Annotated in this window: 54 protein-coding genes (2 of these 54 cut by a window edge); 33 read left to right on the top strand and 21 right to left on the bottom strand. The window is 72.1% G+C overall.

The annotated features are described in order from the left end of the window. Positions 1–8 carry the 3' portion of a type 1 glutamine amidotransferase gene (locus tag IEY20_RS03010; RefSeq protein WP_175327737.1) on the top strand. It extends 766 nt beyond the left edge of the window, so only the last 8 of its 774 coding nucleotides appear in the window; the start codon falls outside the window, past its left edge; its stop codon occupies positions 6–8. A gap of 69 nt (positions 9–77) precedes the next feature. Here IEY20_RS03010 and IEY20_RS03005 read toward each other — a convergent pair whose 3' ends face one another. Beyond that, complete coding sequence (locus IEY20_RS03005; protein WP_058725269.1) at positions 78–302, bottom strand: DUF7455 domain-containing protein; 225 nt, start codon at positions 300–302, stop codon at positions 78–80. 191 nt (positions 303–493) lie between these two features. Here IEY20_RS03005 and IEY20_RS03000 point away from each other — a divergent pair, with 191 nt between their 5' ends. Then, a complete protein-coding gene (locus IEY20_RS03000) occupies positions 494–2,608 on the top strand; it encodes a DNA gyrase/topoisomerase IV subunit B (protein WP_175327738.1) in 2,115 nt (704 codons plus the stop codon). Between the two features lie 473 nt (positions 2,609–3,081). Here the strand turns inward: IEY20_RS03000 and IEY20_RS02995 are convergent, their stop codons facing one another. Further along, positions 3,082–5,562, bottom strand: coding sequence for a DNA gyrase/topoisomerase IV subunit A (locus tag IEY20_RS02995; RefSeq protein WP_175327739.1), 2,481 nt, complete (start codon positions 5,560–5,562; stop codon positions 3,082–3,084). Positions 5,563–5,588: 26 nt separating this feature from the next. On the opposite strand from IEY20_RS02995, the gene IEY20_RS02990 reads away from it, so the two are divergent. Then, positions 5,589–6,755 (top strand): alkaline phosphatase family protein, encoded by a 1,167-nt coding sequence (locus tag IEY20_RS02990; protein ID WP_175327740.1) that lies wholly within the window; start codon positions 5,589–5,591, stop codon positions 6,753–6,755. Positions 6,756–6,917: 162 nt separating this feature from the next. Here IEY20_RS02990 and sepH read toward each other — a convergent pair whose 3' ends face one another. Next, positions 6,918–7,940, bottom strand: a complete 1,023-nt coding sequence (sepH, locus tag IEY20_RS02985) for a septation protein SepH (protein WP_175327741.1) — start codon at positions 7,938–7,940, stop codon at positions 6,918–6,920. Positions 7,941–8,205: 265 nt separating this feature from the next. On the opposite strand from sepH, the gene IEY20_RS02980 reads away from it, so the two are divergent. Beyond that, a complete protein-coding gene (locus IEY20_RS02980) occupies positions 8,206–8,505 on the top strand; it encodes a DUF4193 domain-containing protein (RefSeq protein WP_031272446.1) in 300 nt (99 codons plus the stop codon). Positions 8,506–8,658: 153 nt separating this feature from the next. On the opposite strand, the gene IEY20_RS02975 is transcribed toward IEY20_RS02980, so the two are convergent. Next, complete coding sequence (locus tag IEY20_RS02975) at positions 8,659–9,090, bottom strand: DUF3093 domain-containing protein (protein ID WP_175327742.1); 432 nt, start codon at positions 9,088–9,090, stop codon at positions 8,659–8,661. A 77-nt stretch (positions 9,091–9,167) separates the two neighbouring features. Here IEY20_RS02975 and dut point away from each other — a divergent pair, with 77 nt between their 5' ends. The 6 genes from dut (at position 9,168) to IEY20_RS02945 (ending at position 16,460) form a co-directional block, all read left to right on the top strand. After that, on the top strand, positions 9,168–9,659 hold the full coding sequence (gene dut / locus IEY20_RS02970; protein WP_175327743.1) for a dUTP diphosphatase: 492 nt from the start codon (positions 9,168–9,170) through the stop codon (positions 9,657–9,659). A gap of 122 nt (positions 9,660–9,781) precedes the next feature. After that, on the top strand, positions 9,782–10,375 hold the full coding sequence (locus IEY20_RS02965) for a DUF3710 domain-containing protein (RefSeq protein WP_229727845.1): 594 nt from the start codon (positions 9,782–9,784) through the stop codon (positions 10,373–10,375). Positions 10,376–10,392: 17 nt separating this feature from the next. Further along, on the top strand, positions 10,393–11,199 hold the full coding sequence (locus IEY20_RS02960; protein WP_022902435.1) for a DUF3159 domain-containing protein: 807 nt from the start codon (positions 10,393–10,395) through the stop codon (positions 11,197–11,199). A 129-nt stretch (positions 11,200–11,328) separates the two neighbouring features. Next, positions 11,329–14,172 carry an aconitate hydratase gene (locus IEY20_RS02955; RefSeq protein WP_175327745.1) on the top strand — a complete coding sequence of 948 codons (2,844 nt, stop codon included), beginning with the start codon at positions 11,329–11,331 and terminating at the stop codon, positions 14,170–14,172. 192 nt (positions 14,173–14,364) lie between these two features. Next, the gene (gene dxs, locus IEY20_RS02950) at positions 14,365–16,305 is read left to right on the top strand and encodes a 1-deoxy-D-xylulose-5-phosphate synthase (protein WP_175327746.1); all 1,941 of its coding nucleotides are present in this window, start codon (positions 14,365–14,367) and stop codon (positions 16,303–16,305) included. Continuing rightward, a complete protein-coding gene (locus IEY20_RS02945) occupies positions 16,302–16,460 on the top strand; it encodes a hypothetical protein (RefSeq protein WP_175327747.1) in 159 nt (52 codons plus the stop codon). Before dxs ends, IEY20_RS02945 begins: the two co-directional genes overlap by 4 nt. 3 nt (positions 16,461–16,463) lie before the next feature. On the opposite strand, the gene IEY20_RS02940 is transcribed toward IEY20_RS02945, so the two are convergent. The 5 genes from IEY20_RS02940 to IEY20_RS02920 all read right to left on the bottom strand — a co-directional run bounded on the left by IEY20_RS02940 (position 16,464) and on the right by IEY20_RS02920 (position 21,968). After that, positions 16,464–16,616, bottom strand: a complete 153-nt coding sequence (locus IEY20_RS02940; RefSeq protein ID WP_175327748.1) for a hypothetical protein — start codon at positions 16,614–16,616, stop codon at positions 16,464–16,466. Positions 16,617–16,667: 51 nt separating this feature from the next. Then, positions 16,668–18,806 (bottom strand): 3-hydroxyacyl-CoA dehydrogenase NAD-binding domain-containing protein, encoded by a 2,139-nt coding sequence (locus IEY20_RS02935; protein WP_022902431.1) that lies wholly within the window; start codon positions 18,804–18,806, stop codon positions 16,668–16,670. Between the two features lie 2 nt (positions 18,807–18,808). Further along, positions 18,809–20,020, bottom strand: coding sequence for a thiolase family protein (locus IEY20_RS02930; protein ID WP_022902430.1), 1,212 nt, complete (start codon positions 20,018–20,020; stop codon positions 18,809–18,811). Between the two features lie 126 nt (positions 20,021–20,146). Then, on the bottom strand, positions 20,147–21,391 hold the full coding sequence (locus IEY20_RS02925; protein ID WP_175327749.1) for an HRDC domain-containing protein: 1,245 nt from the start codon (positions 21,389–21,391) through the stop codon (positions 20,147–20,149). Beyond that, positions 21,384–21,968 (bottom strand): DUF3000 domain-containing protein, encoded by a 585-nt coding sequence (locus IEY20_RS02920; RefSeq protein WP_175327750.1) that lies wholly within the window; start codon positions 21,966–21,968, stop codon positions 21,384–21,386. The genes IEY20_RS02925 and IEY20_RS02920 overlap by 8 nt, the downstream gene beginning before the upstream one ends. A gap of 144 nt (positions 21,969–22,112) precedes the next feature. Between IEY20_RS02920 and IEY20_RS02915 the strand changes: the two genes are divergently transcribed. After that, positions 22,113–23,216: an alpha/beta hydrolase family protein gene (locus tag IEY20_RS02915; protein WP_175327751.1), complete on the top strand. Its 1,104-nt coding sequence runs from the start codon at positions 22,113–22,115 to the stop codon at positions 23,214–23,216. A 57-nt stretch (positions 23,217–23,273) separates the two neighbouring features. Here IEY20_RS02915 and IEY20_RS02910 read toward each other — a convergent pair whose 3' ends face one another. Continuing rightward, positions 23,274–23,759: a SufE family protein gene (locus IEY20_RS02910; RefSeq protein WP_022903144.1), complete on the bottom strand. Its 486-nt coding sequence runs from the start codon at positions 23,757–23,759 to the stop codon at positions 23,274–23,276. Continuing rightward, complete coding sequence (locus tag IEY20_RS02905) at positions 23,756–24,667, bottom strand: sulfurtransferase (RefSeq protein WP_175327752.1); 912 nt, start codon at positions 24,665–24,667, stop codon at positions 23,756–23,758. The genes IEY20_RS02910 and IEY20_RS02905 overlap by 4 nt, the downstream gene beginning before the upstream one ends. A gap of 113 nt (positions 24,668–24,780) precedes the next feature. On the opposite strand from IEY20_RS02905, the gene zapE reads away from it, so the two are divergent. Beyond that, positions 24,781–25,827 (top strand): cell division protein ZapE, encoded by a 1,047-nt coding sequence (gene zapE / locus IEY20_RS02900; RefSeq protein WP_175327753.1) that lies wholly within the window; start codon positions 24,781–24,783, stop codon positions 25,825–25,827. Positions 25,828–26,105: 278 nt separating this feature from the next. Beyond that, the gene (locus tag IEY20_RS02895; protein WP_022903147.1) at positions 26,106–27,380 is read left to right on the top strand and encodes an ammonium transporter; all 1,275 of its coding nucleotides are present in this window, start codon (positions 26,106–26,108) and stop codon (positions 27,378–27,380) included. A gap of 714 nt (positions 27,381–28,094) precedes the next feature. Here IEY20_RS02895 and IEY20_RS02890 read toward each other — a convergent pair. After that, positions 28,095–29,066, bottom strand: a complete 972-nt coding sequence (locus IEY20_RS02890; protein WP_022903148.1) for an aldo/keto reductase — start codon at positions 29,064–29,066, stop codon at positions 28,095–28,097. 180 nt (positions 29,067–29,246) lie between these two features. Between IEY20_RS02890 and IEY20_RS02885 the strand changes: the two genes are divergently transcribed. After that, a complete protein-coding gene (locus IEY20_RS02885; RefSeq protein ID WP_175327754.1) occupies positions 29,247–30,215 on the top strand; it encodes a beta-ketoacyl-ACP synthase III in 969 nt (322 codons plus the stop codon). A 164-nt stretch (positions 30,216–30,379) separates the two neighbouring features. On the opposite strand, the gene IEY20_RS02880 is transcribed toward IEY20_RS02885, so the two are convergent. The 6 genes from IEY20_RS02880 to IEY20_RS02855 all read right to left on the bottom strand — a co-directional run bounded on the left by IEY20_RS02880 (position 30,380) and on the right by IEY20_RS02855 (position 35,979). Next, complete coding sequence (locus IEY20_RS02880; protein ID WP_175327755.1) at positions 30,380–31,309, bottom strand: hypothetical protein; 930 nt, start codon at positions 31,307–31,309, stop codon at positions 30,380–30,382. 66 nt (positions 31,310–31,375) lie between these two features. Continuing rightward, entirely contained in the window at positions 31,376–31,915 is a 540-nt protein-coding gene (locus IEY20_RS02875) for a hypothetical protein (protein WP_175327756.1), read from the bottom strand. Between the two features lie 908 nt (positions 31,916–32,823). Beyond that, positions 32,824–33,189: a flagellar assembly protein FliW gene (gene fliW, locus IEY20_RS02870; protein WP_175327757.1), complete on the bottom strand. Its 366-nt coding sequence runs from the start codon at positions 33,187–33,189 to the stop codon at positions 32,824–32,826. Then, complete coding sequence (flgL, locus tag IEY20_RS02865) at positions 33,186–34,067, bottom strand: flagellar hook-associated protein FlgL (RefSeq protein ID WP_175327758.1); 882 nt, start codon at positions 34,065–34,067, stop codon at positions 33,186–33,188. Before flgL ends, fliW begins: the two co-directional genes overlap by 4 nt. Positions 34,068–34,069: 2 nt before the next feature. Continuing rightward, on the bottom strand, positions 34,070–35,491 hold the full coding sequence (gene flgK / locus IEY20_RS02860) for a flagellar hook-associated protein FlgK (protein WP_188888886.1): 1,422 nt from the start codon (positions 35,489–35,491) through the stop codon (positions 34,070–34,072). Between the two features lie 2 nt (positions 35,492–35,493). Beyond that, positions 35,494–35,979 carry a flagellar protein FlgN gene (locus tag IEY20_RS02855; protein WP_188888884.1) on the bottom strand — a complete coding sequence of 162 codons (486 nt, stop codon included), beginning with the start codon at positions 35,977–35,979 and terminating at the stop codon, positions 35,494–35,496. A 435-nt stretch (positions 35,980–36,414) separates the two neighbouring features. Here IEY20_RS02855 and IEY20_RS02850 point away from each other — a divergent pair, with 435 nt between their 5' ends. The 17 genes from IEY20_RS02850 to IEY20_RS02770 all read left to right on the top strand — a co-directional run bounded on the left by IEY20_RS02850 (position 36,415) and on the right by IEY20_RS02770 (position 51,365). Then, a complete protein-coding gene (locus IEY20_RS02850) occupies positions 36,415–37,233 on the top strand; it encodes a sigma-70 family RNA polymerase sigma factor (RefSeq protein WP_175327760.1) in 819 nt (272 codons plus the stop codon). A 122-nt stretch (positions 37,234–37,355) separates the two neighbouring features. Further along, positions 37,356–38,201: a flagellin N-terminal helical domain-containing protein gene (locus tag IEY20_RS02845; protein ID WP_194461791.1), complete on the top strand. Its 846-nt coding sequence runs from the start codon at positions 37,356–37,358 to the stop codon at positions 38,199–38,201. Positions 38,202–38,282: 81 nt separating this feature from the next. Then, complete coding sequence (gene fliD / locus IEY20_RS02840; protein ID WP_229727822.1) at positions 38,283–39,689, top strand: flagellar filament capping protein FliD; 1,407 nt, start codon at positions 38,283–38,285, stop codon at positions 39,687–39,689. Positions 39,690–39,700: 11 nt separating this feature from the next. Beyond that, positions 39,701–40,183 (top strand): flagellar export chaperone FliS, encoded by a 483-nt coding sequence (fliS, locus tag IEY20_RS02835; protein ID WP_022904198.1) that lies wholly within the window; start codon positions 39,701–39,703, stop codon positions 40,181–40,183. A 4-nt stretch (positions 40,184–40,187) separates the two neighbouring features. Continuing rightward, entirely contained in the window at positions 40,188–40,508 is a 321-nt protein-coding gene (locus tag IEY20_RS02830) for a hypothetical protein (protein WP_175327761.1), read from the top strand. A 449-nt stretch (positions 40,509–40,957) separates the two neighbouring features. Then, positions 40,958–41,302 (top strand): flagellar basal body rod protein FlgB, encoded by a 345-nt coding sequence (locus tag IEY20_RS02825; RefSeq protein WP_022904196.1) that lies wholly within the window; start codon positions 40,958–40,960, stop codon positions 41,300–41,302. Further along, positions 41,299–41,694, top strand: coding sequence for a flagellar basal body rod protein FlgC (locus tag IEY20_RS02820; protein WP_022904195.1), 396 nt, complete (start codon positions 41,299–41,301; stop codon positions 41,692–41,694). Before IEY20_RS02825 ends, IEY20_RS02820 begins: the two co-directional genes overlap by 4 nt. Continuing rightward, the gene (gene fliE / locus IEY20_RS02815; RefSeq protein WP_022904194.1) at positions 41,694–42,041 is read left to right on the top strand and encodes a flagellar hook-basal body complex protein FliE; all 348 of its coding nucleotides are present in this window, start codon (positions 41,694–41,696) and stop codon (positions 42,039–42,041) included. Before IEY20_RS02820 ends, fliE begins: the two co-directional genes overlap by 1 nt. Next, entirely contained in the window at positions 42,041–43,702 is a 1,662-nt protein-coding gene (gene fliF / locus IEY20_RS02810; RefSeq protein WP_175327762.1) for a flagellar basal-body MS-ring/collar protein FliF, read from the top strand. The genes fliE and fliF overlap by 1 nt, the downstream gene beginning before the upstream one ends. Beyond that, positions 43,699–44,766, top strand: a complete 1,068-nt coding sequence (gene fliG, locus IEY20_RS02805) for a flagellar motor switch protein FliG (protein WP_022904192.1) — start codon at positions 43,699–43,701, stop codon at positions 44,764–44,766. The genes fliF and fliG overlap by 4 nt, the downstream gene beginning before the upstream one ends. Then, entirely contained in the window at positions 44,759–45,394 is a 636-nt protein-coding gene (locus tag IEY20_RS02800) for a FliH/SctL family protein (protein WP_175327763.1), read from the top strand. Before fliG ends, IEY20_RS02800 begins: the two co-directional genes overlap by 8 nt. Then, entirely contained in the window at positions 45,391–46,728 is a 1,338-nt protein-coding gene (locus tag IEY20_RS02795) for a FliI/YscN family ATPase (RefSeq protein ID WP_175327764.1), read from the top strand. The genes IEY20_RS02800 and IEY20_RS02795 overlap by 4 nt, the downstream gene beginning before the upstream one ends. After that, complete coding sequence (locus IEY20_RS02790; RefSeq protein WP_188888881.1) at positions 46,728–47,159, top strand: flagellar FliJ family protein; 432 nt, start codon at positions 46,728–46,730, stop codon at positions 47,157–47,159. Before IEY20_RS02795 ends, IEY20_RS02790 begins: the two co-directional genes overlap by 1 nt. Beyond that, positions 47,156–47,902: a C40 family peptidase gene (locus tag IEY20_RS02785; RefSeq protein WP_175327766.1), complete on the top strand. Its 747-nt coding sequence runs from the start codon at positions 47,156–47,158 to the stop codon at positions 47,900–47,902. Before IEY20_RS02790 ends, IEY20_RS02785 begins: the two co-directional genes overlap by 4 nt. After that, positions 47,899–49,680, top strand: a complete 1,782-nt coding sequence (locus IEY20_RS02780; RefSeq protein ID WP_188888879.1) for a flagellar hook-length control protein FliK — start codon at positions 47,899–47,901, stop codon at positions 49,678–49,680. Before IEY20_RS02785 ends, IEY20_RS02780 begins: the two co-directional genes overlap by 4 nt. A 24-nt stretch (positions 49,681–49,704) precedes the next feature. Then, positions 49,705–50,139, top strand: a complete 435-nt coding sequence (locus IEY20_RS02775) for a flagellar hook assembly protein FlgD (protein ID WP_175327852.1) — start codon at positions 49,705–49,707, stop codon at positions 50,137–50,139. Between the two features lie 50 nt (positions 50,140–50,189). Next, on the top strand, positions 50,190–51,365 hold the full coding sequence (locus IEY20_RS02770; RefSeq protein ID WP_175327851.1) for a flagellar hook protein FlgE: 1,176 nt from the start codon (positions 50,190–50,192) through the stop codon (positions 51,363–51,365). Positions 51,366–51,501: 136 nt separating this feature from the next. On the opposite strand, the gene IEY20_RS02765 is transcribed toward IEY20_RS02770, so the two are convergent. Beyond that, a complete protein-coding gene (locus IEY20_RS02765) occupies positions 51,502–52,938 on the bottom strand; it encodes a helix-turn-helix transcriptional regulator (protein WP_022904438.1) in 1,437 nt (478 codons plus the stop codon). Between the two features lie 123 nt (positions 52,939–53,061). On the opposite strand from IEY20_RS02765, the gene IEY20_RS02760 reads away from it, so the two are divergent. Together IEY20_RS02760 and IEY20_RS02755 are read left to right on the top strand one after the other, a co-directional pair. Next, positions 53,062–55,155 (top strand): phosphoenolpyruvate carboxykinase (GTP), encoded by a 2,094-nt coding sequence (locus tag IEY20_RS02760; RefSeq protein WP_229727820.1) that lies wholly within the window; start codon positions 53,062–53,064, stop codon positions 55,153–55,155. Continuing rightward, positions 55,152–56,654: a glyceraldehyde-3-phosphate dehydrogenase gene (locus IEY20_RS02755; protein WP_175327850.1), complete on the top strand. Its 1,503-nt coding sequence runs from the start codon at positions 55,152–55,154 to the stop codon at positions 56,652–56,654. Before IEY20_RS02760 ends, IEY20_RS02755 begins: the two co-directional genes overlap by 4 nt. Positions 56,655–56,762: 108 nt before the next feature. On the opposite strand, the gene IEY20_RS02750 is transcribed toward IEY20_RS02755, so the two are convergent. Together IEY20_RS02750 and IEY20_RS02745 are read right to left on the bottom strand one after the other, a co-directional pair. Beyond that, positions 56,763–57,182, bottom strand: coding sequence for a hypothetical protein (locus tag IEY20_RS02750; protein WP_175327849.1), 420 nt, complete (start codon positions 57,180–57,182; stop codon positions 56,763–56,765). 25 nt (positions 57,183–57,207) lie between these two features. Next, positions 57,208–57,671, bottom strand: the 3' portion of a protein-coding gene (locus tag IEY20_RS02745) for a hypothetical protein (protein WP_175327848.1). It continues 169 nt past the right edge of the window; the window shows 464 of its 633 coding nt (coding positions 170–633); the start codon falls outside the window, past its right edge; the stop codon is at positions 57,208–57,210.

Genomic DNA, 57,671 nt, shown 5'->3' with positions numbered 1-57,671 from the left:
TCGCCTGAAACGCCCGAACAACGGACGGGAGGCGCGGTGCCAGCTGGCACCGCGCCTCCCGTCCGTTGCGCCGGGCGCTACTTCGACTCGTAGAGTCGGCTGCTCTCGTCGTGCCATTCGATGGCCGTCGCCGCGAGCTTGTCCTTGAACTCGGCGCCGTGGTGGGCGCAGAAGAGGAGCTCGCCGCTGGCCATGGTGGCGCGGATGTAGGCCTGCGCTCCGCAGCTGTCGCAGCGGTCAGCAGCGGTGAGCTGGTTGCTGCCGAATTCGTCGATGGAGAGGTCCTGCACGGTCTGGGTCATTGCTGTGCTCCTCACGGATCGCAGGTCGGGTGCCGGTGTTGCCACCCAACGGGTGCCGGTTGGTGACCATTTCAACACGTGCCGCCTGGATGTACGGCATCATCGGGGCACGTTTCGCTCAGCGCGGACCCGCTGGCCCCAGACCGAGTGTCAGGGCCGGGGGTGTCGGTCCGCATCAGTACGATCGGAGGGTGTCTGACTACTCCGCGCGCCACCTCTCCGTCCTCGAAGGGCTCGAGGCGGTTCGCAAGCGTCCGGGCATGTACATCGGGTCGACCGACTCCCGGGGGCTCATGCACTGCCTGTGGGAGATCATCGACAACTCCGTGGACGAAGCCCTCGCCGGGCACGGTGACGAGATCGGGGTGGTGCTGCACCCGGACGGTTCCGTCGAGGTCCGTGACACCGCGCGCGGCATCCCGGTCGACGTCGAACCGAAGACGGGGCTGACCGGGGTCGAGGTCGTCTTCACCAAGCTGCACGCCGGCGGCAAGTTCGGGTCCGGGTCGTACGCGGCCTCGGGCGGCCTGCACGGGGTCGGCGCGTCGGTCGTCAACGCCCTGTCCGAGCGCCTCGACGTCGAGGTCGACCGCGGCGGCAAGACCTACGCGATGTCGTTCCACCGCGGCGAGCCGGGCACGTTCGCCGGGGACGGGCCGGACGCACCGTTCACCCCCTTCACCTCGGGCAGTGAACTCCGGGTTGTCGGCAAGGTCAAGAAGGGTGTGACCGGTTCACGCATCCGCTACTGGGCCGACCGGCAGATCTTCACGCCGGACGCCCGCTTCAGCACGCAGGACCTCGTGAACCGGGCGCGCCAGACCGCGTTCCTGGTCCCCGGACTCGGCATCACGATCACCGACGCGCGTCCGTCGTCGATCGAGGCCGCGGCGTCGCGGGCGACCGCCACGGGCGCACCGCTCGAGGACGGTCCGGTCGTCGAGCGCTTCCGTTACGAGGGCGGCATCGGCGAGTTCGTCGAGCACCTCGCCGTCGACGCGGGCGTCACCGACGTGTGGCGGATCCAGGGCACGGGCACCTTCACCGAGACCGTCCCGATGCTCGACGACCAGGGGCACATGGTGTCGACGGCGGTCGAGCGTCAGTGCGAGGTCGACCTCGCACTCCGGTGGGGCAGCGGCTACGAGACGGTGTTCCGCAGCTTCGTGAACATCATCGCCACGCCGAAGGGCGGCACCCACCAGGCCGGCTTCGAGTCCGGCGTCGTGAAGGCCGTGCGCGCCCAGGTCGAAGCGAACGCGCGCAAGCTCAAGGTCGGGCAGGACAAGCTCGAGAAGGACGACGTCCTCGCGGGCCTCACCGCGGTCCTGACCGTCCGGCTGCCCGAGCCGCAGTTCGAGGGCCAGACGAAGGAGGTCCTCGGCACGCCGGCGGTCCGGAAGATCGTCGACCAGGTGGTGTCGAAGCGGCTCACCGAGATCCTGACCTCCACACAGCGCACCGAGAAGGCGCAGGCCGCGACGCTACTCGAGAAGGTCGTCGCCGAGATGAAGACGCGCATCTCCGCGCGGGCGCACAAGGAGACGCAGCGGCGGAAGAACGCGCTCGAGAACTCCTCCCTGCCGACGAAGCTCGCCGACTGCCGGAAACAGGACGCCGAGGGCACCGAGCTCTTCATCGTCGAGGGCGACTCGGCGCTCGGCACCGCGAAGCTGGCGCGCAACAGCGAGTACCAGGCGCTCCTGCCGATCCGGGGCAAGATCCTCAACGTCCAGAAGGCCTCGGTCTCGGACATGCTCTCGAACGCGGAGTGCGCGTCGATCATCCAGGTCATCGGGGCCGGTTCGGGTCGCTCGTTCGAGATCGACCAGGCCCGCTACGGCAAGATCATCATCATGTCCGACGCCGACGTAGACGGGGCGCACATCCGGACGCTGTTGCTGACGCTGTTCTTCCGGTACATGCGGCCGATGATCGAGCAGGGCCGGGTGTTCGCCGCGGTCCCTCCGCTCCACCGGGTCGTCGTGGTGAACCGGGGGAAGGCCAACGACACGCTCTACACGTACTCCGAGGCTGAGCTGCAGGCGGTGCTGAAGAAGCTCGAGAAGCAGGGCAAGAAGTACCAGGAGCCCATCCAGCGGTACAAGGGCCTGGGGGAGATGGACGCGGACCAGCTCGCCGAGACGACGATGGACCGGACACACCGCACGCTCCGACGGGTGAACGTGCCCGACGCCGAGAACGCGGCGAAGGTGTTCGAGCTGCTGATGGGGAACGACGTCGCGCCGCGCAAGGAGTTCATCCTCGCCGGCGAGGGGCTCGACCGCGACCGGATCGACGCGTAGCGCGGGGGCGCGGCTGCGGGCCCGGCATCGGTCGCTGACGCCGAGTCTCGGGGCGCGGGCCGCGAGTCTCGCGGTGGGCGACCGTTCTCGTGCCGTCGGGGCCGCGATCGGTCGCTGACGCCGAGTCTCGGCTGGTCGGGCAGTTTCTCGCGTGCTGAGCGGGGCGGGGGTGTCCGCGGGGCCGAGTCTCGGGGCGCCGGCCGCGCGTCTCGGGGCGCGGGCCGCGAGTCTCGCGGTGGGCGACCGTTCTCGTGCCGTCGGGCCCGCGATCGGTCGCTGACGCCGAGTCTCGGGGCGGCGGACAGTTCCGCGTGCCGAGCGGGGCGGCTGCGGGCCCGGCGCCGGTCGCTGACGCCGAGTCTCGGGGCGCGGGCCGCGAGTCTCGCGGTGGGCGACCGTTCTCGTGCTGTCGGGCCCGCGATCGGTCGCTGACGCCGAGTCTCGGGGTGCCGGCCGCGCCGGCGCGGCCCGCCCTACGCATCGCCCGCGGTCCCGTCGAGCGCCGCCGCACTCCCGCCGATCGAGCCGATCACGGCGTCGAGCGGGCTGCCCGACCCGTCGCGCTTCGACAACCAGTCGGGCAGGGTCCGGGCAGCGCCGTCGGTCCCCACCGCGTGCGGCGGCGCGATGCCCGCCCACGCCACGGTCAGCCCGTCCTCGCCCTTCAGGAACGCGTGCGCCCGGACACCCTGCGTCGCCCGCCCCTTCGCCGGGAACTCCGACAACGCCGACACCTTCGCGCGGCCGTTGTCGGTGCCGGGCAGCGCCGAGGACGACGTCGACACGGTGGCGACCACGGCGTCGTCCGAGCGCGGCACCGAGCCGAACCAGATCACCGAGGCGCCGGCTCCGAGCGAGACGCCCGCGACCCCTCCGGCCGGGAGGCCCTGGGGGCGGACGCCGGACGCCGGGAACCGCAGCAGCTGGGCGTTCGACGTGATGAAGACGAGGTCGTCGTCCTCCGGCGCCTGGGTCGCGCCGACGACGGAGTCGCCCGGCTTCAGGCCGATCGCGAGCACCTCGGGCTTGTCCGGCCACGCACCGGCGACGACCCGCTTCACGATGCCCTGCGCGGTCCCGATCGCAACGGAGTCGTCCGAACCCATGGAGATGAGTGCGACCACGGCCTCGGTCCGAAGCACGCCGAGGTACTCGGACACGCGGACCCCGGCGTCGAGCCGGACGGACGCCGGGGGCACCGCGGGGACGTCCACGGGGGAGAACCGCACGACCCGGCCCGTTGAGGTCAGGGCGCCGAGCTCACCACGGACGGTGGACACGACGGACGACCGGACGGCGTCGTGCTTCGACCGCTTCGGCACCCGCACGATCCCCAGGTCGGACGAGGGGATGTCGACGCGCACGAGCCGCCCGGTGGTCGACAGGATCACGCGACACGGGGAGTCGGCGATCTGCAGCGACTCCGGGTCGACCGCGGCCTTGCGACCCCCGCGGACCGGAGCATCGGCCTCGGTGAGGAGCGTCCGGCGCGGGGTCGCGAACCGGTCGGACACCTCGGTGAGCTCGAGGGACACCTGAGCACGGAGACGCTCGTCGGACGCCAGCAGTTCCTCGAGCGCGGCGATGTCGGTGAGGAGCTGGTCGCGCTCGCCCTCGAGCTCGAGGCGGGAGAACTTCGTCAGGCGCCGCAACCGCAGCTCGAGGATGTACTCCGCCTGGACCTCGGACAGGTCGAACACCGTCTGGAGTCGGGACCGCGCTGCCTCGGAGTCGTCCGAGGAGCGGATGACCTCGATGACCTCGTCGATGTCGAGGATCGCGACGAGGAGGCCTTCGACGAGGTGCAGGCGCTCCTGCTTGCGCGCGAGCCGGTACTGCGACCGTCGGGTCACCACGGACAGCCGGTGCCGCACGTAGACGTCGAGCAGGTCACGGAGTCCGAGCGTCCGCGGCGACCCGTCGACGAGGGCGACGTTGTTGATGCCGAAGCCGTCCTCGAGCGGCGTGTGCTTGTAGAGCTGCTCGAGCACGGCCGTCGGGTTGAACCCGGACTTGATCTCGATCACGAGCCGGAGCCCGTGGTTGCGGTCGGTGAGGTCCTTCACGTCGGAGATGCCGACGAGCTTCTTGGACTGGACGCCGTCCTTGATCTTCTCGATCACGCGCTCCGGGCCGACGAGGTACGGCAGCTCCGTGACGATCAGGCCGACCTTGCGCGGCGTGGTGTTCTCGACGCTCACCTTCGCGCGCGTGCGGAAGGACCCACGCCCGGTCGCGTAGGCGTCTCGGACCCCGGAGAGCCCGACGATCGTGCCGCCGCCGGGCAGGTCCGGCCCGGGCACGAACTCCATCAGTTCCTCGAGCGAGGCCTGCGGGTTCATGAGCAGGTGCTTCGCGGCCTCGACGACCTCGCCCAGGTTGTGCGGCGCCATGTTCGTCGCCATGCCGACCGCGATGCCGGAGGCGCCGTTGACGAGCAGGTTCGGGAAGGCCGCGGGCAGGACGCCCGGCTGCATGAGCTGGTTGTCGTAGTTCGGGACGAAGTCGACGACGTCCTCGCCGGGCCCCTCCGTCATCGCCATCGACGGCTCGGCGAGCCGGGCTTCGGTGTAGCGGGCCGCAGCGGGGCCGTCGTCGAGGGAGCCGAAGTTGCCGTGGCCGTCGACGAGCGGCACGCGCATCGTGAACGGCTGTGCCATCCGCACGAGCGCGTCGTAGATCGCGCTGTCCCCGTGCGGGTGCAGCTTGCCCATCACCTCACCCGTGACGCGGGCGCTCTTGACGTGCCCGCGGTCCGGCCGGAGGCCCATCTCCGCCATCTGGTACAGGATGCGGCGCTGCACGGGCTTGAGGCCGTCGCGGGCGTCGGGGAGTGCCCGGGAGTAGATGACGGAGTACGCGTACTCGAGGAAGGAGCCCTGCATCTCCTCGGAGACGTCGACGTCCTCGATGCGTTCACCGTCGGGCAGGCCGACTGCTTCCGTGCGTGCCATGGCACCCTTCTGCGAGACTGGGGAGGATGGGAACCAGCGTACCGACGGCCCCCGACGCCGCAGCGAACCTCGCCGACGTCCTCCCGAGTTGCCTCGTCGCGCTCGGCGCTGCGGACGACGCGTGGTTGCGATCACACGGCCTGGAGGCACGGATCGCCCTCCGCCCCGCCCGCTCGGCGATCGTCGTGCTGGTCGACGGGCTCGGCGCCGCCGCGCTCGCGGCGCGTGCCGGACACGCGCGGTGGCTGGCCGCGCCGCCCGCGAGCGGCGCCGCCAGGAAGCTCCGCAGCGGGTTCCCGACCACGACGGCCGCGGCGCTGAGCACCCTCACGACGGGACGCCCACCGGGCTCCCACGGCGTCGTCGGCTACAGCGGCTGGAACCCGGACACCGGGCGCGTGATGAACCTGCTCAGCGGCTGGGACGACGAGGTCCCCGCGGGCTGGTTCCTCGGCCCGACGCTGTTCACCGAGGCGACGGGCATCGGCGTCGACCCGGTCGTGGTCGGCCCCGGGCGGTACCGGACCTCCGGCATGACGGCGAACGTCCTCGGCGGAGCGCGGTACGTGTCCGCCGACTCGATCGCCGACCGGGTCGACGCAGCCCTCGTGGAGACGCTGACGGGCCGCTCGCTGGTGTACCTCTACGTCCCCGAGCTCGACTCCATCGGCCACAAGCACGGGTGGCAGTCCGACCGCTGGACCGCGGCGCTCGAGCTGCTCGACGGCGAACTCGCGCGCCTGGACCGCACGCTCCGGCCGGACGTCGGGGTCGTGGTGACGGCCGACCACGGGGTGCTCGACGTCCCCGACCACGCGAACATCCCGATGGACCCGGCGCTCCTGGAGGACGTCGTCGGCGTCGCCGGGGACCCGCGCTGCCGCCAGCTGACCGTCGCACCGGGCACCGACGTCCGGTCGCTCGTCGGCCGGTTCCGGGCGCGCTACGGCAAGAAGGCGTTCGTGGCGACCCGTGCCGAGGCGATCGACGCCGGGTGGTTCGGACGCGTCGCGCCGGAGGTCGTCGAGCGGATCGGCGACGTGGTGCTCGTGGCCCGCGGCTCCTGGGCGTTCAACGACGACCGGGCACTGCAGCCCGGCGAGACCCCGAAGCGGATGCTCGGGCAGCACGGGGCGATGACGGACGAGGAGACCTTCGTCCCGCTCCGCCTCGCCAGCGCGTTCGCGGGCTGACGACGGCCCGGACCGGACGGCAGACGCGACCAGCCCCGTCACGCGCGGTGCGTGGCGGGGCCGGGGCGGGCCTCTCCCCACCGGCACGGCCGGTCCGCCGCTGGCGCGTCGCACCGGAACCGGCGGCGTGGGCCCAGGCCGGTGGTCAGGAGGTGTGTCGGATCAGGCGGGATCCTCCGGGCGGGTGCCGAAGACGATCTCGTCCCAGCTCGGCATCGAGCGACGGTTGCGCTTCCGGCGCTCCTGGCGCCCATCGCTCTCCGGTGCCGACGTCGGACGGGCGTCCGGCTGCGGGGCGGTGTCCGACGACTCCTCGAAGCCCTGCAGCGGGATGTCGACGACGCTGATCGAGGTGCCGCGCGGCTCCTCCTGGTGCTCGGTGAAGGACGCCGCCTCACGCTCGCCGCGACGTCGGCGCAGCGCCTCGAGGAGGTCGGCCGTCTCGTTCCCGGGGGCGCGCTCCTCGGGCGTCGCCGCGCCGATGCGGGGGAGCGGAGCGCGGAGCGGGGCCCGCTCGGCGACCTCGGGGTTCGTGAGCTCCTCGTCGGGGGCGTCGACGCGGAAGGCGCCGGAGTCGAAGCGGGTGCCGTCGGCGTCCTCGTGGTCGTACTCGACGGCGCGGAGGCGCGGCGCGATGCCCTCGTCGTCCGTGTGGGACAGGCGGTGGGCGTCCCCGTTGTCCGGCACGAGCGTCGCGGTCTTCGGGTCGAAGCGCCACTGGGCGTCGTGCTCGACCTCTGCCACGGTGTACCGGACGCGGACCTGCCACCCGGTTTCGACGTGCTTCCACGAGGCCCACTCGACCCCGGTCGCCTCGCCGGCCTCGAGCTTCTCGGTGATGGCGGCGCCGAAGGTGTCCGGCGCCTCGTCGTCGACCGGTGAGACGGACACCCGGTGCGCGGCGTCGAGGATGAAGGCGCGCTCGGCCAGCACGGGGCCCTCGAAGCGTCGGACGTACTCGACGTCGACGTCGAGCGCGGCGGCCACGTCGGCGGCGTCGGCGCCACCGCGGATCCTGGCCTGGACGTCCTTGGGGGAGACCCGCTTCTGGGGACCGCCCTCGGGGTTCGCCTGCCGGACCTGCCCCGGGAGGGACGAGGTGACGGGCAGCCGGTACTCCGTGCCTCCGTCCGTCGCGAGCAGGAGTGCGCCCGACTCCACTCCGATGACTCTCAGGTCCTGCATGGTTCCGCCTTCCGATGCGTGCGTACGGTCGTGCGTCGTACCCCGTGAGTATGCAGCGCGTGGACCCCGATCCCGGGGAGGCGCACGGGCGTGCCGCGAGGTGCGGGGCGACGGTCCCGACAGCGCGGGAATGGACGGGTGGGGTGGCGGGTTGCAGCGCCAGGACGACCCGCCGGAACACTCGGTTTGCGCTCCGGCGGGCCGTGGTGCAAACTGTCGCCGCCGATCACCGGCGACGACCTCTCGATACGAGAAATGGATGGGCATGGCCACCGATTACGACGCCCCCCGGAAGACCGACGACTCCTCGGACTCGGAGTCGATCGAGGCTCTGAAGGAGCGCGTCCCCGACAAGATGTCGGGCGTCGTCGACGATGATTCCGACAACCCGGGCTCGTTCGAGCTCGCCGGTCAGGACCTCTCCGACGTCGACCTCGACGTCGTCGTCCTCCCGCCCCAGGTCGACGAGTTCACCTGCGTCGAGTGCTTCCTCGTGAAGCACCGCTCGCAGCTCGACCACGAGTCGAAGCTCGGCCCGGTGTGCGCGGAGTGCGCGGCACTGTAAGCACGACCACCTCGGAGCCCCCGTCGCCGTCCGGCGCCGGGGGCTTCTGCGTACGCGGGTCTCGTGCGGCGCACCCGCACCCGCACCCGCACCGCACCCGCGCGCCGCTCCGCGACGCTGCCGAGCGGGTGCGCCCGGCCGACTCGACGCGGGTCAGGACCGCAGCGCGGCGACCACCGCGTCCGGGCGACGGACGCTGACGAGCCAGTACGGGGTCGGGTCGGCATCGTCACGGACCTCGACCTTGACGACGCCCCGGACGTAGCCGCGGAAGAGCGTCCACGCACGGGCGTCGAGCTCCGGACCGCGCTGGGAGGTCGCCGCGGTGCCCTCGAAGCCCTCGACCTCGCCGACGACCTCGCGCGGCAGGTGCGCGCGACCCGCCCGGAACTCGGTGTCCGTGACCTCGATCGTGGGTGCGAGGGCCCACAGCAGCACGAGCACGCCGATCTCCATGCCGATCGCCACGAGCACCCCGGCGAGCACGCTGATGGGGAGGAAGACGAGCAGGCTGGCGGGGATCACGAGGGCGGTCGCCAGGTAGAGCGCGGGCGGGGCCCAGAGTCGTTCGCGGTACAGGGTCACGAGACCATCCCACCACGAGTCGGGCGCCGTCCACGTCGCAGATCACGGAGAGGTCACGGCTGCACTACCCTCGTCACGTGACCGAACCAGTCGACGTGCTCTGGACCGGAGAGAACCCTCCCGGCTACGCCCACCCCGGGGACGCCGGAGGCGACCTCGTCTCCGCCGAGGCGTTCGTCCTGCAGCCGGGGGAGCGGCGCCTCGTCGGCACCGGCCTCCGGATCGCGTTGCCCGACGGGTACGCCGCGTTCGTGGTCCCCCGGAGCGGACTCGCCGCCAAGCACGGGATCACCATCGTGAACTCGCCGGGGACGATCGACGCCGGCTACCGCGGCGAGGTCAAGGTCGCACTGCTGAACACCGACGCCGCCGAGCCCTACGAGGTGCACGTCGGCGACCGCATCGCGCAGGTCGTCGTGATGCCGGTGCCCCGCGTCACGTTCACCCGCGTCGACGAGCTCCCCGAGAGCGTCCGCGGCCAGGGTGGGTTCGGGTCGTCGGGCTACGGTGACCGGAGCGGTACCGTCAGCAACGCCGCAGAGGACGTCCAGGAAGGGACCCGCGCATGAAGTTCGGCCGCCGCAAGCGTGACGAGGTCGAGGTGGCGGAAGCCGTCGCCGACGAGGTGGAGGTCGCCGACACGACCCCCGAGGTGGACATCGCCACCGACGCCGACGCGGACCTCGACGAGATGGACGCGGTCGCACCGACCGACAAGTCGGCCCCCGAGGACCGCGCCGAGAACGGGCCGCACGACGAGACCGAGGCGAACCTCGTCCGTCCGTACGTCGACCTCGGCGGGGTGAAGGTCCTCCCGCGTGAGGGGCAGCACCTCCGTCTCGAGGTCGAGGAGGGCTCGCAGCGCGTCGTCGCCGTCGGGCTCGACTACGACGAGTCGACGCTCCAGGTCCAGCCGTTCGCGGCGCCCCGTTCCACCGGTCTCTGGCACGAGATCCGGGCGCAGATCGCCGAGCAGATCGAGCGCCAGGGCGGTGAGGTCTCCGAGGTCGACGGCCCGTTCGGCCCCGAGCTGCGTGCCCTCGTCCCCGTCGCCAACGAGAACGGCGTGACCGAGGGTGCCCGGCCCGCCCGCTTCATCGGGGTGGACGGCCCGCGCTGGTTCCTCCGTGGCGTGATCGCCGGCAAGGCCGCCGAGACGCCCGACGACGCCGCGGACATCGAGGACCTCTTCCGCAGCGTGGTCGTGGTGCGCGGTGCGACGCCGATGCCGCCGCGCGACCTCATCCCGCTGCACATGCCGAAGTCGACACAGTCGGCCATCTGACCCCGCCTGGAGGCACGGTGCCGGACCACGACGACACCACCCGACCCGACGGGGTCGCGCCCGACGACCGCACGGCCGACGGGGTCGCGCCGGTCGACCGCTTCGCGGACGAGCGGGGTGAGCCGCTGTCCCTCAACGCGCAGCTCCGCGACGCCGTCCGGAACGCCGGCATCGGCCAGGTCGCCCCGGGTGAGGCCCCGTCCGGCCGCGCCCTGCTCACCGCGGTGGGCGGCGTGCGCGGCCTCGCGGAGTCGGTGCTGCCCGGGTTCGGGTTCCTCGTCGTCTACGCGGTCACGAAGGAGCTCGTCCCGAGCGTCGTGATCCCGGTCGTCATCGGTCTGGTGTTCGTCGTGCTCCGACTCGTGCAGCGCCAGTCGCTCGCGATGAGCTTCGCCGGCATCCTCGGGGTCGCGGTCTCGGCGGGACTCGCGCTCCTCACCGGCAAGGCGGAGAGCAACTTCATCCCCGGGATCGTCATCAACGCCGTCAGCCTCGTCGTGCTCCTCGTGACGCTCGCGATCCGGCGACCGCTCATCGGGCTGATCGTCGGGCTGCTGCTGCCGCAGGACGAGGACGGCACCGGGACCGACTGGCGTGCGGACCCGGGCAAGCGTCGCGTCCTGACCGTCGCGACCTGGCTGTGGGTGGGGCTCTTCGCACTCCGGCTGCTCATCGAGATCCCGCTGTACCTCACCGCGCAGGTTGAGCTGCTCGCCGGGATCAAGCTCATCACGGGCGTGCCGCTCTACGCCGCGCTGCTCTGGGTGACGTGGTTGCTCGTCCGGACCGTGTTCACGCACGACGAGGGTGCCGCCACGGTGTAGAGTTGTCTCGACATCGAGATACTTTCCGCCGGACCCTCGCGGGCTGGCGGGTTTAGGTTTGCCTTGCTGGTGGGACGTTCTGCGGCCCGCTTGGATGGGGGCACACCGATCAACCAGGGAGGCGGCACAGTGGCTGCAGTCAACAGCTTCGGCTCGAAGGACACGCTGTCGGTTGGGGGTGTCGACTACGCGATCCACCGGATCGACACGGTGCCCGGGCACGAGAAGCTCCCGTACAGCCTGAAGGTGCTGCTCGAGAACCTCCTCCGCACCGAGGACGGTGCCAACGTGACCGAGGAGCAGATCCGTGCCCTCGGCTCGTGGCAGCCCGAGGCCGAGCCCGACACCGAGATCCAGTTCTCGCCGGCCCGCGTGGTCATGCAGGACTTCACGGGTGTGCCGTGCATCGTCGACCTCGCCACGATGCGCGAGGCGATGGCCGAGATCGGCGGCGACCCGAACAAGATCAACCCGCTGTCGCCGGCCGAGATGGTCATCGACCACTCCGTCATCGCCGACCTCTTCGGCCGCGAGGACGCCCTGCAGCGCAACACCGACCTCGAGTACGAGCGCAACGGGGAGCGCTACCAGTTCCTCCGTTGGGGCCAGACGGCGTTCGAGGACTTCAAGGTCGTCCCGCCGGGCACCGGCATCGTCCACCAGGTCAACATCGAGTACCTGGCGAAGGTCACCTACACGCGCGAGTTCGACGGCGAGCTGTACGCCTACCCGGACACCCTCGTCGGCACCGACTCGCACACCACCATGGTGAACGGCCTCGGCGTGCTCGGCTGGGGCGTCGGCGGCATCGAGGCCGAGGCGGCGATGCTCGGTCAGCCGGTGTCGATGCTCATCCCGAAGGTCGTCGGATTCAAGCTGTCCGGGTCGATCCCGGCCGGCGTCACCGCGACCGACGTGGTGCTCACCATCACGCAGGAGCTCCGCAAGCACGGCGTGGTCGGCAAGTTCGTCGAGTTCTACGGCGAGGGCGTCTCCGAGGTCCCGCTCGCCAACCGCGCGACCATCGGCAACATGAGCCCCGAGTTCGGGTCGACCGCGGCCATCTTCCCGGTCGACGCCGTGACGCTCGACTACCTCCGTCTGACCGGCCGTTCCGAGGAGCAGATCGCCCTGGTCGAGGCGTACTCGAAGGCCCAGGGGCTCTGGCACGACCCGTCGGTGGAGCCCGCGTACTCCGAGTACATGGAGCTCGACCTCTCCACCGTCGTCCCGTCGATCTCGGGTCCCAAGCGCCCGCAGGACCGCATCGAGCTGTCGCACGCGAAGGACCAGTTCGAGGTCGACCTCGAGAACTACGCGATCGCGGACCACTCGCAGCAGGACAAGGCCGTCGCCGACACCTTCCCGGCCTCCGACCCGGTGGCCGCCGCCCCGGGCGACGAGCACGCCGTGCAGGACGACGAGTACGCCCAGCCGTCCGAGACCCCGGCCGAGACGCACGTCTCGAGCGCCCCGGCCACGATCACGAAGCCGACGAGCGTCACCGTCGGCGACGGCGACGCGTTCACGATCGACCACGGTGCGGTCGCGATCGCCGCGATCACGTCCTGCACGAACACGTCGAACCCGTCCGTCATGATGGCCGCGGGCATCCTGGCGCGGAACGCCACGAAGAAGGGCCTCAAGGCCAAGCCGTGGGTGAAGACCACCCTCGCGCCCGGCTCGAAGGTCGTCACCGACTACTACGAGAAGGCCGGCCTGACCAGCTACCTCGAGGACCTCGGCTTCTACACGGTCGGCTACGGCTGCACCACCTGCATCGGCAACTCGGGTCCGCTGCCCGAGGAGATCTCGCAGGCCGTCCAGGACAACGACCTCGCCGTGACCGCGGTGCTCTCGGGCAACCGCAACTTCGAGGGCCGCATCAACCCCGACGTGAAGATGAACTACCTGGCCTCGCCGCCGCTCGTCATCGCGTACGCCCTCGCCGGCTCGATGCACTTCGACTTCGACACCGACGCCCTGGGCAAGGACCAGGACGGCAACGACGTCTTCCTCAAGGACATCTGGCCGGACGCCGCCGAGGTGCAGGACGTCATCGACACCTCGATCGACACCGAGATGTTCACCCACGAGTACGGCTCAGTGTTCGAGGGCGACGACCGCTGGAAGAACCTGCCGACCCCCACGGGCGACACCTTCGAGTGGGACAGCGAGTCCACCTACGTGCGGAAGCCCCCGTACTTCGAGGGAATGACGATGCAGCCCGACGCGGTGTCGGACATCTCGGGCGCCCGCGTGCTCGCGAAGCTCGGCGACTCGGTCACCACGGACCACATCTCGCCGGCCGGGTCGATCAAGGCGGACAGCCCGGCGGGCAAGTACCTCGCCGAGCACGGCGTCGACCGCAAGGGCTTCAACTCCTACGGCTCGCGTCGCGGCAACCACGAGGTCATGATCCGCGGCACGTTCGCGAACATCCGCCTCCGCAACCAGCTCCTCGACGGCGTGGAGGGCGGGTACACCCGCGACTTCACGACGCCGGACGGTGCGCAGTCGTTCATCTACGACGCCTCGCAGCACTACCAGGAGCAGGGCATCCCGCTCGTCATCTTCGGCGGCAAGGAGTACGGCTCCGGCTCGTCGCGTGACTGGGCGGCGAAGGGCACGAACCTGCTCGGCGTCAAGGCGGTCATCACCGAGAGCTTCGAGCGCATCCACCGCTCGAACCTCATCGGCATGGGCGTCGTCCCGCTGCAGTTCCCGGTGGGCGAGACGGTCGAGTCGCTCGGACTCGACGGCTCCGAGGTCGTCTCGATCTCGGGCCTGACCGAGCTCAACGAGGGCCGGACGCCGAAGACCGTGCACGTCACCGCCGAGCCGAGCGAGCACTCGCCCGCCGGCAAGGAGACCGTGGAGTTCGACGCGGTCGTCCGCATCGACACCCCTGGCGAGGCGGACTACTACCGCAACGGCGGCATCCTGCAGTACGTGCTCCGCTCGCTCGTCTGAGCAGCGCCCGGACCGGTCGCTGACGCGACCACCTGACGGACTGGAGGCGCGGTGCCAGCTGGCACCGTCCTCCCTCGCAGGCTCGGTCGGCGCGCCCCGCGCAACGCTTCGCGTTGCACCGAGCGGGGCGCGCCAGTCCGTCGTCCGGTTGCGTGGATAGTGTGGGGACCTGTCCCACGAAAGGAGCGCCCCGTGGACCTGCTTCCGAGCATCACGTCGCCGCGCGACCTCAAGCGTCTGTCCGACACGCAGATGACCGACCTCGCCGCGGAGATCCGGCGGTTCCTGGTCGCCGAGGTCGCCAAGACGGGCGGGCACCTCGGGCCGAACCTCGGCGTCGTGGAGCTGACGCTGGCGATGCACCGCGTGTTCGACTCGCCGCACGACCCGTTCGTGTTCGACACGGGGCACCAGTCGTACGTGCACAAGCTCGTCACCGGCCGACAGGACTTCTCGCGGCTCCGTGAGCGCGGCGGGCTCGCCGGCTACCCGCAGCGGAGCGAGTCCGAGCACGACATCGTCGAGTCGTCGCACGCGTCGTCGTCGCTGTCCTGGGCGGACGGCATCTCCCGCGCCTTCCAGCGGACGGGCCAGGCAGACCGGACCGTCGTCGCGGTCGTGGGCGACGGCGCCCTGACCGGCGGGATGACGTGGGAGGCGCTCAACAACATCTCGGACAGCAACGACCGTCGGCTCGTGATCGTCGTGAACGACAACGGGCGCTCCTACGCCCCGACCATCGGCGGGATGGCGCGGTTCCTCAGTTCGGTCCGCACCCGACGCGAGTACCGTGCGCTGTTCGAGAAGTCGCAGGCGGTGGCCTCCCGCTTCGGCGCGCCGGGGCGTGCGTTCTACCGGGGCATGCGGGGCGGGCTGCACGGGTTCCTCTCGCGCTTCACGAACAACGAGGCGCTCTACTCGAACCTCGACATCAAGTACATCGGCCCCGTGAACGGGCACGACCAGCGTGCGATGGAGGCGGCCCTCCGCCAGGCGAAGGCGTACGGCGCACCGACGATCGTGCACGCCATCACCGAGAAGGGGTACGGCTTCGAGCCGGCGCTCCGCGACCAGGCGGACCAGTTCCACGCCGTCGGACACATCGACCCGGAGACGGGGGAGTCGCTCGACGTGTCGTCCGGGCCGTCGTGGACGTCGGTGTTCGCCTCTGAGCTGGCGTCGATCGGGGCTTCGGACGAGAAGATCGTGGCGATCACCGCCGCCATGCTCCGGCCGACCGGGCTCCACCTCTTCCAGGAGCAGCACCCCGACCGGGTGATCGACGTCGGGATCGCGGAGCAGCACGCGGTCACGACCGCCGCCGGGCTCGCGTACGGCGGGCTGCACCCCGTGGTGGCGCTCTACGCGACCTTCCTCAACCGGGCCTTCGACCAGGTGCTCATGGACGTGGCGCTCCACAAGGCCGGCGTCACGTTCGTCCTCGACCGCGCGGGCATCACCGGCCCGGACGGCCCCTCGCACCACGGCATGTGGGACCTCGCGCTCCTCCAGGTCGTGCCCGGCATCCGCATCGCCGCCCCGCGCGACGCCGCCACCCTGCGCGAGGAGTTCCGGGAGGCCGTGGCCGTCGACGACGCGCCCACGGTGCTTCGATGGTCCAAGGGACAGGTCGGGCCGGACATCCCGGCGCTCCGGCGGTTGCCCGACGGCGTCGACGTCCTCCGCTCCCCGTCGTCCGACCAGGAGCCCGACGTGCTCTTCGTCGCCGTCGGGTCCATGGTGCCCGTCGCGCTCGAGGCGGCGGCGCTGCTGGAGGCGCAGGGCATCGGCGCGACGGTCGTGGACCCGCGGTGGGTCGTCCCGATCCCGGCGTCGCTCATCGATCTCTCGCGCGAGCACCGGCTCGTCATCACGATCGAGGACGGAGTCCGGGTCGGCGGGGTCGGGACGCGGTTGCGCCAGGACCTCCGGGCCGCGGGTGTCGACACCGGTGTGAACGAGCTCGGCCTGCCGGACGAGTTCATCGACCACGCGTCCCGGTCGCAGATCCTCGCGGACGTCGGGCTCACGGCGCAGGCGATCGCGCGGGACGTGATCGACCAGGTGGTCGGGACGAAGGTGCCGCAGGCGAAGCCGGCGCGGTCGCGGTCGAGCGCGGGGGCCGAGCGGTGACGCGCAGCGACGAGGTCGTGGGCGTCGTCGGACCGGACGCCCCTGGACCGCTCCAGCAGACGGAGGACGCTGCCGATCTCCGCGCACACCGTGCTGCTCTGGCCGAGGACGACGGGTCCCGTGTGCCGTTCGAGGACCTCCGCGCGGAGGTCTGAGGGTCACTGCTGACCGGCTCCGGCGGCGCCGGTCAGCTCGCGGAGCACCGCGAAGACGATGCTCTCCGCGCGGAGGGCGAACGACGTGCGGCGTCCGACCACGGCGCCGTCCGCGGTGGAGTTCGGCTCCGCACAACCGAAGTCGCCCCGCACCACGGGGAACCGTGGTGCGGGGCGACTTCGGTTGTGCGAGAGAGACGCGCCCGGCTAGCGCGAGGCGGGCCCCACGATCGCCGGGTCGTGGAACGTGCCGCCGAAGACGCGCTCCGAGGCACCGGAGCGGTCGAGGTACGGGCTGATGCCACCGGCCTGGAACGGGTAGCCCGCACCGAGGATGAGCCCGAGGTCGATCTCCTCGACGTGCTGCACGACACCGTCCGCGAGCATGCGGTGCACCTCGTCGGCGAGGGCGTCCTCGAAGCGCTGCTGCATCGTCGCGGCGTCGACGGGCTCGGCGTCCTTCTTCGCGGGCGCGACGAGCTTCACGGCAGCGGGGTCGTACCCGGTCGCGTTGCCCTTCTTGTCGCGGGTCAGGATCGTCCCGTGCTCGGCGATCCGCTTCAGGCCGTCGCCCGGGTAGAAGCGCTCGGGCCACGCTGCGTGGTGGGAGTCGAGCACGTGCGCGCCGACGGGCAGGCCGACGAGCTCGAGCAGCTCGAACGGCGACATCGGCAGGCCGAGCGGCGCTGCGCCCTGCGCGACGACCTCGAACGGGGTGCCCTCCTCGACGCCGCGCATCGCCTCGCCGAGAACCCGGGCGAGCACCCGGTTGACGACGAAGCCGGGCTGGTCCGCCGTGACGATCGCGGTCTTCTTCAGCGTCTTCGCGACGGCGAGGGCCGTGGCCACCGCCTCGTCCGACGTGTGCTCAGCCCGGACGACCTCGACGAGCGGCATGACCGCGACCGGGTTGAAGAAGTGGAAGCCGACGAGCCGCGCGGGTTCGGTGAGCACCGAACCCATCTCCGCGACGGACAGCGAGGACGTGTTCGTGGCGAGGATCGCGTCGGGGGCGATGACCTGCTCGATCTTGCGGAGGACGTCCTGCTTGACGGACATCTCCTCGAACACGGCCTCGATCACCCAGTCGGCGTCGGCGAAGGCGTCGTACGAGACCGACCCGCTGACGAGCGCCTTGATGCGGTTCGCGTCGTCGGGCGACACCCGGCCCTTCGCGAGCATCTCGTCCACCGAGTCCCCGATGCGGGCGACGCCGGCGTCGACGCGCTCCTGCGACACGTCCGTGATGACCACGGGCACGCCGAGACGACGGGCGAAGAGCAGCGCGAACTGCGATGCCATGAGTCCGGCGCCGAGGACGCCGACCTTCGTGATCTTCTTCGCCTCGACGCCCTCGGGGGCGCCGACGGGCTTCTTCGCACGCTTCTGCACGAGGTCGAACGCGTACATCGATGCGGCGAACTGGTCGCCGGCGAGCAGGTCCGCCAGGGCGTCGTCCTCGTCGGCGAACCGCTCGTCGAGGGAGCCCGACTTGGCGGCGGCCACGAGGTCGAGTGCTCGGAACGGCGACTTCGGGACGGTGCCGATCTTCGCCGCGACCTGGCCGCGGGCCACCTTGACGACGGTGCCCCAGGCGGCCTTCTCGAGGATGCCCGGCTCGTTGGACCGTTTGACCGACACGCGCCCGCTGATGACGCCGTCGGCCCAGGCCACCGCGGACGGCAGGAAGGTCACCGAGGGGATCAGCGCGTCGCCGATGCCGAGCTCGACCGCGGCCTTGCCGTCCATGAGCCGGTTGTTCTTGAGCGGGTTCTCGACGATGACGCGGAGCGCCTTCTCGGGTCCGATCAGGCGAGGGAGGAGCGTCGCACCGCCCCAGCCCGGGATGATGCCGAGGAAGACCTCGGGGAGACCGATGCCCTGCGCCGCCGACGAGAACACGCGGTAGGTGCAGTGCAGCGCGATCTCGAGCCCGCCGCCGAGTGCGATGCCGTTCACGAACGCGAACGACGGCACACCCAGGTCGGAGAGCTTGCGGAGCGTGGCGTGCCCGAGTGCTCCGAGCTCGTGCGCGACCTCGCGCGAGGGCAGCGCCGCCGCCTGCGACAGGTCGGCGCCCGCGGCGAAGCAGTACTCCTTGCCGGTGATCGCGACCGCCTGGATGCTGCCGGCGGACGCCGCCGCGCGCAGGGTGTCGAGCACGTCGGACAGCTCGCGCATGGTGCGCGGACCGAGGGTCGACGGGCGCTTGTAGTCCTTGCCGTTGTCGAGCGTGACCAACGCCAGCGTGCCACCGGAGGGGAGTGGCACGTGCTTGACGTACGAGTGGGTGACGACCTCGTCGGCGCTGAGCTCGGTCAGCTGGTCGATCGGGGTGGTGGTCATCGTCAGGCCGCCTTCCGTGCCGCGCTCTTGCTGAAGTTCGGGTTCTCCCAGATGACGGTGCCGCCCTGGCCGAGCCCGATGCACATCGTCGTGATGCCGTACCGGACGTCCGGTCGCTCGGCGAACTGCGCGGCGAGCTGGTTCATCAGACGGACGCCGCTCGACGCGAGCGGGTGCCCGACGGCGATGGCGCCGCCCCAGGCATTCACGTTCGGGGAGTCCTGCGCGATGCCGTAGTTGTCGAGGAACGCGAGCACCTGCACCGCGAACGCCTCGTTGATCTCGAACAGCCCGATGTCGTCGATCGTCAGGCCGGCCTTGCGCAGCGCCTTGTCCGTGGCGGGCACCGGTCCGACGCCCATCACCTCGGGCTCGACGCCCGCGAACGCGAACGAGACCATGCGCATCTTCGTCGACAGGCCGTGCTGCTTCGCGCCGTCCTCGGACGCGAGCAGGCTCATGGTGGCGCCGTCGTTCAGGCCGGCCGCGTTGCCGGCGGTGACCCGTCCGTGGGGCCGGAACGGCGTGCGGAGGGCGGCCAGCGCCTCCAGGGTGGTGCCCGGACGCGGCGGCTCGTCGGTCGTGACGATGTCCCAGCCCTCGCCGGTGTTCACCTCCACCGGGACCACGTCGGGCTGGAGCTTGCCGGCGGCCCAGGCCGCTGCGTACCGCTGCTGCGACTGCACCGCGTAGGCGTCGGTGCGGTCCTTCGTGATCGCCGGGAAGCGGTCGTGCAGGCGCTCGGCGGTCGAGCCCATCACGAGCGCGTCACCCGCGACCATGCGCTCGGCGACGAAGCGCGGGTTCACGTCGGCGCCGAAGCCCATCGGGTGCCGACCCATGTGCTCGACCCCGCCGGCGATGGCGACGTCGGCCGCACCGAACGCGATCGCGCCGGCGAGCGTCGTGACGCTCGTCATGGCACCCGCGCACATGCGGTCGATCGCGTAGCCCGGCACCGACTTCGGGAGTCCGGCGAGCATGCCCACCGTGCGGCCGAGGGTCAGGCCCTGGTCGCCCTGCTGGGTGGTCGCGGCCACGGCGACGTCGTCGACCGCCGCACCGTCGAGCTGGCTGTTCCGGTCGAGCAGGCCGCGCATGGCGTGGACCGCGAGGTCGTCCGCACGGGTCTTCCAGAACACCCCCTTCTCACCGGCTCGTCCGAACGGTGTGCGCACACCGTCCACGAACACGACGTCTGATGCCTTGGGCAATCCGGGCCTCCAGATCCTCTTCGATCGAGTCGGGGCACGTTCCGCCCCGACCGGCCGGGCAGCGCCCGGCGACGGTACCGACGCTATGCCCGCAGCCTGGGCGGACGCATGCCGGTTGGGGTGTTCCTACGAGTCGGTGTTGCTCTCGGCAGCAGGCTGCTGTGCGGCCTCGACAAAGGCGTGCGCGATGATCGAGGCGGTCTCCTCGACCTGCCACGGTCGGGCGTCGTGCGCGGCGAGGGCGGCACCGACGGTCTCGGTCGCGATCGGCGTCGGCGGCTCCCAGGACACGGACCGGAGGGTGTCCGGGGTGAGCAGGTTCTCGACGGGCAGGTCCAGGGCCTCGGCGCGCGCGAGCACGGCGGCGCGGGCTGCCTTGTACCGGCGGTCCGCGTCGGGGTTCCGGTCGGCCCAGGCGCGGGGAGGGGGCAGCGACGGGTCGCCGGCGGCGCGGAGCTTCGGGAGGTCCTCGGTGGTGCGTCCGGCCTCGACGGCGGCCCACCAGCGGTCGATCTCGCTGCGGCTGGCCCGGCCGGTGAACGCCTTGAGGCCGGCGAGCTCGCCCTTCGACGCGGGGTTCGCGGCGGCCGCGGCGACGATCGCGGCGTCCGGGATCGTCCGGCCCGGGGCGACGTCGGCCTCGCGGGCGTACTCGTCACGGGCGGTCCACAGCGCGCGTGCGATCGCGAGCGCTCGGGCGCCGCGGAGCGCGTGCATGCCGGACAGGCGGCGCCAGGGCTCCGTGCGCGGCGGCTTCGGCGCACGGTTCAGCACCGCCGCGAACTCCTCCGCGGCGATCCGGGTCTTCCCGGCCTCCTCGAGCACCGCGGCGAGGGCGTCCCGGAGGTCCGGGAGCAGCTCGACGTCCAGCGCGGCGTAGACCAACCAGGACTGCGGCAGCGGCCGGGTCGACCAGTCGGCGGCGGAGTGGGCCTTGGCGAGCGTGATCCCGAGCAGCTGCTCGACGACCGCGCCGAGTCCGACCCGCGGGAAGCCGGCGATCCGGGCCCCGAGCTCGGTGTCGAAGATGCGGGTGGGGACGAGCCCGACCTCCTGGAGGCACGGCAGGTCCTGCGAGGCGGCGTGGAACAGCCACTCCTCGTCGACGACGGCGGCCTGCAGCTCGGCGAAGTCGCCGATCGCGATCGGGTCGAACAGGAACGAGCCCGCGCCGCGGCGGAACACCTGGATGAGGTACGCGCGCTGGGAGTAGCGGTAGCCGCTCGCGCGCTCGGCGTCGACCGCGACGGGTCCGTGTCCCGCGGCGATCGCGGCGACGGCAGCCTGGTACTCGGCGCGGGACTCGATGACCCGGACGACCTCGTGCCCGTCCTCGAACGGCGAGGTCGCGGAAGGTGCGGGGTCAGTCACGTGCGGTCCTCCTCGGGGCCAACAGGGTCACGCCGTCCGAGGTGGGCGGCAGGCCCGCGAGCATCGCGACGATGTCCTCCCAGGCCCGGACGTGCGCGGTGAGGTCCTCGTCGCGCGGCGTCCACGACGCCCGCAGCTCGAGCTGCGCGCCGTCGCCCTGCGCCGCGAGGTCACCGTACCCGCGCGAGATGATCTTGGTGGCCGTCCCCGAGGCGTGGTCGTACGTCGCGCCGTGCGCCGCGAGCGCGTCGACGAGCCAGCTCCAGGTCACGTCGGCGACGAACTCGTCGACGCCGATCTCCGGTTCGAGCGGGGCCTGCGCGAAGGTCACGATGCGGAAGGCGCCGTCCCAGCCCTGCGGTTCTTCGGGGTCGTACAGGGCGATGAACCGGCCGGTGCCGAGGTCGGAGTCGACGCCGTGCACGGCGCCCGAGACGTCGGCGGCGAGGGCCAGCGACCACGGCGCGATCCGCGACGGGGAGGGGATCTCGGTGACGGTGGTCTCGGTGCGCGGCCGGTCGGACGACACGAACGCGCGGAGCCTGGCGAAGGCGTCGGGCTCTCGGGATTCGGACACGGATGCAGACTAGGCTCCCGGGCATGCCCGGATCAGCACGACCCGCCGAGGACGCCCTCCAGCGATCGGCCCGGTCGGCCGGGGTCGTGGCGCTCGGCGCCGGGCTGGCCGTCGCCGCGGTCGGAGCGGCCGCCGTCGGGGGGCGTGGTCGCAGCGGTCGCCCGGGCGGTCGTGACCCCGGACCGCAAGCGCGTCGAACGGGTCCCCATCCTCGCGGTCGACCCCCAGGCACGCACCGTCACGGTCGAGCGGACGGCCGACACCGAGCTGCAGGGGCGCTACAGCCTCTGGTTCGGCGCCGGCACCGGCCACATGCGCGTCGGCGAGGTCCTCGGGACCACCGACACCACCGTCACACGACGGATCATCGCGATCGACGCCGGTGACCCGACGAACGCCCGTCGTGGTCGCTGGGGCGGGTGGTTCTACCTCACGCCGGGCGAGCTCGACGTCCCGGTCGAGGACGTCGACGTCCCGACCCCGAACGGCCCGGCCCCCGCGTGGGTCGTCCGTGCCGACGACCCGGAGGCCCCGTGGGCGGTGCTCGTGCACGGCCGCGGAGTCACCCGGGCCGAGACGATCCGTGCCCTCCCGGTGTTCCGGGCCGCGGGCTACTCCGTCCTGCTGGCGTCGTGGCGCAACGACGGGGTCGCCCCGCGGAGCGTCGACGGCCGGTACGGCCTCGGCAGCACCGAGTGGGAGGACGTCGACGCCGCGCTGCGGTGGGTCGCCGGCGAGGGTGCCTCGAGCGTCGTCCTGATGGGCTGGTCGATGGGCGGCGCGGTCGTCCTGCAGACCCTGCTCCGGTCGTCGTCGGCGCACCTCGTCGACGGGGTCGTCCTCGAGTCGCCGGTGGTCGACTGGCACGCCGTGCTGAAGTCGCAGGGCCAGCTGCTCCGGCTGCCGAAGGCGGTCCGGAAGGTCGCGCAGTGGGTCCTCCGCGCGCCCGTGCTGCACCGGGTGGCCGGGTTGCGGGCGCCGGTGGACCTGCGCGAGCTCGACATGGTCGCGCGGGCGGACGAGTTGCACGTCCCGATCCTGCTGCTGCACAGCGACGACGACGGCTTCGTCCCGTCCTCGGCCTCGCACGACCTCGCGCGCGCCCGGCCGGACCTCGTCCGGCTCGAGGTGCAGCACACGGCCCGGCACACGAAGCTCTGGAACCACGACGCCGACTGGTTCGACGCGCGCATCCTCGCGTGGCTCACCGAGGTGGTGCAGCACCAGGGCGCGGCCCGCGCGTCGTAGACGCGACCGAGGACGGACGGGAGGCCCGTGGCGGATCCGCCACGGGCCTCCCGTCCGTCAGTCCGCCGGCGCTGTGCCCCCGCGCCGCTCGGCGGCCAGCGCGCGAACCTGCCGCTGCACCCGGCCGAGCATCCCGACCATCCCGCGGATCCGCAGCGGGCTGACCGCTTCGGAGAGCCCGATCGTCAGCGGGTAGTCGGCGGGGACGGCCAGGACCTCGTCGACGGTGAGACCCGACAGTCCCTGCGCGAGGATGGACGCGAAGCCGCGGGTGGTGGGTGCCTCGCGCGGCGCGGTCGCGTGCATGCGGACCACGTCCGGTGCGTCGCCGTCCGCGCCGACCGTCACCGTGATGAACACGGGGGACTGGCACTCCTCGACGCGCTCGAGCTCCTCCTCGTGCCCCTGCAGCCGCTCGGGCAGCGCCGGGAGCTCGTCGGAGAACTCCAGGAGCAGCTGGAGGCGGTCCTGCTGGCCCAGCTCGAGGAAGTCGTCCCGGATGTCCGCGAGGGTGGCGGGCAGTGCGGCGGTGTCGTCGCTCATCGGGTCGGGGCCGCCCCGGGCTCGGAGCCCTGGACGATCGGGACGCGCACCGCGCTGCCCCACTCGGTCCACGACCCGTCGTAGTTGCGGACGTTCCCGTAGCCGAGGAGGTGCTGCAGCACGAACCAGGTGTGGCTCGACCGCTCACCGATGCGGCAGTAGGCGATCACCTCGTCGGCGTCACCGATGCCGGCGCCGTCGCGGTAGATCGCGTCGAGCTCCGCACGGTCCTTGAAGGTGCCGTCCGGAGCCGCCGCGGTCGCCCAGGGGATGTTCACCGCGGTCGGCACGTGACCGCCGCGGAGGGCGCCCTCTTCGGGGTAGTCCGGCGCGGTGGTCCGCTCACCGGAGTACTCCGGGGCGCTGCGCACGTCGATGAGGGGCTTGCCGAGGTGGGCGAGGACGTCCTCCTTGAACGCGCGGACCGGCTCGTCGTGGCGCTCGACGACCGGGTACTCGACCGGGGTGACCTCGGTTCGGTCGGTCGTGAGGGCGCGGTCCTCGGCGATCCACTTCGCCCGGCCGCCGTCGAGCAGACGGACGTCCTCGTGACCGAAGAGCGTGAAGACCCAGAGGGCGTAGGCCGCCCACCAGTTGTTCTTGTCGCCGTAGATGACGACCGTGGTGTCGCGGGCGATCCCCTTGCCGCCGAGCAGGCGGGCGAAGGCCTCGCCGTCGATGTAGTCGCGCTGCACCGGGTCGTTGAGGTCGGTGTGCCAGTCGATCTTCACGGAGCCGGGGACGTGCCCGGTCTCGTAGAGCAGGACGTCCTCGTCGGACTCGACGACGACGAGGTCCGGCGCGCCGACCCCGGCGTCGAGCTGCTCCTGGAGCCACTCGGTGGAGACGAGGCGCTCCGGGTGGGCGTAGGCGGCGAACTTCGCGGACGGGTCGACCGGTGCGGTCATGGCTGGGTACCTCCAGGTGGTGGACGGGCACCGGACTAGGATCGGTCCTCGGTGCCTGTGGGCAACGGTACGCGGACGTACCGTGCTCCAGCCGCAACGTTGCACCGCACGACATGCTTCCCGGAGGGCCGTCCTTGCCTGAACACGCCTCGGCGCCGAGCCACCTCGTCGACCGCGACCCGCAGGTGACCCCGCAGCAGATGGCCGCGGCGCTCGTCCCGCCGCCGCAGTTCGCCGACGCGTCCTTCGAGTCCTACCGGCCGGACCCCGACTACCCGTCGCAGGCCGAGGTCCGCGACACCGTCGCCGCCTTCGTCGCGTCCGGTGCCGGCGCCGCCGCACCCCGACGCGGGCTGTTCGGCCGACGCCGGAGCGCCGCGCCCGAGGCCGGTGCGAAGTCGGGCGTCTACCTCGACGGCGGGTTCGGCGTCGGCAAGACCCACCTGCTCGCGGCGGCCTACCACGCGGCGTCCGGTCGGAAGACGTTCGGCACCTTCATCGAGTACACCGCGCTCGTCGGTGCGCTCGGGTTCCAGGGCACGGTGGACCTCCTCCGCGGGACCGCCCTCGTGTGCATCGACGAGTTCGAGCTCGACGACCCGGGCGACACGATGATGATGACGCGGCTCATCAAGGAGCTCTCCGAGACCGGCACGCGGTTCGCCGCCACGTCGAACACCCCGCCGGGGGCGCTCGGCGAGGGGCGCTTCGCGGCGCAGGACTTCCTCCGCGAGATCCAGGCGATGTCCGACCGGTTCGACACCCTCCGGATCGACGGTCTCGACTACCGCCGGCGCGCGGTCGACGAGTCCGCCGCGGTGGTGCCCGACGTCGCCGCGGCGCTGCCAGCCGGTGCCGTCACGCTCGACGACTTCGACGCCGTCGTCGCGCACCTCGGCACCGTGCACCCCTCGAAGTACGTCGCGCTCGTGGAGGGGCTCGACGCGGTCGGGCTCACCGACGCCCGGCCCTTCACGGACCAGACCGACGCGCTGCGCTGGGTCGCGCTCGTCGACCGGCTGTACGACGCGCAGGTGCGGATCGTCGCGTCGGGCACCCCGCTCGACGCGGTGTACCCGCAGTCGATGCTCGACGGGGGCTACCGGAAGAAGTACCTCCGCGCGGCATCGCGCGTGGTGGCGCTGACGCGCGCGGCCTGACGGCGCGACCGGGCGCCGGACGGGAGGCGCGGGGCGGGCCCGCACCGTGCCTCCAGGCCGGCACGCACCACGCTGCGAAGCGACCGTCCAGACGGTCGCAGGGGAGTCGTGGCGCGCGTCCAGCGGATGCGCCGCACGACGAAACACAACGTTCACACGCCGCGTCATCGCGTTACATCCGCGAAACAGTTCGTGCTCATCGGTGAAACAGCACCTCGCCAAACTCGACAGCACCCGAGGCGGTCCAAGAGCCGTTCGTGCAATCGAGAGGTGAACAGATGCTTGATCAGGGCAACACGACCTTCGTGTTGGTCATGGCGGCGCTGGTGTTGTTCATGACACCCGGCCTGGCCTTCTTCTACGGCGGTCTGGTGAAGGCCAAGTCCGTCATCAGCATGATGATGATGTCGTTCGGCGCGATCGCGCTCGTGAGCGTCCTCTGGGTGCTGTACGGCTACGCGATCGCCTTCGCGAACACCGGACCGCACACGGCGGTCAGCGGCATCGTCGGGTTCTTCAGCATCGACTGGAACCTCATCGGCCTCGGCCAGGCGTTCGAGGAGGCCAAGGCCTCGACGATCAACGCCGCGTACCCGTCGATGGCGTTCGTCGGCTTCCAGGCCACGTTCGCGATCATCACCGTCGCCCTGATCTCCGGCGCCATCGCCGACCGCGCCAAGTTCGGCGCGTGGATGCTCTTCGCCGGCATCTGGGTCACCGTGGTCTACTTCCCGGTCGCCTCGTGGGTGTTCAACCTCACCTCCGGATGGGCTCCGTACTGGGGCGTCATCGACTTCGCCGGCGGCACCGCGGTGCACATCAACGCCGGTGCCGCGGGTCTCGCCCTGGCGCTCGTCCTCGGCAAGCGCGTCGGCTTCGCCAAGGGTGCGCACAAGCCGCACAACCCGCCGTTCGTGCTCCTCGGTGCGGCGATCCTCTGGTTCGGTTGGTTCGGGTTCAACGCCGGGTCCGAGGGCGCTGCTGACGGCATCGCGTCGATCGCCTGGGTGAACACGCTCGCCGCTCCGGCCGCCGCGATCCTCGGCTGGCTGCTCGTCGAGAAGCTCAAGGACGGCAAGGCCACCTCCGTCGGTGCCGCCTCGGGTGCCGTCACGGGCCTCGTCGCGATCACCCCGGCCTGTGCCGCCCTGACCCCGGGCTGGGGCATCCTGCTCGGCTTCCTCGCCGGCATCGTCTGCTGCTTCGCGATCGACTGGAAGTACAAGCTCGGCTTCGACGACTCGCTCGATGTCGTGGGCGTCCACCTCGTCGGCGGCATCTTCGGCACGCTGTACCTCGGCTTCTTCGCCAACGACACCGGCCTGATCTACTCCGGCTCGTTCGCGCAGCTCGGCAAGCAGGCTGCCGCGGCCGGTGCCGTCGGCCTGTACTCCTTCGTCCTGGCATTCGCGATCGGCTGGATCATCGAGAAGACGATCGGCTTCCGCGTGAAGACCGAGGACGAGGTCGCCGGCATCGACACCGCGGTCCACGGTGAAGAGGGCTACGTCCTCTACGAGGAGCGCGACGAGACCCCGGTCTCCGTCCGGTAGCTCGGGGTCTCCCCGCTCTCCCCGCTCTTCCTCCCGCCCGACGGGCCCCGCGCACACAGCAGGCGCGGGGCCCGTCGGCGTGTGCGGAGGGCGCGTCGCGTGGGTGGGGACTCGGGACGACAGGGCTGTTGTCGTACGACAGCGGCGATGTCGCAGGTGGTCGGGTGCCGCTGCCGGCGCGTGCGCGGGGGTGCGGGTGCGGACTCGGGACGACGGTCTCGTCGTCGTACGACAGCGGCGGCGTCGCTGGTGGTCGCGTGCAACTGCCGGCGAGTGCAACGGGCGACAGGGCTGTTGTCGTACGACAGCGGCGATGTCGCGGGTGGTCGCGTGCCGCTGCCGGCGCGTGCGAGGGGGTGCGGGTGTGCGGGTGCGGACTCGAGACGACGGTGTCGTCGTGGTGCGACATCGGCGGTGTCGCGGGTGGTCGGGTGCAACCGTCGGCGTCTGCAAGGGGCGACGGAGCTGTTGTCGCACGACAGCGGCCGTGTCGTTCGCCCGAGATCATGGCGACGGTCACGGAGGACGTCGAGCGCCGCTGGGGAGCCTCGACGACTCCCCGCGGGCGATCGGCCTGCGGGACAGGAAGATCGCGACGCTGCGATCGCAACGGTCGTCGCATTCTCGTCGCGACCACGGACGGGAGGCGCGGCGCGGGTCGGACCCGCACCGCGCCTCCCGGCAGATGGTCGCGTCAGCGGCCCGCTGTCGTCGTCACCAGGCGTAGTCCTCCGGCGAGGTCTTGTGGCCGGGGAAGATCTCGTCGAGGCGCGCGAGCGCCGTGTCGTCGAGGCGGATGTCGACGGCGCGGACCGCGGACTCCCACTGCTCCATCGTGCGCGGGCCCGTGATCGGCGCCGTGACGGTCGGCTGGTGCAGGAGCCACGCCAGGGCGAGCTCGCCCGGCGTGTGGCCGAGCTCCTTGGCGAGCGCCTCGTAGGCGGCGAGCTGGTCGTGGTGTCCCTCGACGTACTCGGCACTCCGCCCGGAGAGTCGGCGGGAGCCGTTCTCGGTCTTCTCGATGACGCCGCCGAGGAGACCGCCCTGCAGCGGCGACCACGGGATGACGCCGAGCCCGTAGTGCTCCGCGGCGGGCAGGACGTCGCGCTCGACGTCGCGCACGACGAGGTTGTAGATCGACTGCTCGCTGACGAGACCGAGGAAGTTGCGGTGCTTCGCAGCCTCCTGCGCCTGCGCGATGTGCCACCCGGCGAAGTTCGAGGAGCCGACGTAGAGGACCTTGCCCTGCGCGACGGCGACCTCGAGGGCTTGCCAGATCTCGTCCCACGGCGTCGCACGGTCGACGTGGTGGAACTGGTAGAGGTCGATGTGGTCCGTCTGCAGCCGCTGCAGGCTCGCGTCGAGGGCCTGGCGGATGTTGTAGGCGCTGAGCTTGCCGCCGTTCGGCCAGTCGATCATGTCGCCGTAGACCTTCGTCGCGAGGACCGTCTTCTCGCGACGGCCGCCGCCCGTGGCGAACCAGCGGCCGATGATCTCCTCCGTGGCGCCCTTGCCGACCGAGCCGCCGTAGCCGTTCGCCGTGTCGAAGAAGTTGACGCCGAGCTCGTGGGCCCGGTCCATGATGGCGTGCGAGTCGTCCTCGCTGGTCTCCGGTCCGAAGTTCATCGTCCCGAGCACCGCTCGCGACACCGACAGCCCTGTCCGTCCGAGATGTGTGTAGTCCATGGAGCCGGTCTACGCGTGCGGCGCTGGGGGAGCCAGGCCCTGGCGGTACCGGTCTCGGGGTCGGGGTCGGGCCTGGTCGTGGTCGTGGTCGTGGTCGGGGGTCGGGGTCGGGGTCGGGGTCGGCTTCGCGTATGCGTCCCGGGGTATGGACCGCCCGAGGGTGGGAGTAGCGTGCCGCAGGTGAACATCCCCGCACTCCGAGGCAGCCGGATCATCGGGTTCGGCCACCACCAGCCCTCGCGCATCCTGACCAACGACGAGCTCTCGACGATGGTCGACACCAACGACGAGTGGATCACCACCCGCACCGGCATCAAGACGCGACACATCGCCGGACCCGACGACACGGTCACCTCGATGGCGGTCGAGGCCGGTCGGGCGGCCCTCGCCGACGCGGGAGTCGATCCGTCGGAGGTCGGTCTCGTGGTCGTCGCGTCCACCACGCACGAGGACCGAGCGCCGTACACGGCCGGGCGAGTGGCCGCGGAACTCGGACTGTCCGGCCGGGCAGCGCCGATCGACATCAACACGGCGTGCAGCGGCTTCGAGTACGCGATGGGCATCGCCGACCAGGCCGTGCGCACCGGCTCCGCGGACACAGCGCTCGTGATCGGGTCGGAGAAGCTGTCGGGCATCGTGGACTGGAGCGACCGGTCGACCTGTGTCCTCGTCGGTGACGGAGCGGGCGCGGCCGTCGTCGGCGTCTCGGCGGAGCCGCAGATCGGACCGGTGTCGTGGGGGAGCGTGCCCCACCTCGAGCAGGCCGTGCGGGTGTCCGGCGAGCCCGCGCGGTTCTCGCAGGAGGGACGGTCGATCTACCGCTGGGCGATCACGGAGGCGGCGGACCATGCGCGCGCGGTCGTCGAAGCAGCAGGCCTCTCGATCGAGGACATCGAGGTGTTCGCGTTCCACCAGGCGAACCTGCGCATCATCGAGCCGCTCGTGGAGGCGCTCGGCGGTTCGCCGAGCTACGTCGTGCGGGACGTGGTCGAGTCGGGGAACACCTCGGCCGCGAGCGTGCCGTTGGGTCTCTCGAAGGCCTGGGCGCGTGGGGAGCTGCCCGAGGGTGTGCCGGCGCTGCTGTTCGGGTTCGGGGGCGGCTTCGCGCACGCTGGGCAGGTCGTCACGACGCCGGTGCGGCGCGGCTGAGGAGCGGTGCGGGGCCGGTCGGGGCCGTTGCCGCGTGGCTGAGGAGCGGTGCGGGGCCGGTCGGGGCCGGTGCTGCTGCGGCGGGGTTCGGTCCGATGCCGCTGCGGTGCCGAACGGGACCGGCGTCGCCGAGCCACGCGGAGGCCGGAAGACGTGCTCATTCCTCAGGGGGCGTCGGGGGTCTCCGGGCCGGGGGTCTCGGCCCAGAGGTCGACGTCCGGCTTCCGCCGTCTCCACGACAGGCCCTTGCGCGCCGACCCGTCCTTCGGCTGCGCGACCTGCTCGGGCGCGTTGGCTGCCTTGGGCTCCTTCGTCGATCGGCCCGGCTTCGGCGCGAGGACGACCGGGAAGGACGCCGGCGGCACGCCGAACCCCGTCCGTGATGCCTGCACGACCTTCCGCCCGAGGGCGTGGTTGCCGATCCCGCCGACGGCCGCGCCGATCCCGAACGGCAGCGCCCGCCCGACGATCGTCGTGCCCTGGCGGGCGGCGAAGCGCCGGACGAACTGGTCGCGGACCTGGCCGCCGATCCCGGAGACGACCTGCTTCGGCAGGGAGGCCGTCACCATCTCGCCCCAGAACGCCGTCCGTGCTTGACCGCCGGCAGCCTGGCCTGCGAGTTGCTTGATCAGCTGCGTGCCGGGAGTGCCGAGGATGAGCGCCATCACCAGCGTGCGCGCCCGCTCCGGGTCGTCCAGGGCGATGCCGTGGACCTCGGTGACCGACTGGGCGAACAGCGCCGTCGTCTCGAGGAAGCCGACCGTCTCCGCCCCGCTCAACCCCAGTGCTGCGGCCATACCGACGCCGGGGATCACGGCGCTCGCACCCACGGCTGCTCCGCCGGAGGTCACTGCCGTGAGGTACTGCCGTTCCAGGATCTGGATGATGTCCGCAGGGGAAGCGTCCGGATGCCGACGGCGGAGTCGGTTGACGTGCGCGACCACGACCGGTCGTTGCACGCTGAGGACGCGCTCCAACCACTTCACCCAGCCGCCGGTCGTCTCGACACGCTGTCCGTTCGTCGTGGAGGGGTCGGGTTCGACCGGTGCGACCGGCATCCGGATGATCGCCTGGTCGTTGTGCTGTCGGGCCATGCGGGAGACCGTACGCTGCGCTGGTGGGAGCGGTCCCCGAAGCGCTGACGCCGGTCCTGGTCCTGTTCATCGGCACGGCACGCCTGCCCGTCGGAGTGCCTGCCGCACTCGTTCCGGGTGCATGAGGTCGGACCAGCTGAGCCGGACGACGAACCGGACCTCGGGGAAGGACCGGACGAAGTCCTCGCGCCGCTTCTCCCGCCAGTAGGCGTTCGCGGTCGTGCTCGCGCCGAGGAGGTCCGGGTCCTCGTACTTGCCCCGGCCGTCCACCTCGACCACGACTCCCTGCACGGGGAACCAGAAGTCGACGACGGCGGTCTGCTCGCCCGGGCGCCGGAACTCGTGCTGCTGGACGGGTTCGGGGGTGCCGAGCTGACGGAAGCGCACGCGGCACATCGACTCGGCCGGTGACCCCGAGAGCGCCGACCCCGCTCGCACGGCCAAGGACGCGCGGGCGGTCTGCTCCCGCAAGCCGCGTGCGAGTTCGAACTCCAGCATCTCCGGCCAGACGGCCCGTGCATGCAGTGCTGCGTCCAGCATCGGCAACGAGGTGGTCAGGGGCGCTACGGCTGCGACGTCGACCAGGGTACGGACCAGCGACGTCACGCCAGCACCGTCGCAGCCGACGTCCTGGACGCTCGGCACAGCAGCCCAGCGCTCGTGCAGGTGGTCTGCACCCGACTGGTCAGGACGGACGCGTGTCATCGCTGTGGTCTCGGTCTTCCCCCGACGCGGGTCGACGAGGTCCACACGACTGGGCGGGTCACCGATGTACGGAAGCCCGTGCACGGCTGCTGCGGACAGGTGCGAGATCCGAGCTGGGGGCCGGACGCGTGGAGCCGTCGCTCGGACGAGGAGGAGGTGCGCTTCCTCCGGGCGGAGTGCCGCGAGAACCGCTTGTTCGACGAAGACGCCAGGACGGACCACGGCGAGGAGACCGCGGTGGACGTCTCGTTGCAGGCGACGCCGTTCCGCGCTGTCGTGCGCGGCCGTTCGGATCAGCGGGACGTCGATCGCTCGTGTTGCCATACGGACAGGCTCGCGGGACCAACCGGAACCGTGGCCGACGCGTGCCTGTTCTGTGGAAGGTGATCCGTGCCTCCCGGCCTGTGGAGGACCGGTGCGTCCGCAAGAGGCGACGTCGCTGTTGTCGGACGACGACGGCTGTGTCGCCAGGAAGCGTCCGCAACTGTTGCGCGCGCACGGGACGACGAATCCGTTGTCGTACGACGGCGACTGGGTCGTTCGACAGCGGTGAAAGAGGCCTGGCGCGCAGCAGGAACACGCGGCACCGTCGGCCCGATCTGTGGAAGGTGATCCGTGCCTCCCGGCCTGTGGAGGACCGGTGCGTCCGCAAGAGGCGACGTCGCTGTTGTCGGACGACGACGGCTGTGTCGCCAGGAAGCGTCCGCAACTGTTGCGCGCGCACGGGACGACGACTCCGTTGTCGTACGACGGCGACGGGGTCGTTCGACAGCGGCGCCCGCGGGCCGCGCCCCCGCCGCGGCGCGCGCCTAGCGCCGGGCGAGCTCGGCGCGCAGCGGGAAGTCCTGGTCCTCGAGGATGAGCTGGGCGCCGACCGAGGTCCGGGCGTTCACGACCACGGGGGCGAGCAGGTTCACCGTCGTCCCCTCCGCGGCCGGATTCGCCACGACGAGCAGCATCGCGTCCTGCGCCGACCCGAGCCCGAGCACCTCCACCTGCGCCGAGGACAGCACCGGCGCGTACGAGGGCAGGTGCACCGCGGCGTCGAGCAGGAACAGCCGCGAGGTGCCGCCGACGAGCGTGAACAGCCCCTCGGAGTCGGCGACCGGCGTCAGCACGAAGTCGGAGCCGGTCAGGCCGAACGGCGGCACGGGGAACGTCAGGTCGATGCTCATCGGAGGTAGTCCATCAGGGTCGGCTGCAGCACCTTCGCGGTCACGGCGAGGGCTGCCTGGTAGTTGGTCTGCTGCACCTGGAGGTCGAGGACGGCCTTCGCGAGGTCCTTGTCCTCGACGTCCGAGCGACGCCCCTCGAGCGCCACGGACGCGGTCTTCAACGAGTCCTGCGCGCTGAGGGCGGTGGCGTGCCGGACACCGACGTCCGCCTGCGCCGCGCGCACGGTGTCGAGCGCGCCGTCGACGTCGTTCAGCCTGGGGTTCACGTTCACGCCGTTCTGCAGGTCGGAGACGATCGAGTCGATGACGGCGAACACCGACGACGAGCCGGAGCCGAAGACGGCCGCGCCCGGGGTGTCGACCCGGACCGTGGCGTCGTCCCCGAGCCGCCGCGAGACCGCGGTGCCCGAGGTGGCGAACCCGGTGGCGGGGTCGTACGCGGCCGACGCGGTGGAGGCGCCGGCGAAGACGCTGCGCGTGCCGTAGGTGGCGTTCGCGCGCGCCTCGAGGTCGGACTTCAGGGACCGGAACTCGGTGACGAACGCGTCGCGGTCCGTGTCGCTCATGGTGCCGGAGTTCGCCGCCTGCACCGTGAGGTCGCGGATGTTCGTCAGGACGGAGTACACCGAGGTCAGCGTGCTGTCGGTCGTGGCGAGCCAGCCGACGGCGTCGTCCGCGTTGCGGGCGTACTGCGCGTTCGCGGCCTGCTCCTTGCGCACCTGCATCGACGTCCCGGTGCCGATCGGGTCGTCGGACGGTCGCGAGATGTTCTTGAGCGTGGTCGCCTGGTCGGTGAGCTGCGCGACCTTCGCCGCACCGGCCTGCAGCCGCGCGCTGGCGGCGGCCATCGACATCTGGGTGGTCACCCGGGTGATCATGTTCAGCTCCTGCCGACGAGGCCGACGCGGTTGATGAGGGTGTCGAGCATCTCGTCGACGGCGGTCAGGACGCGCGCGGCGCCCTGGTAGGCGTGCTGGTAGCTCAGCAGGTTGACGTTCTCCTCGTCGAGGTCCACGCCCGCGCCGGACTGCTGCTGCGTGCGCGCGCTGGTCAGGGCGAGTCCGGTGAGCGTCGACTCCGACGCGGCCGACCGGGAGGCACTGCCCACCCCCGTCACGAAGGTCGCCCAGGCCGCGTCCGGGCCGTCGGCGGACGCGCCGAGTCGCGAGAGCGCGTCGGCGAACGAGTCGTCGAGCTCGCCCGCCGCGTTCCGGGTCGCGAGGCCACCGGCGTCGGTCGGCACGACCGAGAACCCCTGGGCCGCCGGGACGCCGGCCGCGAGGGCGAAGAACGCCGCGCCCGTGGTGCCGTCCGGAGTGGTGCCGGTGGTGTGGACGGCGTTGACCGCGGCCGCGAGCTTCGTCGCGACGGCGTCGTACGAGGCCGATGCCTGCGCGAGTGCGCCACCGGTGCCCTGCGCGTTCGCGGGTGCCAGGAGCGACAGCGCACCGCCGATCGACCCGCCGGACAGCGTGACGGCGCCGGCCTGTCCCGACGTCCAGGTCAGCGTCACCGCGGCGCCGTCGTGCAGCGCCGTGGCACCGCCGAGCGCGACCGCACGGGCGTCGGTGCCCTGCACGATCGGGTTGCCGCCGATGAGCACGTCCGCCGTCCCGTCCGCGTTCGTCCGGACGGTGCCGCCGGCGAGGGACGCGATCTGCTCGGTGAGCTGGTCGCGCTGGTCGACGAGCTCGTTGGCGTTCCCGCCCGCGGCGAGGGCGGACCGGATCTGCCCGTTGAGGTCGGCGACCTGCTTCGCCGCGTCGTTGAGCTGCGTGACCTGCGACGCGACGGTGGCCCGCGTGGTCGACCACTGCTGGTCGAGCGCCTTCGAGCCGCTCGCGAGGGTCGACGCGACCGTGCCGGCGGCCCCGAGGAGCGTGCTCGCGGCGCCGGGGTCGGCGGGGTGCGCTGCGACCCCGCCCCAGGCCGACCAGAAGGCGTCGAGCTTCGCGGCGAGGCCGTTCGTGCCGGGTTCCTGCAGGCCGGTCTCGAGCGCGCTCAGGGCGGTCGCACGGGCGTCGGCGTACGCGGAGGACCCGGCGGCGACGCGGACGCCTGCGTCGAGCGTGAGGGACCCCAGCCGGGCGATGCCGTCGACGGAGACGCCCTGCCCGGCGAGGGCCGCGGTGCCCCGCACGAACCCGGTCTGCACGGCGGGGACGGACGACTGCGTGACGCGCTGCCGGGTGTAGCCGGTCGTCCCGGCGTTCGCGATGTTCTGTCCCGTGACGTCGATGCCGGCACGGGCCGCGGCGAGGCCGGAGTACGCGGTCGCGAGGGATCCGAAGGTGCTGACCACGACTACAGGTTCCCCTCGAAGAGCCGTGCGCCGTCGGAGCCGGAGCCGCTCGCGCCGGAGGCGTCGTACGTCGCCGGCGACCCGACCGTGCCCGCGAGGGTCTCCTCGGTCGCGTGGGCGGCGGCGCGGAGGAAGCGATCGTTCTCGTCGCGGAGCGCGCCGATGTGCGTCGTCAGCTCGACCATCGCGGTCAGGTGGGCGGCGAGGATCTCGCCCCAGGGGCCGCTCGGTGCCGCCGCGACGACGTCGCGCAGGGGAGCGTCGGCGGCGACGCCCCACTCCTCGGCGACCTCGGCGCTCGACGCGGCGCGCTCGAGGCCGGTGCTGCGGAGGCGTTCGAGGACCTGCTCGACCTCGCGGCTGGCTTGCGACACCCAGCGGGAGCGTCCGGCGGCGAGCAGGAGCTGCTCCTCCTCGAGCTTGAACGTGAGCAGTTCGAGCAGTTCACGCTCGCGCCACAGTACGGCGGACAGGTCGTTCACGCTCATCAGCTCCTCCCGGGGTGGTGGTCCTGTCCGTCATCCGGCGGACACGGGGTGCTATCGGTCCCGCTGCTCCGGACGTAAGCGGTCCGCGCGACCCGACCGACGGGGCGGACGTACCCCGGGCCTCCCGTCCGGACCCGATCGGGGGACAGAACAGCGCGTACCGGGGCCCGGGTCCCCACAAATGCGGACGCCGATCCGGCCCGGTCACCCCCGCTTTGGGTACGGATGAGGGCCTGTTCAGTGCCTTCTCAGCCGATACATTCAGAACGCACCCCGGGGGACAGACCCGGCACGCGTCGCAGGGACGCCAGGTGCTCGCCCGGAGGGACCCGGGCGGTCTTCGACGTACGTTCCGGCCGGTCGCGGCCGGTGTTCGTCGTGCCCACCGACGGGCGACCCACGGACGGGCTTCAGGTCGAGCAGGGGATCAGCAGCATGGACCGCACTGAACGCAACACGATGATCGTCGAGCAGCTCCCGCTCGTCGGCTACATCGTCGCCGACGTCCGGGCCCGCGCCACACACCTCGACCGCGACGACCTCGCGGCCGTCGGTTCCCTCGCCCTCGTCGCCGCCGCGGACGCGTTCGACCCGACGCTCGGCGTGCCGTTCGGCGCGTACGCCCGCACCCGGATCACCGGCGCCATCGCCGACGACATGCGCTCCGCCGACTGGGCCTCGCGCGGGACCCGGAAGCGGATCCGCGAGACCCTCGCCACCCAGGAGGCGCTCTCCGCCCGACTCGGCCGCTCGGTCGGCGTGCAGGAGATCGCCGACGCGATGGGTGTCGACCGGCAGACCGCTGCCGACGCCATGAACGACGCCGGCCGCACCGTGACCGCGATCGACGAGACCGTGCACGACGTCGTGGCCGCGGACGTCGTGCTCCCGGGCGACGACCTGCTCGAGACGGAGAAGCGCCGCTACCTGCGCGCCGCCGTCGAGGCACTGCCGGAGCGCATGCGTTTCATCGTGGAGGCCGTCTACTTCGGCGACCGCTCGGTCACGGACGTGGCCGCCGAGCTCGGCATCACGCACTCCGCCGTCTCGCAGCAGCGCTCCGAGGCGATGCGGCTGCTCCGCGACGGCCTCGCCACGCACTACGGCGACGGCGGGGCGACCCCCGAGCCGGCGTCCCGGACCACCGCGGCCCGTCGGAGCGCCTACCTCGCGAAGGTGGCCGCCAACGCCGCCGCCGGGGTGGCCCGCGCCGTGCACGACGCCACCGTCCCCACGGTGCCGGCGGCCGGCTGAGACGTCCCGCCGGAACTTTTCCGGACGGGCACCTAACGACTCGACGCCAGCGGCCGAGAGTCACCCGTGTCAGCCCATGGACGGGCAGGCACCGAACCCAAGGATTCACGGAGGAACACACCATGGGTATGTCCATCAACACCAACCTCTCGGCACTCAACACGTACCGGAACCTCAACGCGACGCAGAACGACCTGTCGAAGTCCCTCGAGAAGCTCTCGTCGGGTCTCCGCATCAACCGTGCTGCCGACGACGCTGCCGGTCTGTCGATCTCCGAGGGGCTGAAGTCCCAGGTCGGTGGCCTCACGGTCGCCGCCCGCAACGCCCAGGACGGCATCTCGGTCGTGCAGACGGCGGAAGGCGGTCTCACCGAGACGCACGCCATCCTCCAGCGTGTCCGTGACCTCGCCGTGCAGGCGGGCAACGACTCGAACAACGCGGACTCGCGCACCGCGATCTCGACCGAGGTGACGCAGCTCAGCGCCGAACTCGGCCGGATCGCCGACTCGACGAACTTCAACGGCATCAACCTGCTCGACGGCACCGCCGGCACCGCAGGCGACGGCAAGCTGAACTTCCAGGTCGGCGCGAACGGCGACGCCGCGAGCCAGATCACCGTCGACCTGTCGGGTGCGAACGTGAAGACGGTCTCGACCGCCGTCGCCGCGCTCAAGTTCGACTCGGCGGCCGACGCGCAGGCGTCGATCACCGCGATCGACGCGCAGATCAAGGACGTCTCGTCCGCTCGTTCGAACATCGGTGCCATCCAGAACCGCTTCGACCACGCCATCAACGTGACGAACGTGGCCAAGGAGAACCTCACCGCGGCCGGCTCGCGCATCACCGACGTCGACATGGCAGAGGAGATGGTCAAGTACACGCGCGACAACATCCTCAGCCAGGCCGGCACCTCGATGCTCGCGCAGGCGAACCAGAGCACGCAGGGTGTGCTCTCGCTCCTCCGCTAGTGAACCCGGCGGCGTCCACCGGTACCGTTCGGGTGTCCCGGTGGGCGCCGCACCCCTCCCGTCCCGTCTGAAGGAGCGCGCGTGTCGTCCGTGTCCTCGGCGTCGTCGCTCGCGATCGACGGCCTCGTCAGTGGCCTCAAGACCACCGACCTCATCAACTCGTTGATGTCGATCGAGCAGGTCCCGCAGACCCTGCTGAAGAACAAGGTCACCACGACCAACTCGTTCATCTCGTCACTGCAGACGATCAACGGCCTCGTGCAGACCCTGGCCAGCAAGGCGTCCGACGCCGCGAAGGCCACCTCCCTCGACGTGTTCGCGGCGACCTCGTCGTCCGCGGGCGTCACCGCGACGACCGGCACGGGTGCATCGGCCGGGTCCGTCAGGTTCACCGTCGGGTCGACCGCGACCGCCCAGGTCGGCGTCACGGCCGCGATGTCCACGTGGTCCGACGCCGCCGGTCCGCTCACGATCGTCCGGGCCGACGGCACGCAGACCACCGTGACCCCGGCGTCCGGGTCCCTCGACGACACGGTCTCCGCGATCAACAAGTCGGGCGCGGGCGTCACCGCGACGAAGGTCGCCGCCGGCACCGACACCGACGGCACCAAGCTCTACCGCCTGCAGCTCACCTCGACGACGACGGGGGCCGCCGGCGCGTTCAGCCTCTACCGCGGGTCGGGCGCCGACGTCACCGCCGGCACCGCGGCCGACGTCCTGGCCGGCACCGGCGCGGCCGTCGTCACCCGGGCGAAGGACGCCAGCGTCACCCTCTGGGCCGGCACCGCCGCGGCCCAGACCGTCACGAGCGCGTCGAACACGTTCGCCGACCTGCTGCCGGGGCTCAGCGTCACCGTCAGCCAGGTGAGCGCCGACCCCGTCACGGTCTCCGTCGCCCAGGACACCACGAAGGCGCAGGCCGTGGCGAAGGGCCTCGTCGACGCGATGAACGCCGTGACCGCGTACTACGGCTCGAACACCGGGGTCACGAGCACGACCAGCCCCACGACCGGGACCACGACGACCACCGCGGGGGTCCTGCTCGGCGACGCCACGACCCGCTCGGCCGTCCAGGCGCTCAGCTCGGCGATGTCGGCTCCGGTGAACGGCAAGTCGCCCTCCTCGATCGGGATCGTCGTCACGAAGGACGGCGACTTCACCTTCGACGAGGACGCGTTCCAGAAGGCCCTCGCCGCCGACCCGGCGGGCACCCAGGCGATGCTCTCGGGCGTGGCGGCCTCGGTCGGCGCGGTCGCGACGAGCGCGTCGGACAAGTACGACGGGTCGATCACCTCCGCGATCTCCGGCCAGCAGTCGGTCGTGAAGGACCTGAACACCCAGATCGACAGCTGGACCGACCGCCTGACCATGCGCCGCGCCACGCTGCAGACGCAGTACGCGGCGCTCGAGACCAGCCTCAGCAAGCTCCAGTCCCAGTCGAGCTGGCTCTCCGGCCAGCTCGCCACGCTGTCGAGCTCGAGCTCCTGACGGGAACCGAGATGACCTACGACCTCCAGGCCGCCGCCTTCCGGCAGGCCGCGAAGCCCCGCACGGTGACGGACCAGCGCCGCGCGCAGTACACGAACGAGGCCGTCCTCTCCGCGACGCCGGCGCAGCTCGTCACGATGCTCTACGACCGGCTGCTGCTCGACCTGCACCGCGCCGAGGCCGCGCAGACCGGCAGCGACTGGGAGGCCGCGCGCGAGCAGCTCCTGCACGCGCAGGCGATCGTCGGCGAGCTGTCGTCGACGCTGCGGATCGACGCGTGGGACGGCGGCGAGGGCCTCCTCGCGATCTACAACTACGCGAGCACGTCGCTCATCACGGCCAACGTGCACCGTGACGTCGGGGCCACCCGCGACTGCATCCGCATCCTCGAGCCGCTCCGGCAGGCCTGGCACGATGCTGCCGCCTCGCTGCCGGCGGCTCCCGCCGCGCCGGGCGCCGGCCACACGGCCGGCGGTGCGCTCGGTGTCGCCTGACGACGTGGCCCGACGGGCCGGCTGGGAGGCACTGCTCGCCTCCCTGGAGCAGGACGCCGCCGGGCAGGCGGTGGCGTCGGCGAGCCCGGCGGCGGGAGCGACCGCGGCGGCAGGAGCGACCGCGGTCTGGACCGAGCCGACCGGGCTGGGACCGATCCCGCGGGAGCTGGTGGGGCGTGCCTCCCGGCTGGTGGCCGCGCAGCGGGACCGCTTGACGGCGCTCGAGGCCGAACGCAGCGCCGTCCTGGAGCACCTCGGCGCGCTGCGTGCCGTCGACGCGACGCGGGAGCCCCGCGGCGCCGTGTACCTCGACGCGTCCGCGTAGGCGGGGCCGGGCGGTCGGTGCGCCACCCGACGCTGTTCGACGACACGTCCGTCGTCGTACGACGACGGCGGTGTCGTTCGTTGCGTCGAGGTGATGCCGGCGCCTGAACGGAGCGACGGGGCCGTTGTCGTACGACGGCGGCGTGGTCGTTCGTTGCGTCGAGGTGATGCCGGCGCCTGAACGGAGCGACGGGGCCGTTGTCGTACGACGGCGGCGTGGTCGTTCGACGGCGGTCCTCCCGATCGCGCCGGGCCCGACCCGACGACCGGACCCGCCCGACCGGACCCGCCCGACCCGCCTCGCCCCCCGTTCGGGGCGATGCCTAACGCCCCGCCGAGCCCCGACCGACAGACCCGTACGAGCACGGATCGCTCACCACCCGGCCACGGATCGGCCACCGCACATCGACGACGTCAGGGGACGGCGTCGACCGAGGGGACGGTCCACCTGTGTTCGATTCCGTGACGAGCGCCGCGCTGCAGAGCGCCCTCGACGGCCTGTCGATGCGGCAGCGGGTGATCGCGAACAACATCGCGAACATCAACACGCCGAACTACCACGCCGAGAAGGTCCAGTTCGAGGACGCCCTCGCGCAGTCGATCGTCGACGGCAGCGGTGCCACCGCCCCGACCGTCGCGCGCAGCCTCGAGCCGACGAACACCAACGGCAACAACGTGAACCTCGACGAGGAGACGCTCTCCAACGTCGACACCGTGCTCCGGTACCAGTTCGCGACGCAGGCGATGAACTCCGAGCTCACCAGCGTCCGTGCGGCGATGCGGACGAACTCGTGACCACGTTCGACGCGATCGGCATCGCGAGCACCGGCATGACCGTGCACCGCAAGTGGCTCGACGCGATCTCCGACAACATCGCCAACGTCAACACCGTCCGGTCGATGGACGACTCCGCCTTCCAGGCCCGCTACGTCGAGGTGCAGGAGGGCAGCGGCGTCTCGGGCGCCTACGTCAAGGGTGCCGCGTTCGGCAGCGCCGCCGGACGGGTCACGTACGACCCGGACAACCCGCTCGCGAACGCCGAGGGCTACGTCCGCATGCCGGACATCGACCTCGGGACGCAGATGGCGGACCTCATCATGGCCCAGCGCGGCTACCAGGCGAACGCCGCCGTGGTCGACCGTGCGAAGACCGCCTACGAGGCGGCACTGCAGATCGGGAAGAACTGATGCCCATCGACGCCGTGAACGGTGTGACCACCAACGCGATGACCCGCGCCTTCGCCGGGGCGACCGACGCCGCGACCGGGGCCGGAGCCGCCGGGATCGGGACGACCGCCGCGACCGGTGCGTCCGGTGACGGCTTCGCCGCGAGCCTCGGGAACGCGGTCGACGGTCTCCAGCAGCTGCAGAGCGACTCGAAGACGCTCGCGCTCAAGGCCGTCACGGGCAACCTCGACGACATCCACGACGCCACGATCGCCGCCACCCGCGCGCAGGTCACGCTCGAGCTCGTCGCGGCCGTGCGCAACAAGGGCGTCGACGCCTTCAACGAGATCATGAGGATGCAGGCCTGATGCCGGTCGCCGTCAAGAACGTGTGGGCGCGCCTCAGCGCCTACGTCCAGGGGTTCACCGCCGCGCAGCGCACCATCGCGATCCTCGTGATCGCCGCGCTCGTGCTCGGCGGCATCGCCCTCGCGAGCTGGCTCGGCAAGGCGTCGTACGCGCCGCTGTTCACCGGGCTCGCCGCCGCCGACGCCTCGAGCGTCACCGACCAGCTCACGACCGACGGGGTGCCGTACCAGCTCACCGACGGCGGCGCCACGATCCTCGTGCCGCAGGGTTCGGTGTACTCCGAACGGCTCAAGGCCGCCGCGAACGGCCTGCCGTCCTCGAACGAGGGCGGCTACTCGCTCCTCGACCAGATGGGCGTGACGAGCTCCGAGTTCCAGCAGAACGTCACCTACAAGCGCGCGATCGAGGGCGAGCTCGCCAAGACGATCTCCGCGATGGACGGCGTGCAGACCGCCTCGGTGCAGCTCGCCATCCCGGAGAAGACGGTGTTCGTCTCCGAGGAGAAGGACCCGACGGCCTCGGTGTTCATCGCGACGAAGAACGGCGCGCAGCTGACCGCCGACCAGGTCCAGGCCATCGTGCACCTGACGAGCGCCGCGGTCGAGGGCATGCAGCCCACCGACGTCTCCGTCGTCGACTCGAAGGGCCAGACGCTCTCCGCGGTCGGCACCGGCGCCGCCGGCAGCGGCACGGACCAGGCCGCGGACTACGACCAGGCCACCAGCAAGAAGATCCAGGACCTCCTCGACACGACGCTCGGCGCCGGCAACGCGACCGTGGTCGTCTCCGCGACGATGAACCAGAACACCGGCACGAAGACGTCGGAGTCGTACGCGTCCCCGACCGGCGGCCCGGTCGCCCTGAACGAGTCGAGCACGAGCGAGCAGTACGGCGCCGGCTCCGGTGCCGGCGGTGCCGGAGCGACCGGCGTGCTCGGGCCGGACAACATCGCGGTACCGAACGGATCCGCGACCAGCGGCGCGGGCAACGACTACAAGAACGAGTCCGCGACGAAGAACAACGCCGTCGACCACACGACCGAGACGACGCAGATCCCGGCCGGTGCACTCGAGAACCAGTCGGTCTCGGTCGCCTTGAACGCGAAGGCCGCCAGTGTCCAGAACGCCAACCTTCAGAGCATCAACGACCTCGTGTCCCGCGCCGCCGGAATCGACACCACCCGCGGCGACAAGATCGCGGTCGCGATGATGAACTTCGACACGACCGCCGCCGCGCAGGCCGCGGCGGCCCTCAAGGCGCAGCAGCAGGCGGACCAGCAGGCGTCGCTGTGGGCGACCATCCGGACCGCCGGCATCGTCATCGGGAGCCTCCTCGCCCTCATCGCGATCATGTGGGTCATCGCCCGACGTGCCCGCCGCCAGGAGCGCGAGGCCGTCGACCTCGGCGAACTCGATGCGTTCTCCGGCGAGACGTTCCAGCTGCCCCTCACCGTCGACGAGCCCGAGGCGCTCCGCGCCGGGGACACCCCGACCGTGGCGCTCCCGACGCTGCCCGTCGAGGACGCGCCGACCGAGGTGCTCACCACCGAGGAGATCAGCGCCGAGCGCCGCCGCCAGGACATCCAGGCGCTCGCCGAGCGTGACCCGAAGCGCACCGCCGACCTGCTCCGCGGGCTCCTCGACGACCGGGCACCGGTGTGAGCGGCCTCGTCCCGAGCGTCGGCGGACCCGGCGGCAGCGGGCCGTCCGGCGCTGTCGACCGCCCGCTGACCGGGTCCCAGAAGGTCGCGCTCATCCTCATGCAGATGGAGACCGACCGCGCCGCCGAGGTGATGAAGCAGTTCACCGAGCTGGAGGCCGAGGAGATCTCCGCCGAGATCGTCCGCATGCGCCGGGTCGACGACACCGTCGTGGACCGCACCATGACCGAGTTCCACCGCATGACCATGCACGGCCGCACACAGAAGCGCGGCGGCAAGGAGACCGCGATGGGGCTGCTCGAGGCCTCGTTCGGCGCCGAACGCGCCGCCGGGGTCATGGACCGCCTCGCCTCGAACCTCGCCGGGCAGTCGTTCGACTTCCTCGACGACGCCGAGCCCGGGCAGGTCGTGACGCTCCTCGACGGCGAACTGCCGCAGACCATCGCCCTCGTGCTCGCGCACCTGCAGCCCGGGCAGGCCAGCGCCGTGCTCGCCGGCGTCGACGAGCGCGTCCGAACCGACGTCGCGCAGGCGTTCGCCACGATGGGTTCGGCGACGCCCGAGGCCGTCGGCATCGTCGCCGGAGTGCTCCGGCAGCGCGCCGGCGCCGTCGTGTCGCCCCGGGAGAGCGTCGAGGTCGTCGGGGGCATCGCGCCGCTCGTCGAGATCATCAACCGGTCCGACGTGGCGACCGAGAAGGCGGTGCTCGACGGCCTGGAGGCCCGCGACCCCGAACTCGCCGAGGACATCCGGTCCCGCATGCTCACCTTCGAGGACATCGTCAAGCTCGAGGCGCGCGACATCCAGCAGGTGCTCCGCGGGATCGACTCGAAGGTGCTGGCGACCGCCATGAAGGGCGCCGCCGGACCGGTCGTCGAGACCATCCGCGCGAACGTGTCCGAGCGCAACCGCGAGCTCCTCGACGACGAGCTGCAGGCGATGGGACCGATCCGGGTCTCGCAGGTCGAGGAGGCCCGCGCCGAGGTCGTCCGGTCCGTCCGCGAACTCGAGGCCCAGGGCGTCATCACCGTCCACCGCGCCGAGGAGGACGAGCTCGTTGACTGACCAGACCGTCCAGCGCATGACCTTCCCCGTCCTCGGGTCCGCCACCGCCGCCACGACCGCCGCCGCGGCGGAGGTCCGCGGGCACGCCGCCGGGTACGCGGCCGGTCTCCGCGCGGCGCAGGCCGAGACCGACGCGCTCCAGGCGCGGCTCCAGGCGGAGCACGACCGGCGACTCGCGTCGCTCACGGCGGACACGGTCCGCCGCGTGGCCGTCCTCGACGCCGCCACCAACGCCCTCCTCTCGCAGGTCGTGCCCGTCCTCCGCGACGCCGAGGCGTCCCTCGCGGACGCGGCGATGGACCTGGCGGAGGCCGTCGTCGGGTACGCGATCCGTGCCTCCAGGTCGACCGACGCCCCGGACGGCGGCCGGGAGGCACCGGACGCGTCCGGCGCGGAGGCCACCGTCCTGCGGGCACTCGCGTCGGTCGACGCGTCGGTGGCGCTCCGGGTGCGGGTGAGCGTCGGCGACGCTGCGCGCGTCGCGGAGCTCGACACGGCGGTGCCGGTCGTCGGCGACCCATCACTCTCCGACGGGGACGCCGTGGTGGACCTGCCGGACGGGCTGCTGAACGCCCGGATCGGCGCGGCGCTCGACCGCGCCCGCGGGGCACTCGGCGGTGCACGATGACCGTGACCCTGCTGCGCCCGCGCGGCCTCGACGCCGCGGTCGACCAGGCACGCCCGGTGCGCCAGGGCGTCGTGTCGAGCGCCGTCGGCCTCGGTCTGACCGTCGTCGGGCTCGACGCCCGGATCGGCGACGTCGTCCTGGTCGGCGCCGACGACGGCCCGCAGACCGCGGTCGAGGTCGTCGCGACGGACACCACCGGCACCCGCTGCATGCCGCTCGGCCCGCTCGTCGGGGTGACCGCCGGGACGCCGGCACGGCCCACCGGTCGGCCCGTGCTCGTCCCCACCGGCCGCGGCCTGTTCGGACGGGTCCTCGACGGACTCGGTCGGCCGATCGACGACCTCGGACCGATCGACGCGGACGCATGGGTCCCGCTCGACCACGCGACGCCGGACGCGATGGGCCGTGCCCGCATCGACACGCCGCTGCAGCTCGGCGTCCGCGTGCTCGACACCCTGACCACGGTCGGCCGGGGGCAGCGCATGGGCCTCTTCGCCGGCTCCGGCGTCGGGAAGTCGTCCCTGCTGTCGATGATCGCGCGGGGGAGCGACGCCGCCGTGACGGTGATCGCACTCGTCGGGGAGCGCGGCCGCGAGGTGCGCGAGTTCCTCGAGGACGACCTCGGTCCGGAGGGGCTCGCACGGTCGATCGTCGTCGTGTCGACCTCCGACGAGCCGGCCCTCATGCGCCTGCGCGCCGCGTTCGTCGCCACCCGCATCGCCGAGTCGTTCCGTGACGAGGGCGCCGCCGTCGTGCTCATGATGGACTCGCTCACCCGGGTCGCCATGGCGCAGCGGGAGATCGGCCTGTCCGTCGGCGAACCGCCGGCCACCCGCGGCTACCCGCCGTCGACGTTCTCGGTGCTCGCCGGGCTGCTCGAACGCGCCGGGACCGACCGGGTCGGCAGCATCACCGGCCTGTACACCGTGCTCGTGGACGGCGACGACCACAACGAGCCGATCGCGGACGCCGCGCGGAGCATCCTCGACGGGCACGTCGTGCTCGACCGGAAGCTCGCCGTCACCGGCCACTTCCCGTCGGTGGACGCGCTCGGGTCGGTGTCGCGCGTGGCCTCGAAGGTCACCAGCCGCGAGCAACGGGACACCGCGACCGCACTGCGGACCGTGATGGCGGCCCGTCGTGCCGCGCAGGACCTGCTCGACGTCGGGGCGTACCAGCGCGGGACGAACCCGCTCGTCGACGCCGCGGTCGACCACCAGCACGCGATCGACGCGTTCCTCCGGCAGGGCATGGACGAGCGCGCGACCGCCGTCGGCTCCTGGGACGCCCTCGCCGGGCTCGTCCGGACGCTCGGCGTCGGAGGTGGTGCCTGATGGCCAGGAAGTTCCCGCTCGCCGGACTGCTGCGGCTCCGGCACGCCGAGCAGGACCGCGCCGCCGCGGGACTCGCCGCCGCGAACGACCGGCTCCGCGACGCCGCCGACGCACGGGTCAAGGCCCGCCGGTCCCTCGCCGACCAGGCCGACGCGCAGCCGATCGAGGACGCAGCCACCCTGAGCGCCGTCGCCGCCGCGCGCGCCGCCACCCGCGGCATGCTCCAGGAACTCGACGCCGTCGTGCAGAGCCGTCGCGCCGACGCCGACCGGGCGCAGGACGCCTACACCGCCGCACGCCGTGCCGCCCTCGGGCTCGAGAAGCTCGAGGAGCAGCACGTCGTCGCCGCCACCGCGGAGGACCTCCGCACCGAACAGAACGCCCTCGACGAGATCGCGGCCAGGAGCCGCACGGAAGGTGGTGCCCGATGAGCCTCGACGTCGTGCTCTCGCGGATCTCCGAGATCCGCAGCCAGATCGACGCCCTGCAGACCGGGACCGTCACGTCGACCACGTCCACGGACTCGACAGCGGCGTCCTCGGCCGCGTCCTCCGCCTTCGCGGACGCGCTCGCCACCGAGAACGGCGGCGGGACCGGGACGACGGCCGGCTCGCTCGCCACCGCCCTGGGGACCGCCGCCGCCGGCAGCACGACGCCGGCGACCTCGGTGGACGCCGGACAGGGGACCATCGCGACCGGGAGCGGTGCGACGGGCGCCGACGTGGTGGCCGACGCGAAGAAGTACCTCGGCGTGCCGTACGTGTTCGGCGGGACGACGACGGCCGGGATGGACTGCTCCGGTCTCGTCCAGACGGTGTTCAAGGACCTCGGGGTCACCATGCCGCGGGTCGTCCCGGACCAAGCGAAGATGGGCGTCGAGGTCGGTTCGCTCAAGGACGCGCAGCCCGGCGACCTCATCGTCCCCAAGGGCGAGGGCCACATCGTCATCTACGTCGGTGACGGCAAGGTGCTGCACGCGCCGCACCCCGGCAAGGACGTCCGCATCGTCGACAACTGGTACTCGGACGCCGACATCGCCACGATCAGGCGCATCGTGCCGACCGCGCAGGACGCCGCAGCCCGCACGACCGCCGGCGCCGGCGCCACGGGTTCGGGCACGGACCTGCAGACCGCGGCGCTCATGGCCCTGGTGCAGTCCGGAGGTGCCGCATGACCACGATGATCCCGACCGGCGCGCCGTCGTCGGCCACCACCGGCCGTGCCGTACCGGCCCGCCCGGGTGACGGCGGCTCCGCCTTCGGGCGGGTCCTGGCCGGTGCCGGTGCCGGTGCCGGTGGAAGCGACCGCGCCGGTACACCGGCCCGCACGGGTGCTCGTGACGACGCCGACGCGACGGCGGGGCCGGTGGGCCGGCCGCACGGCCGTCGCGCGGAGCACCCCGCGGCCGCACGGACCGCGGCCGAGCGCCGGGGCCCGTCGCAGCACGGCGCTCCCGCCGCCCGGGACGGGGCCTCGGCGGCGCCGGCCGGCGCGTTCGGCGCGTTCGGCGCGGCGGGCCCGGAGGCTGCGTCCGGCCCCGCGGGTGCGTCCGTCCCGGCCGACCCGTCGGCGACTGCTGATCCGTCCGTGACCGCCGGCTCGTCCCTGACCGCCGGCCCGTCCGCGACCGCCGGGTCGTCGACGCCGGCGGCCAGGGGAGCAGCCGCGGACACCGCAGCGGCCGCCGTGCTGGCCGCCGCCACGGGGCTCGCAGCGGCGCCGGTCGCCGTGACCACGACCGGTACCGCAGCCGTCACCGCGACGGGCACCACGCCGGGCACTGCACCAGTCACCGAGACGGGCACCGCGTCCGACAGCACGACGCCCGAAGCCGCGACCGGGACGTCGACCGAGGCACTCCGGACCGAGCCGGACACGTCCGCGCACACGGGGGCCACCGCGACCCCCGGCGCCCCGGGGGCCGTGAACACCACGGCGACCACCGAGCCGATCTCCGCCGCGCCGATCACCACCGCGCCGATCACCACCGCGCCGACCACCGCATCCGCCCTCGGCGAGCCGGGTACCACGTCGTCGGCACGGACGCCCACGGGAGGTCCGGCACGGCCCGGCGCGGCACCGGTACCGGCACCGACCGTGCCGGGCACGACCACGACCACGACCGCGACGCCGTCCGCGCCGGACACCGCCCCCGCCGCGGGCACGGTCGCTCCCTCCGGGAGCGCCGCGATGCCCGCCCACCAGGCCTCCGGCTCGTCCGTGTCACCCGTCGCCTCCGGCACGGCTCCCGCTCCGGTCGCCGCCGGCGCGGCGGCGACCCCGAGCGGCCCGCGGACGGAGACGCCGACCACCGCACCCGCGGTCGTGGTGGTGCCCGCTGGCAGCGCACCCGGACCCCGCACGGGCGGTGGCGGGACCGGCACCGGGACCGACGGACGGGCGTCCGCCGGGGCCGAGCCGGGCCTCCAGGCCGTCGACGGGACCCGCGCGACCGCGACGGTCGCGTTCCCGACCCCGACGGTGGCCGCTGCGCCCGTCGCGGCACCCTCCGGTTCCGCGACGGCGAACGCGTCACCGACCGCGTTCGCGCAGCAGCTCGCACGCCCGCTGTTCTCGCTCGCGCAGGCCGGACCGGGTGAGCACGTCGTCACCGTCCAGGTGACCCCCGACGCGCTCGGTCCCGTCACCGTGCGCGCGCACGTCTCCGCGCACAGCATGCACGTGGAACTCTACGCGCCCTCGGACGCCGGTCGCGAGGCGGTGCGGCAGGTCCTCCCGGACCTCCGCCGCGACGCCGCCGGCACCGGGCTGTCCACGACGCTCGACCTGTCCTCGCAGAACCACCCCGACTCCGCCCCGCGCCGCGACGAGCGTCCGGCCGGCGGCGTGCGGGTGGCCACCGACGACCGGGAGGCCCGACCCGGCCCCGCCACGCTCCGCACCCCGTCCACGACCACCGTCCGCACCGCGGGCCTCGACGTCCTCGCCTGAGCGACGGCACGAAAGGACCACACCATGCCACTCGACGGCATCACCGGCTCGGTCGACCCGGCCACCCAGGCGGCGGCCCTCGCGGCGAACCAGTCGTCCTCGCGGTCGCAGACGATGGACTCCGAGGTGTTCATGAAGCTGCTCGTCACGCAGCTCCGGAACCAGGACCCGTCCTCGCCGATGGACACCAACCAGATGATCTCCCAGCAGACGCAGCTCGCGATGATGGAGCAGATCACGAACCAGACCACGACGGCGAACGAGAACTTCTCGCTGCAGATGCGGATCGCCGCCGCGAACCTCGTCGGGAAGCAGGTCAGCTACACCGACGCGACCACGGGGAAGTCGATCGAGGGGACCGCGACAGCGGTGTCGTACGCGGGAAGCGTCCCCACGGTCACGGTGGGCGGGAAGGAGGTCGACCTCGACGTGATCTCCGGCATCAAGACCGCCTCCTGACCTCCCCTCCACCCTTCTTCTTCTTCGGTACCGTCACGAAAGGACGCACCATGCTCCGCTCGCTCTACTCCGGCATCTCCGGCCTCCGCTCCCACCAGGAGATGCTCGACGTCACCGGCAACAACATCGCCAACGTCAACACGGTCGGCTTCAAGTCGTCGTCGACGGTCTTCCAGGACACCCTGTCGCAGATGACCCAGGGTGCCGGCGGTCCGCAGACCGGCATCGGCGGCACGAACCCGGCGCAGATCGGCCTCGGCGTGCAGGTCGCCGGGGTCTCGACGAACTTCGCGCAGGGCTCCGCGCAGGCCACCGGCAAGGCCACCGACCTGATGATCTCCGGCGACGGGTTCTTCGTCACGCGCCTCGGCAACGACACCGTCTACACCCGCGCCGGTGCGTTCGACTTCGACGCGGACGGCCGCCTGGTGTCCTCCGACGGCAAGATCGTCCAGGGCTACCCGGCCGTGAACGGCGTCGTCAACGCCAACGGCCAGCTCGGCGACATCACGCTGCCGCTCGACGCCGCAGCACCGGCCGTCCGCACCACGACCGCCGCGCTCACCGGCAACCTGCCGTCGGACACGGCCGTCGGCGACACCGTCACCCGCGACGCCACCGTCTACGACGCCACCGGCGCGAAGCACACCATGTCGATCGCCTACCAGCGCACCGCCGCCGGCTGGGACGTCACCGCCACGAACGGGCAGGGCGCCACCGCCACCTCGTCGATCACGTTCGGCGCCGACGGCAAGGTCGCGTCGGGCGGTGCCCTCACCGTCGGTGGCATCGCCGTCGACATGTCGGACCTCACCGGGTTCGCGACGCTGAACACCGCCACCATCTCGTCGCAGAACGGCCACGAGGCCGGGTCGCTCCAGGGCTACTCGATCTCGAAGGACGGGACGGTCACGGGCACGTTCTCGAACGGCGCCTCCCTCGCCCTCGGCCGCATCGCCCTCGCGACGTTCGCCAACCCGGCCGGCCTCGAGAAGACCGGCGCCTCGGGCTACCGTGCGACGGCGAACTCCGGCCAGGCCTCGATCGGCGGTCCTGGTTCGGCGGGGGTCGGTTCGCTCGCGGCGGGCACGCTCGAGATGTCGAACGTCGACCTGTCGCAGGAGTTCACGAACCTCATCGTGGCGCAGCGCGGGTTCCAGGCGAACGCGCGCATCATCACGACCTCGGACGAGGTGCTGCAGGAGCTGACGAACCTGAAGCGGTAGCGCGGCGCGGCTCGCGGGCGCGGCGCGGCGCGCGGCGCGCTTCGCGTTCGCATCACCGGAGTCACCTCGCACCACGCGGACGCGCGGTGCGAGGCGACTTCGGTCGTGTGCAGGTGCGGGACCGTCGCGCGCGGCCCTACTCCGCGTGCGCCTCCAGGAAGCGGTACACCTCGCCGTCGTCGACCCCGGGGAACCGCCCCGTCGGCAGGGGAGCGAGGACGTGCTCGCCGAGCTTCGCGCTCGGCCATGCGGCCTCCTTCCACTTCGCCTCGAGCGGTGCCGGAGGACGCCGACAGCACGACGGATCGGGACAGTTCGACTGCCGCCGGACGGTGGTGTCCCGTCCCCGGAACCACTGCGCGTGCGCGAACGGCGTGCCGAGCGTGATCGAGAACTCGTCGTCGTCGGTCCCGGTCTGCACGCTGCACCAGTACGTACCGTTCGGGGTGTCCGTGTACTGGTAGTGCTCGCGGGAGCGGTTCCGGTCCTCGAAGGCCGTCCGGGAGGCCCACTTCGCGCACACGACCTGGCCGACGATCCCGCCGTCGGTGTCGGTGGGGAACGTGATGCCGTCGTTCTCGTAGCCCTTGACGATCGCGCCCGAGCGACGGACCCGGACGAAGTGGACGGGGAGGTCGAGGAAGCGGGTCGCGAGGGTGGTGAACCGGTGCGCTGCCGTCTCGTGCGTGACACCGAACGCGTCCCGGAAGTCCTCGAGGGCGATGTCGCGCCGGGACTTCGCCTGCTGCAGGAACGGCACGGCGGCGTCGCGCGGGACGAGGCACGCGGCCGCGAACGCCGTGATCTCGATGCGCTGCCGCAGGAACTCGGCGTAGTCCGCGGGCGGTCGGTGCCCGAGCACGACGTGCGCGAGCGCCTGCAGCGCCAGGCTGCGGAGTCCACGGCCACCGGGCGTCGCGGCCGGCGGGAGGTAGACCACGCCGTGCTCCCGGTCGGTGATCGTCCGGGAGGAGGCGGGGAGGTCGTCGGCGTGCACGAGCCGGAAACCGAGCTTCGAGGCGAGTGCTGCGACCGTGTGGTGCATGAGCGGCCCCGGCGGTCGCTCGACCGTGGCGAGCAGGTCGGCTGCCTGGTCCTCGATGTCCTCGTAGTAGTTGTCGGACGACTGACCCTGGAGCCGGAGCGCGATCATCGCCTCGCGGCCGGCGGCCTGCGTGACCGCGGACTCCTGGACGCGCCGCTCCAACGCCTCGTGCAGCGCGACGACGCTCGCGAGGACGTCGTCGGGCAGGCTCTTCCGGACGTCGATGCGCGGCAGGTCGAGCCGGGCCGCGAGCGGTGCGTCCTGGTACGCGGCGAGTTCGAGCTCCAACCGCGCCCGCTCGGTCGGCGGGGACGACGAGGTGAGGGTCGACACCGGGACGTCGAGCGCCGCGGCGATGCGTGCCAGGACGGAGACCTTCGGTTCCCGGAGCCCGTTCTCGATCATCGACAGGCGGCTCGGTGCGAGGTCGGTGGCGCGACCGAGGACGTCGAGGGTCATCCCGCGCGTCGTGCGGACGTGCCGGATCCACTGCCCGAGCAGTCGCTGGGGGCCGTCGTCGTGGGACATGTCGTCACTCTTCCTCGAGTGTGAAGAACTGCCGTTCTTCTCCGTCTGGTCGCGAGCATAGCGCCCGTCCGCGCCCGCATGCTGAGGAGCACGACCACCGTAGGGCTCGACGAGGAGACCAGCATGACGATGACCGACACGAACCGCGACCGCCGCTTCGGTGATGCCGAGACGGGCCCGATCCCCGCCGCCGACGTCCACCGGCACGCGCACCCGCCGGTCGCCGCCTGCTCGAGCGTCGAGGTCCCCGACGGAGCGCACCGGCACGGGGTGGCCAACCGGGAGCTCGCGGACTGGGTCGTGCGCACGGCGCTGCTGACCCGGCCGGACGAGGTCGTCTGGTGCGACGGCTCCGATGCCGAGTGGACCCGCCTGACGGACCGCATGGTGGAAGAAGGCTCGCTCATCCGTCTCGACCCGGGTCTGCGTCCGGACAGCTTCCTCGCACGGAGCACCCCGGACGACGTCGCCCGGATGGAAGACCGGACGTTCATCTGCACGAGTGACCCGGCCGACGCCGGTCCGACGAACAACTGGCGCGAGCCGCGCTCGATGCACGCCGAACTCAGCGGCCTGTTCGCGGAGTCGATGCGCGGTCGGACGATGTACGTCGTGCCCTACTCGATGGGTCCGGTCGGCGGCGCGATCTCGCAGCTCGGCGTCCAGGTCACCGACTCCGCCTACGCCGCGGTCTCCCTCGCCCTGATGGCCCGGGTGGGCGACGACGCCCTCGAACACATCGGGCCGGACACGGCCTGGGTCGCGGGCGTGCACAGCGTCGGGTACCCGCTCCGGAACCCCGACGGCACCCGCCGGCCCGACGTCGCGTGGCCGAGCAACCCGACGAAGTACATCTCGCACTTCCCCAAGGAACGGGCGATCTGGTCGTTCGGCTCCGGCTACGGCGGCAACGCGCTGCTGTCCAAGAAGTGCTTCGCGCTCCGGATCGGTTCCACCATCGCCCGCGATGAGGGATGGCTCGCCGAGCACATGCTCCTCCTCAAGCTCACCGACCCGGACGGTCGCGCCCTGCACGTCGCGGCAGCGTTCCCGAGCGCCTGCGGCAAGACGAACCTCGCGATGCTGCAGCCCACGCTGCCGGGCTGGCGCGTCGAGACGATCGGCGACGACATCGCCTGGCTCCGACCGGGCGCGGACGGGCGGCTGTACGCGATCAACCCCGAGGCGGGCATCTTCGGCGTCGCTCCCGGGACGTCCGTCGCCACGAACCCCGTCGCCATGGACACCATGCGGAAGCGGACGATCTTCACGAACGTCGCCCTGACCGAGGACGGCGACGTCTGGTGGGAGGGCCTGACCGACGAACCGCCGGCGCACCTGATCGACTGGCGGGGCGAGCACTGGACCCCGGCGTCGGGCACATCCGCGGCGCACCCGAACGCCCGCTTCACGAGCCCGATCGAGCAGTGCCGGACCCTCGCCGACGACTGGTACGAGCAGGACGGCGTCCCCGTCGACGCGATCCTCTTCGGCGGTCGCCGGGCGACGAACGTGCCGCTCGTCGTCGAGACGGACAGCTGGGCGCACGGCGTGTTCGCGGGTGCGACCGTGTCGAGCGAGCGCACCGCCGCGCAGGAGGGCACGGTCGGCGAACTCCGCCGCGACCCCTTCGGCATGCTGCCGTTCGTCGGCTACGACATGGGGTCGCACTGGCAGCACTGGCTCGACGTCGGCGAGGCGCTCGGCGCCGCCGCTCCGAAGGTCTTCCAGGTCAACTGGTTCCGCAAGGGTGAGGACGGCACGTTCCTCTGGCCGGGCTTCGGTGAGAACGCCCGAGTCCTCGCGTGGATCGCCGACCGCGTCACGCGACCGGGAGCGGCCACGACCCGCGGGACGCCGCTCGGCGCCGTCCCGGCGGAGGGTGCGCTCGACGTGAGCGGCCTCGGGCTGTCGGGGACGAGCCTCCAGGCACTGCACGACGTCGATCCGGCCAGCTGGCTCGACGAGGCGGACCGCACCGAGGAGTTCTTCACGTCCCTCGGCGCGACGGTCCCCGCCGCCGTGTGGGCGCAGCTCGAGGCCCTCCGGGCGCGCCTCGAGGCGGCGGCGACCGAGCGCGGCGCGACGGCGACCGAGCGCGGCACGGCGGCGACCGAGCGCGGCACGACGGCGACCGAGCGCGGCACGGCGGCGACCGAGCGCGGCGCGGCGGCGCCCGAGCGTGGCACGAGCGCATCGGTCGGGGTCGCAGCGTGAGCCGCGCGGGTACCGACCGGGTCTTCGACGAGTGGGTCGACCGCGGGTCGGTCGCGGCCGCGATGGTCCCGATCATCGACGGGCTCCACCGACGCCACAACGTGGTGACGACGATCCACGGTCGGCGACTCGTCGGTCGCTCGGTGAACGAGATCCTCAAGCTGCACCGCTTCGCGCGACACGTGGACGGTGCCGAGCTGTCGCCCCACGAGGTGCTGCCGGTCCTGCACGCGTTGACCAGGCTCGACCTCGGTCCCTCTGTGGTCGACGTCGCCGACTGCAACGCGGGTTTCCGTCGGCAGGACGCCCTCGGCCTCGACGACCACCTGCGGCTCGTCCTCGCGGACGCGGTCGGCAGCGGTCCGTACGCGGCTGCGCCGCGGGACGTGGTCGTGTACGGCTTCGGACGCATCGGCCGGCTGGTCGCGCGGATCCTCCTGGCCCGGTCGGGAGACGCGTACGGACTCCGCCTCCGAGCGGTCGTCCTGCGCTCCACGGGGCCGGAGGACCTGGTCAAGCGGGCGAGCCTGCTGCGGCGCGACTCCGTGCACGGGCCCTTCGACGGGACGATCACCGTCGACCAGGACGAGCAGACGATCACCGCGAACGGGACCGTCATCCGCTTCATCGGCGCGGCATCGCCGTCCGAGATCGACTACACGGCGTACGGGATCGACGACGCGATCGTCGTCGACAGCACGGGAGCCTCCACTGACCGGTCGACGCTGTCCGCGCACCTCGCCGCCCCCGGCGTCTCCCGCGTCCTGCTCACCGCGCCGGCGTCGGGCGACGTCCCGAACATCGTGCACGGGGTGAACGACGCCGCGATCGGGGACGAGCCGATCCTCGCCGCGGCCTCGTGCACGACGAACGCCGTCACGCCGGTGCTCGCCGCGCTGGACGAGCGGTACGGCATCGAGCACGGGCACGTCGAGACGGTCCACTCGTTCACGAACGACCAGAACCTCACCGACAACCACCACCCGGGACCGCGCCGGGGTCGCTCGGCGGCGCTCAACATGGTGCCGACGAAGACCGGGGCCGCGCGTGCCGTCGCGAAGGCGTACCCGCCGCTCGCCGGCAAGCTCACCGGCAGTGCGATCCGGGTGCCGACGCCGGACGTGTCGATCGCGGTGCTCACGCTGACGCTCGGGACCGGCGTGACCCGGGAGGCGCTCAACGCCCACCTCCGCGAGGTGTCGCTGCGCTCGGCCCTCCGCCGACAGGTCGACTACGTGGAGTCGCCCGAGGTCGTGTCGAGCGACTTCCTCGGCTCGCGGAAGGCCGGCGTGGTCGACGGGCTGGCGACGATCGCGGACGGTGGGCGGCAGGTGGTGGTCTACGTCTGGTACGACAACGAGTACGGGTACAGCAGGCAGGTCGTGCGGGTGCTCGAGACGATGAGCGGGCAGCGGGTGCCGACCCTGCCGGGGGTGTCGGCGTCGGTGTCGGCGGTGTCGGCGGCGTCGGCAGGGGTACTTGACGCGCTCCCGGTGTGAGCGGCACCCGCACAGCGTCGGTACGGCCGGCCGCCGACCGCTGCCCGTGGTCGCACGGAGATGCTCCGCGCCGTGCACGAGGACAGCGACGTGCCACGAGAGCGTCCCTCACCTGCCGCGCGGTCCGCGCCGGCCAGACTCGTGCGGCGCCTGCTCCGGCCGTGTGACCGTCGGTAGCGTCGCCGCCACGGTCGCGATGCCGAGCGTGAGTGCGCCTGTACACGCGGCGACGACGGCCCCAGCGGTGACCGCCCATGTTGCTCCGCCCAGGGCCACGACGACCGCGGCGACGTAGAGGACGGTGGCCGGGACGGTGCGGCAGCGTTGGCGAGCCCAACCTGGCCCCGGACGGATCATGCGTGGCGGGTAGACCATGAGGACCACCAGCAGGATCCAGGCGAGACCGTACGGCGTGGCCAACGCCGTGCGGGCGGTGCTCGAGGCCATGAGGGTCGCGGCGATGGCGAACCCGACGATGCTGAGCACCAACCCTGATCGGGTGGCTGGCACGATCTGCTGCGTGTTCATCTCGTGTCCTTCCTGGGACGGCTCCTCATTTCCGGCAGGAGACGATCACCGGGTAGACCGGCCCGGTCGCGAGGACTTTCCGGAGACCGACGCAGCGACCTGAGCTGTACGCGTTGTGCGTGGTGTCGATGACGACGCCGACGGCGATGCCACACGCCCGAGCCGCCGGCCCGCACGCCGCTGCCACGATCGCTGACACGGTGCTGAAGGATGCCGTCGCCATGTACTTCGTGTCTGCGCGGGAGTAGATCAGCGTGCAGTGGATCAGGTTGCACTCGAGCGTCGGGTGCGCGACGTAGATCCGCGCTGACGCGCCGGTGAGGGTCCGTTCGAGTTCGACGGTGGTGCGGATCGATCCGTCTGGGTACGTCGCAGTCGTCACGACGCCGGCGTCTTGCAGAGTCGTGACGGAGGACTCTGGTGCCACCGTCTCGAGCTCAGAGTCGAGCTGCTCGCCAGCCCGCAGCTTCGCGATGAGGCGTTCGATCA

This window comes from Curtobacterium luteum (assembly GCF_014646995.1).
Classification (GTDB): Bacteria; Actinomycetota; Actinomycetes; order Actinomycetales; family Microbacteriaceae; genus Curtobacterium; species Curtobacterium luteum.
Note: the sequence above shows the minus strand (reverse complement) of the source record. Positions and strands in the feature narration are given on the sequence as shown.

Coding starts and splice junctions, on each gene's coding strand:
- IEY20_RS03005 (WP_058725269.1), bottom strand. CDS start 302: ATGACCCAGACCGTGCAGGACCTCTCCATCGACGAATTCGGCAGCAAC.
- IEY20_RS02995 (WP_175327739.1), bottom strand. CDS start 5,562: ATGGCACGCACGGAAGCAGTCGGCCTGCCCGACGGTGAACGCATCGAG.
- IEY20_RS02990 (WP_175327740.1), top strand. CDS start 5,589: ATGGGAACCAGCGTACCGACGGCCCCCGACGCCGCAGCGAACCTCGCC.
- sepH (WP_175327741.1), bottom strand. CDS start 7,940: ATGCAGGACCTGAGAGTCATCGGAGTGGAGTCGGGCGCACTCCTGCTC.
- IEY20_RS02980 (WP_031272446.1), top strand. CDS start 8,206: ATGGCCACCGATTACGACGCCCCCCGGAAGACCGACGACTCCTCGGAC.
- IEY20_RS02965 (WP_229727845.1), top strand. CDS start 9,782: ATGGACGCGGTCGCACCGACCGACAAGTCGGCCCCCGAGGACCGCGCC.
- IEY20_RS02935 (WP_022902431.1), bottom strand. CDS start 18,806: ATGACCACCACCCCGATCGACCAGCTGACCGAGCTCAGCGCCGACGAG.
- IEY20_RS02910 (WP_022903144.1), bottom strand. CDS start 23,759: ATGAGCGACGACACCGCCGCACTGCCCGCCACCCTCGCGGACATCCGG.
- IEY20_RS02905 (WP_175327752.1), bottom strand. CDS start 24,667: ATGACCGCACCGGTCGACCCGTCCGCGAAGTTCGCCGCCTACGCCCAC.
- zapE (WP_175327753.1), top strand. CDS start 24,781: ATGCTTCCCGGAGGGCCGTCCTTGCCTGAACACGCCTCGGCGCCGAGC.
- IEY20_RS02895 (WP_022903147.1), top strand. CDS start 26,106: ATGCTTGATCAGGGCAACACGACCTTCGTGTTGGTCATGGCGGCGCTG.
- IEY20_RS02890 (WP_022903148.1), bottom strand. CDS start 29,066: ATGGACTACACACATCTCGGACGGACAGGGCTGTCGGTGTCGCGAGCG.
- IEY20_RS02880 (WP_175327755.1), bottom strand. CDS start 31,309: ATGGCCCGACAGCACAACGACCAGGCGATCATCCGGATGCCGGTCGCA.
- fliW (WP_175327757.1), bottom strand. CDS start 33,189: ATGAGCATCGACCTGACGTTCCCCGTGCCGCCGTTCGGCCTGACCGGC.
- flgL (WP_175327758.1), bottom strand. CDS start 34,067: ATGATCACCCGGGTGACCACCCAGATGTCGATGGCCGCCGCCAGCGCG.
- IEY20_RS02855 (WP_188888884.1), bottom strand. CDS start 35,979: ATGAGCGTGAACGACCTGTCCGCCGTACTGTGGCGCGAGCGTGAACTG.
- IEY20_RS02850 (WP_175327760.1), top strand. CDS start 36,415: ATGGACCGCACTGAACGCAACACGATGATCGTCGAGCAGCTCCCGCTC.
- IEY20_RS02845 (WP_194461791.1), top strand. CDS start 37,356: ATGGGTATGTCCATCAACACCAACCTCTCGGCACTCAACACGTACCGG.
- fliS (WP_022904198.1), top strand. CDS start 39,701: ATGACCTACGACCTCCAGGCCGCCGCCTTCCGGCAGGCCGCGAAGCCC.
- fliE (WP_022904194.1), top strand. CDS start 41,694: ATGCCCATCGACGCCGTGAACGGTGTGACCACCAACGCGATGACCCGC.
- fliF (WP_175327762.1), top strand. CDS start 42,041: ATGCCGGTCGCCGTCAAGAACGTGTGGGCGCGCCTCAGCGCCTACGTC.
- IEY20_RS02795 (WP_175327764.1), top strand. CDS start 45,391: ATGACCGTGACCCTGCTGCGCCCGCGCGGCCTCGACGCCGCGGTCGAC.
- IEY20_RS02790 (WP_188888881.1), top strand. CDS start 46,728: ATGGCCAGGAAGTTCCCGCTCGCCGGACTGCTGCGGCTCCGGCACGCC.
- IEY20_RS02785 (WP_175327766.1), top strand. CDS start 47,156: ATGAGCCTCGACGTCGTGCTCTCGCGGATCTCCGAGATCCGCAGCCAG.
- IEY20_RS02780 (WP_188888879.1), top strand. CDS start 47,899: ATGACCACGATGATCCCGACCGGCGCGCCGTCGTCGGCCACCACCGGC.
- IEY20_RS02775 (WP_175327852.1), top strand. CDS start 49,705: ATGCCACTCGACGGCATCACCGGCTCGGTCGACCCGGCCACCCAGGCG.
- IEY20_RS02770 (WP_175327851.1), top strand. CDS start 50,190: ATGCTCCGCTCGCTCTACTCCGGCATCTCCGGCCTCCGCTCCCACCAG.
- IEY20_RS02765 (WP_022904438.1), bottom strand. CDS start 52,938: ATGTCCCACGACGACGGCCCCCAGCGACTGCTCGGGCAGTGGATCCGG.
- IEY20_RS02760 (WP_229727820.1), top strand. CDS start 53,062: ATGACGATGACCGACACGAACCGCGACCGCCGCTTCGGTGATGCCGAG.
- IEY20_RS02750 (WP_175327849.1), bottom strand. CDS start 57,182: ATGAACACGCAGCAGATCGTGCCAGCCACCCGATCAGGGTTGGTGCTC.